A 57671-nucleotide genomic window follows, 5' to 3' on the forward strand; every position below is an offset into this window, starting at 1 on the left:
GAGCAGGTGGGCTGCATCGGCGTCTCCGAAGTCGGCGCCGGTTCCGATGTGGCCGGGCTCAAGACCCACGCCCGCAAGGACGGCGACGACTACGTGATCAACGGCAGCAAGATGTGGATCACCAACTCCCCCAGCGCCGACTTCATCTGTCTGCTGGCCAATACCTCGGACGACAAGCCACACATCAACAAGTCGCTGATCATGGTGCCGATGAACACCCCGGGCATCAGCCTCAGTTCGCATCTGGACAAGCTCGGCATGCGCAGCTCGGAAACCGCCCAGGTGTTCTTCGACGATGTGCGGGTGCCCCAGCGCAATCGAATCGGTCATGAAGGCGCCGGTTTCATGATGCAGATGCTGCAGTTCCAGGAGGAACGGCTGTTCGGCGCAGCGAACATGATCAAGGGCCTGGAGTACTGCGTCGACAGCACCATCGAGTACTGCAAGGAGCGCCGCACCTTCGGCAACCCGCTGATCGACAATCAGGTGATCCACTTCCGCCTGGCCGAACTGTCCACCGAGATCGAGTGCCTGCGGGCCCTGGTCTACCAGGCCACCGAGCAGTATGTGCGCGGCCAGGACGTGACTCGCCTGGCCTCCATGGCCAAGCTCAAGGCCGGGCGCCTGGGTCGCGAAGTCAGCGACAGCTGCCTGCAGTACTGGGGCGGCATGGGCTTCATGTGGGACAACCCGGTGGCCCGCGCCTATCGCGATGTGCGCCTGGTTTCCATTGGCGGCGGCGCCGACGAGATCATGCTGGGGATCATCTGCAAACTCATGGGCATCCTGCCGGGGAAAAAGAAATGAGCCCGCTCCCGACCTGCCAGACCCTGCTGCTGGAACCGCGCAATGGTGTGCTGTTCATCACCCTCAACCGCCCCGAGAGCCGCAACGCCATGAGCCTGCAGATGGTGGCGGAACTGCGCACCGTGCTCGCTGCCGTGAGAGATCGGCGGAGTATCCGCGCCTTGGTCCTGCGGGGCGCCGGTGGCCATTTCTGTGCCGGTGGCGACCTCAAGGACATGGCCGGCGCCCGCACCCGAGGCAGCGCTGCCTACCGTGAACTGAACCGGGCCTTCGGTGCGCTGCTGGAAGAAGCCCAGCAGACGCCCCAGGTGCTGGTCTGCGTGCTGCAAGGAGCGGTGCTGGGCGGCGGCTTCGGCCTGGCGTGTGTCAGCGATATCGCCATCGCCGAACACAGTGCGCAGTTCGGCATGCCGGAAACCGGCCTCGGCCTGCTGCCGGCGCAGATCGCCCCTTTCGTGGTGCGGCGCATCGGCCTGACCCAGGCCCGACGCTTGACCCTGACCGCCGCCCGCTTCGACGGCGCCGAGGCCCTGCACCTGGGCCTGGTGCATTTTGTCGAGGCTGATCCCCGGGCCCTGGAAGAACGCCTTGAACAGCAGTTGTCGCAGGTCCTGCGCTGCGCGCCCGGGGCCAACGCTGCGACTAAGGCCCTGCTCCTGGCCAGCGTCGACCAGCCTCTGGGGCCCCTGCTGGATCAGGCCGCCGAAGACTTCGCCCAGGCTGTCACCGGAGCGGAAGGCCTCGAAGGCACCCTGGCCTTTGTGCAGAAACGCAAACCGGCCTGGGCCAGCTGAGCCCTTGTAGGAGCCGGCTTGCCGGCGAACGCCCCCCACCGATTCCCGGGAGCCTGTATGCCCACCTTCAACAAGATCCTGATCGCCAACCGTGGCGAAATCGCCTGCCGCATCCAGCGCACCGCCCAGGCCCTGGGCTATCGCACCGTGGCCGTATTCAGCGACGCCGACGCCGAGGCCCTGCATGTGCACATGGCCGACGAAGCCATCCACATCGGCCCGTCCCAGGTGCAGCAGTCCTACCTCAACAGCGAGGCGATCCTCGACGCTGCCCGGCGCAGCGGTGCCGACGCCATTCATCCGGGCTACGGCTTCCTCTCGGAAAACCCCGAGTTCGCCGCGGCCTGTGCCGCCGCCGGTATCACCTTCATCGGCCCCAGTGCCGCCGCCATCGAACTGATGGGCAGCAAGCGCCGCTCGAAGATCGCCATGCTCGAAGCCGGCGTGCCTTGCATCCAGGGTTACCAGGGCGAGGAGCAGGACGACGCCACCTTGCAGCGCGAGGCCCAGCGCATCGGCTATCCGCTGATGATCAAGGCCAGCGCCGGCGGTGGCGGACGCGGCATGCGCCTGGTGCAGCAGCACGAAGATCTGCTGGAGCAGATCCGTACCGCGCGCTCGGAAGCCCTGCATGCCTTCGGCAGCGACGAGCTGATTCTGGAACAGGCGCTGATCGAGCCGCGGCACGTGGAAATGCAGGTCTTCGGCGACCAGCACGGTCACTTGATCTATCTGGGTGAACGGGACTGCTCGATTCAGCGCCGCCATCAGAAGGTCATCGAGGAGGCGCCCTGCCCGGTAATGACCGAGGAACTGCGTCGGGCCATGGGCGAAGCGGCGCTCAAGGCCGGGCGCGCGGTGAACTATGTCGGTGCCGGCACTGTGGAGTTCCTGCTGGACGCCCGCGGTCAGTTCTACTTCCTGGAAATGAACACCCGTCTGCAGGTGGAGCATCCCGTCACGGAATTGGTCACCGGCCTGGATCTGGTGGCCCTGCAGTTGCAAGTCGCTGCCGGCGAGCCCCTGCCCCTGACCCAGGAGCAGGTGCAGCTCAACGGCCATGCCATCGAAGTTCGCCTGTACGCCGAGGACCCGGCGCAGAACTTTCTGCCCCAGACCGGCCAGGTCCTGCGTTGGCAGCCGGCGCCGGGGATACGCACCGACCACGGCTTGCAGGAAGGCCAATGGGTCAGCCCCTTCTACGACCCGATGCTGGGCAAGCTGATCGCCCACGGTGCCACCCGCGAGGAAGCCCGGCGCAAGCTGTTGCGCGGGGTCGAGGACTGTGTGCTGCTGGGGCTTGAAAGCAATCGCCGGCTGCTGGCCGGTCTGCTCAGGCACCCGGTATTTGCCAGCGGTCGGTTCAGCACCGCGTTCATCGCCGAACATTTTGCCGAGGACCTAAGCCTGCAACCGCAGTGCCCCAGCCTTGAGGAACTGGCCATCGCCGCTGCGCTCTTCTATCACCACAGCGCCAGCGCACACCGCTCAAACCTGAGTGCCTGGCGCAATAACGCCAGTGTGCCCCTGGGCTACCGCATCGGTCTGGATGACCGTCAATGGTCGCTGGAGCTGAGCCCTTCGACATCGGGCCTGTTGCACGTACAGCAGGGGGATGACGTGTGGGCAATCAAGGTGATGGCCGCCGATGGCCGTCGGGCCACGCTGGAGGTCGCGGGCATTCGCCGGCACTACGCCTATCGGTTGCAAGACGGCGAACTCTGGCTGAACAGCCGCCAGGGCAGCCTGCATCTGCAGGACCGCACCCATGCGCCGGTACAGAGTCAACTGAGCACCGATTCCGGCACCCTCAAGGCGCCCATGGACGGGGCCATAGTCGACGTACTGGTCAGCGAGGGCATGAGTGTCAGCAAGGGCCAACTGCTGCTGGTGCTGGAGGCAATGAAGATGGAGCACCCGCTCAAGGCCGGGATCGACGGAGTGATCACCCGGGTCCAGGTCAACCTCGGGGACCAGGTGAAGAACCGGCAGATTCTGCTGGAGGTGGAACAAGCCGGCCCCGCCGCGGAAATGGAGCACTAGGCGGATGCCTCAGCTTTGGCTACGCTCAAGCCTCATCAGGAGCTTGAAGGCTGGAATTAGCGATGCCCCACTGGCTGGTAATAGATCTGGAAGCCACGACGGATGAAGGGGGCTGGCCGGTAAGCGAGATGGAAATCATCGAAATCGGAGCCACCCTGGTCAACCGCCAGGGTCGGGAACAGGACCATTTCCAGCGTTTCGTCCGCCCCCTGCGACGCCCTCGGCTGACGCCGTTCTGTCGCGAGCTGACCCATATCACTCAGGCCAATATCGACAGCGCCGCACCGTTGGGCGAAGTCTGGACCCTGTTCGAACGCTGGCTGGGCCAGCATCAGTCGCGCCTGGAGGGCTGGGCCAGTTGGGGCGACTATGACCGCAAGCAACTGCAACTGGAGTGGCACAACCAGCAACTGCACAGCCTGTTGAATGACGTCCCCCACATGAACCTCAAGCAGCGCTTTGCCAAGGCCCGGCGTCTGGAGCGCCCCCTGGGCCTGAATGCAGCCTTGCAGCTGGCCGGCATGCAGTTCAACGGCCAGCAGCATCGAGCCCTGGAAGATGCACGCAATACAGCGCGCTTATTGCCGCTGATTCTTCCATGATGGCGGCAGGTGACGGCCTTTGAGGCCTTGTGCATACTGGCCGACCTTTTTGACCCTTTCTTGAGGAATCGCCCATGTTTAAAGTCAACGAGTACTTCGACGGCACCGTCAAGTCGATTGCCTTCGGCACGGCCGAAGGTCCAGCCACCATTGGCGTCATGGCCCCGGGCGAATACGAGTTCGGTACGGCGCAACGGGAAATCATGCACGTGGTGTCCGGCGCCCTGACCGTGCGCCTGCCCGACAGCGCCGACTGGGAAACCTTTCCTGCCGGCAGCCAGTTCAACGTACCGGCCAACAGCAAGTTCCAACTGAAAGTCGCCGTGGAAACCGCCTACCTGTGCGAATACCGCGGTTGATTCACCTGTCACGGCTGTCGCGCTGACAAAAAAATGCCCGTCTCCTAAAGAGACGGGCATTTTTCATGGAGCCAAGAAACGCTATTCGAGGACAGTCACTGGCATCCCCACCTGCAAGCGACCATTGCCGTCGTTGACCAGATTCTGCCCGAACATCGCCCCGTCAGCCTGGGCGCGATATTTCTGCAAAGTGGCCAGGGGTTCGCGGTCGGCGCTGCGTTCGCCAGTCTGTGGGTCAATGGTGGTCAGGATGCAGCGCGAGCACGGCTTGACCACACGAAACTCGACATCGCCAATCCGTATGCGCCGCCACTGGTCCTCGGCAAAGGGCTCGCTGCCTTCGATCACCAGATTGGGTCGAAAACGCAGCATCTCCAGAGGCCGCCCGACGCGACCGGCCAGGTCCTCCAGGGACGCCTGGCCAATCAACAAGAGTGGAAAACCATCGGCGAACGCCACTTGATCATCGTCCCTGCCGTAACCGGCTGCGGTGCTCCGCGCCCGTTCCGCGGGTACCTGCACCAGGCGGGTGGGCTTGCCGATGAACTCACTGACCCAGGCGCCCGCTTCGTCACCGGCATCAGGCACCCGCAGGCTGTCATGCCAGATGGTCACGCCGCGCAGTGCGGCATCGGCCGCTGGCAGGGGCACATCAAGGGTGGAAAACCCGGGAGCGCTGAGGGTCAGGCCACCCTGGTCATTGCACAGCGCCGAGAGCTGGCTCATGCGGCCCACGGCACGCTGGGTGAGGAAGCGCCCGCTGGCCTCGTCCACCAGCATCCAGCGGCGATCCCCCTCCAGGCCGAGCTTGTCCAGGCCGATCTGTTGCAGGGTTTCGCCCTTTGCGGATTTCAACGGGTATCGATAAAGCGCGCTAAGACGCATGTCCAGCTCCCTGTGTGGGCAAAAAGCCTCACCCTATACCAGCGCTTCGACGAAACAAAGGTGCAAGGGAAAAGCAGCCGGACATCCTCATGAATCAGACGCTGACTTCATCCAGCATCAAACGCTGACGGACCACGTCCACCAGTTTGTCCGGCTGAAACTTGGAGAGGAAGTTGTCGCAACCGACCTTCTTCACCATCGATTCGTTGAAACTGCCGGACAAGGATGTGTGCAGGACCACATAGAGCCCACGCAGGCGCGGGTCGTTGCGGATCTCGGTAGTCAGGCGATAGCCGTCCATCTCCGGCATTTCCGCATCGGTGAATACCATCAACAACTTGTCGGTCATGTCGACCCCGGTGTCGGCCCAGGCCTTGAGCATGTTCAGAGCCTTGAGGCCATCGCTGGCGATGTGCATCTTCACCCCCAACTGGCCGAGGGTGTCGCGCAGTTGTGAAAGCGCCACGTTGGAGTCATCCACCAGCAACACTTCACGGCCGCGAGCACGTTCGAGCACAGGATCTTCCAGCTTGTCCCGGGAAACCTTGGCGTTGTAGGGCACGATTTCCGCCAGGACCTTCTCGACGTCGATGATTTCCACCAGTTGCTCGTCAACCTTGCTGATGGCCGTCAGGTAATGCTGGCGCCCGGCGCTGGTGGGCGGCGGCATGATGGCTTCCCAGTTCATGTTGACGATGCGGTCCACGCCGCCCACCAGGAACGCCTGCACCGAACGGTTGTACTCGGTGACGATGATGGTGCTGTTGGGCCCCGGAACCAGCGGGCGCATGCCGATGGCCTGGGACAGGTCGATGACCGGCAAGGTCTGGCCACGCAGGTTGACCACACCGCAAACGAACGGGTGGCGCTGCGGCATCAGGGTCAGCTTGGGCAGTTGCAGGACTTCCTGGACCTTGAAGACGTTGATCGCGAACAGCTGCCGACCGGCCAGGCGGAACATGAGGATTTCCAGGCGATTCTCACCCACCAGCTGCGTGCGTTGATCTACCGTGTCGAGAATGCCGGCCATTAATGACTCCTGGGCTTGTTCTGATGAATTCACTAAAGACAGATATCGGCGGGATCCGCCGGATCTTGACCCGCATGCAAATTGCCACATGAAAGCCATTGATGTCACATTAACATCATGCTTTACTGAGCCGGTCAATTCATCAGCACGACTCTCCGACGGCGCGACCTTCTTCGCGGCGTGAAGTTCCCGCGCCTAAGGGTTTCCCCTAGCAACAATCAGGACCATCCTGATATTCGCAATATCCAATAGCCATTAATGTGACGCCATTCTCATTGCATGAACGGAGTCAGGCTTTTGTTTGTGATCGCAGAAAGGTGGCCCAGCACCCTTTCAAGCCTCAGTACCCACGCCCATCAAGCCCCAGCGCAAGTGCGCCGCATTGCTGTGGCCGGCATTCGGGTTGCTTGCAAAAGCGATGAACAACCACTCTCACAGCCGCTCGCGCCACCTGAAAAAAAATCAGATTTATCTGATATACAAACGCAAAAAACGCGTCATACCTTAAAACCGTTCAGCCAAGGCCCTATCCCGCCATCGGACTCGAAGTCATGGAGATAAGCATGCTAAAGGACGGCCATGAGTGCGCTCCCCCCCTGCCTGAGTTCCTGCTTGAAGCTCAGGCTCTACTGGCTAAATCGGAAGATTGCCTGAGCCATCTGCACTTGATCAGGAATGACGAAGAAGCGATCAACTGCCTGCTCGCCAGCCTGTTGTGCCTGGCCCAGACGGCAGCACGCCATTCCATCAGCCCGCTGGCCGAATTCGCCTTGCACATTCATGGCGTGTTGAAACGTACAGCACATCCAGTGGACCTCAACGATCCGATCCTCGACGCCTTGAAAAGCTGCCTGACCCTGATGGCCTGGCAACTGGAATTGATCGACCCGCACAACGGCCAACTCAATCTGGATGACAGCGAACAGGCCCTGCTGATCAACGAACTGACCGATCAAGTGGCGCAAAACTGTACCTGCGCTTATCCATCCTGCACCCATTGAAGTTGCACTTGTGCCGCTGGCTGGCAGATAAAACCCGCAGTTACAATAGCCAACCCGAAATATCAGTAGAACTTCAGGCTCAGGGTCAACTATCTGGTCGTTATTGAGTATTTCATACCCAAGAGCGACATTACCGATTCTACAACTCCAACTAGCGCCAGCCCCGGGACTTACTGTTCATAGCCCTGCATGGGCCCGCAACATCGCCCACATCCCGAGCTTTCATTAGCCCTCCCGAAGTCCATGGAGGAAATGGAACAAACGTGCAGCAGATCCATATTCCTGACTTTCAGGACATATATAACTGTGCGTATAAACGCGACCAACGGTATCTTCGGTGGTATTATGTCGCCCATAAACGGACACAGTAATGGCACTTTGATTCCAATGTCGGCAGTCACTACTCGGCTTGTACAAGACAAACAGACAACGTTGATTGAAACCCAGTATTCAAATAACACCGTTTCTCAAACAAGCCTCGTCATCCACTTCTGACAAGGCTCTCGCAGCGAACATTCATTGGCTCCATCCGCTATGTACGCCAGCCTCAAGTCACTCTTCTCTTGGCCCCTCTCTCTAGATCATCTGCGCTGGCTCAGCCTGTTGCTGTGTTCCTGCTCAACCTTGGGCAACGCACTGATCTATTGCCTGGACCGGCCCTTGCCGCTGATCTTGCTGCTGCTCAATATCGCGGCCCTGACCTGTATCTGGGTGCAATACGGCTATTCGCGAAAGTCCATCCGTTTCCAGCCCCAGGAGCTCGCCGAACGCCTGCTAGAGGTCAAGGAAAATGAGCGACACCGCCTCAGCCGTGAACTGCACGATGACATCGGCCAGTTGCTGACAGCGGCAAAACTGCAGACCGATTGGCTCAAGCGTCGCCTGCCGGACGACCTGCAGGATTCCTGCGCGGTGCTCGGCACCACTCTGGAAGAGACCCTGGCCAAAGTGCGTGACGTGTCCGCAATCCTCAATCCTCGGCAGTTGGCCAGCCTGGGACTGGAGGCCAGCCTGCGCGCCCACCTGCTCAAGACCCTGGAAAACACCTCGGTGCACTGGAGCCTGGAATGCCGCCAGCGCCTGTCGGGAATCCCGGAAGAGATGGCCGTCGCAGCCTTTCGCATCACCCAGGAAGCGGTCACCAACATGCTGCGCCACGCCCAGGCGAAAAACCTGTTGGTACGAATACAGCGACTGCCGGAAGGCCTTTCGCTGTTCATCAGCGATGATGGCCAGGGGTTCGCCCCGGCCAGCGATCCCGGCGCCCTGGGCCAGCGCGGCATGGCCGGGATGCAGGAACGAATCAGCCAGTTGGGTGGCCTGTTGCAGGTCACCAGCGAGTTCGACCAAGGCACCCAGATCGAAGCACTCTTTCCCTGGGCCCCTCGCACCCTTGAGCGGGCCAGCACGAATAAGGTTTCACATTGACCTGTAATTTACTCTTGGTGGATGACCACTCGCTTATCAGGGCTGGCGTGCGTGCCCTGGTCATGGACATTCCCGGATACGCGGTGATCGGTGAAGCCGATGACGGCGCGCAACTGCTGGAAATGGTCGAGAAACTGCATCCGGACATCGTCCTGCTGGACCTGTCGATGAAACGCATCGGCGGCCTGGACGCCCTGCGCCGGCTCAAGGCAATGCGGCCCCAGAGCAAAGTCCTGATTCTGTCGATGCATACCGATCCCTCCCTGATCATGCAGGCCCTGGAATCCGGCGCCCACGGCTATTTGCTCAAGGACACCACCGCCACCGAACTCGAACACGCCCTGGAAGCCTTGCGCAACAACGAACGCTACCTGAGTCCGGCCATTGCTCACACCGTGATCAACCAGGCGCTGACCCGAGCCCAGAAGCACCAGCCCCAGCCTGCGGAAAACCACAACCTGACGGCTCGCCAGCTGGAAATACTGCGGCTGATCGTGCGGGGCAAGTCCACCCGGGAGATAGCTCTGGGCCTGGGTTTGAGCATCAAGACCGTGGAAACCCATCGCTCGCAGATCATGAAACGCCTGCAGATCTTCGACGTCGCCGGGCTGGTGCTGTTCGCCGTGCGCGAGCGCATCATCAGCCTCGACGACTGACTCAGCGAGCGGCGCCGAGCAACGGCGAATCCGCCGGCAAATGCACCTGCAAGGCCGCAGGACGGGCGGTAAACCGCAAAGTGTCGCCCTGCAGCGGTTCGCCATCAAGATTGATGTCCAGGCCTCTTGAGGCCTTGATCTCGACCCAGGGCAGACGCGCGCGGACAAACATATTGTCGATCCCCAGGCCACCGGCCAGCAGACTCTTCAGAGTGCCCACCAGCTCCTGAGGCGCCGGCAGAATGCTGATATCCAGCAAGCCGTCGTCGGCCATGGCTCCCGGGCAAAGCTCGTGCCCGCCTCCCGCCTGCCGGCCATTGCCGATGCCCAGGGCCAGCAACTCACCACGCCAATGGAAATCCGGCCCCTGCAATTCGCCATAAGCCGCACTCAACTCGGCAAAGCGCGACAGCCCGGTGAACAGATAAGCGGCACCGCCAAGGACTTTCTTCAAGTCTTCAGAGGTGTTGGCAGTGACCTGGCTACCAAAGCCGCCGGTGGCCATATTGAGGAAAATCTGCCCGCCAACCTCCCCCAGGTCGATCGTCCGAGCCGGGACGTCCAGCAGTTCCAGGGCCGCCGCCGGGTCAAGGGGAACACCGGCAGCCCGGGCAAAGTCATTGGCCGTGCCCAATGGCAGCAGCGCCAGACTGGCTTGGGTCGACGCGTTGGCCAGGGCCTCGGCGATATCGCGCAGCGTACCGTCGCCGCCTCCGGCAATCAGCCGGGTATGCCCGGCGTCCAGCGCCTCGCTCACCAGACGCTGGGCATCTCCCGCCTCCCAGGTCAGACGCACCGAAACCTCCCAGCCGGCAGCACGCTTGGCCTCAACCGCAGCGCGCACCTCATCGTTGAGGGCCTGCTTGCCGTGCAGTATCAACAGTGCCTTGCGCTCATTCATCAACCATGACTCCGGTTATGGGTTCCTTGAGGGATGTTGACCTCGGGCACAGCGAAATAAGTCTGTCCCTTCGATTATTTTTTTGCCCAAGCCAGCCTGGCTCGTACCTCCCACTGATGACCCAGATTAGCCTGCCAACGAGGAAAATCTTCCATAGCTAGTACGCCGAGTCGCTCTTCGACAACCGGCTGCGCTTGCAACTGATCCTGTGCAATCTGCCGCTGCCGGGCTGGCGCCGATCAATAACTACCGTGACGAGCCTCATACCCTGGAAAAAATCGAAAAACGTGTCGAATTCGACCTGGAATACATCGAAAATTGGTCAGCCTGTCTTGAACTGCACATCCTGTTCCGCACCATTGCGTCCGTCATCATGATCCACGAGGCCTTCTAAATGAGCCCGCTCATTCCCTGCATCATTGCTGGCGGCGCCGGCACCCGCCTGTGGCCGGTGTCCCGTGAGGCGCTGCCTGGAACAGAGCCACCACAGGCAAGGCCAACGCGAAGTGCAAGTGCAAGTGGAGCTGGACCGCGACAGCTTCGCCCTGGCGCCGGACATCTCGATGGAGCGCTCGAAGGAGGTCGCCGTGGAGCGATATCGGCTCCTGGCAGGCAGTGCGCGAGCTGAGCCCGGCGGACATACACGGCAACCAGTGCAACGGCGAGACCGTGCTGCATGATGTCCGCAACTGCTACATCGATTCACGCCAGCGCCTGGTGGGCGGTATCGGCCTGGACAACCTGATCATCATCGACACCCCGGACGCCCTGCTGATCGCCGACGGCAAGCGCAGCCAGGAGGTCAAACTGATCGCCCAGGAGCTCAAGCGCCTGGGCCACGACGCCTACCGCCTGCACCGCACCGTGAACCGCCCCTGGGGCACCTATACCGTGCTTGAGGAAGGACCGCGCTTCAAGATCAAGCGTATCGAGGTCAAACCAGGCGCCTCGCTGTCGCTGCAAAGGCACCACCACCGCAGTGAGCACTGGATCGTGGTCAGCGGCATGGCCCGGGTGACCAACGGAGAAGACGAGTTTCTGCTCGACACCAATGAGTCGACCTTTATCAAGCCCGGTCGCCCTCATCGACTGAGCAATCCCGGGGTGATCGACCTGGTAATAATCGAAGTGCAAAGCGGGGAGTACCTGGGCGAAGACGACATCGTGCGCTTCAACGACATTTATGGCCGAGCTCCCGCCGCCCCCGGTAACACCTGAAACAGCGTTGGCCCCGTGAATCTGCCACAACGGCAAGTGACGACGCTGCTCGTCAGGCAACTCGCCCGATAAATAAACCCAGGCCCACGGGTCGGGCAGCCTCAGTGCAGGCGCCTGAAAAGAGACGTAGGACTCAAAGTGAATTTTCTGACCGAAGAATGAGATTTGCCTGAATTGACCCTGCGGAGCCAATCAGTGACTGTGCATGCCAGGCGCTGACGCCTCATACAAGGAAGTGCACCGTCATGAACGACAAGGGGTTTTATCCACAAGGGCATTCAACGCTCAATCGCATCAACGACAGCTCCTGGCTGGCGGCTCCTCCACTTCGGGAGTTCGATCTGCCACTCTCGTCAGAAGCACATCCGCCTCATTCCAGGCCGCTATCGATAATCAAGCGCCTGGCCTGGTTGACATTTGCGGCCTCGGTAATGGCAGGGCTGGTGACCTGGGGTTTCCACAGCCGTTTCGGACTGCTGCTGTTATTGCTGCTGCGCTGAAGCAAGGCACGGACCCGGCGCCTAACCGGGCCCGTGGCCGATCAATCCAGCACTTCACTCAAAGGAATGAAATTGACCACGTCACCTTCCTCCAGGGTCCGACCTTCCAGCACCTCTACCAGACCTTCCGCCCAGGCAGCGCTGCGCAGTACGCCAGAGCTCTGATTGCGATAGATGATCGCTCGCCCATTCTCCAGGCGGCCGCGCAAGTATTCGCGACGATTGCCGGGCCGGGGCCAGACAAAGCCTGCCGGCACCTGGAAGCTCAATGGTTGCACCTGCTGCACGCCCTGGCGCCGCAGTAGATAAGGCCGCGCCAGCAGGGCGAAAGTCACCAGGGTCGATGCCGGATTGCCCGGCAGGCCAATCACCGGTACCCCACGAAAATGTCCGAAGGTCAGGGGTTTGCCAGGTTTGATCGCCAGTTTCCACAGGGCCAGCTCACCGGCTTCCCGCAGGGCGATACCGAGAAAGTCCGCCTCCCCCACCGAGACACCACCGGTGGAAAGAATCAGGTCCACATCCCCCAGCTCCGCCAGGCGCTGACGGGTCGCGGGAAGATCGTCGGGAAGGATTCCCGCATCCAGCACCTCACAACCCAGGCGCTTCAACCAACTGCACAGCAGCACTCGATTGCTGTTGTAGATCTGCCCCGGACCAAGAGGCCGACCAGGCTCCACCAGTTCGTCGCCGGTGGACAACACCGCCACACGGACTCGACGCAGCACCTCAAGCTCGGCACATCCCAAGGACGCTGCCAGACCCTGCTCGATGGGCCCCAAGCGCGTACCGGCAGCCAAGACCTGCTCGCCTATGGTGGTTTCCTGGCCCTGGGGACGGATGTTCTGGCCGGCCTTCAAGGGCTCGGTAAAACGTACGCGCTGATCATCCTGAACCTGGGTGTTTTCCTGCATCTCGACGCAATCCGCCCCCGCCGGCACCGGAGCGCCAGTGAAGATCCGCGCACAGGTTCCCGGCTGCAAGGGCTCGGGGGACTGCCCGGCGAAAATCCGCTGGCTGACCGGCAAGGGCTCGCCCTTCCAGTCCTCCACGCGCAAGGCGTATCCATCCATGGCGCTGTTGGGCCAAGGCGGCAGATCCAGGCTGGATACCAGCGCCTCAGCCAGGACCCGGCCCTCAGTGGCTGCCAATGGCAGCCGTTCACGCTCGACAATGGGCGCTGCCTCGGCCATGGCCAACAGGCGCGCCAATGCCTGCTCCACCGGCATCAAGCCCCCCTGCTTGCCCGGCTTACCCACGGGATTCACAAGGCGCCGCCTGTTTCAGGTGAGGGACAAAGTTGCACGGCCGATGCCGCGAATCCAACTGCTCGGCCAGTATTGCGTCCCAGCCGGTACGTACCGCATTGGTGGAGCCCGGCAGGCAGCACACCAGGGTGCCATTGGCCAGCCCGGCCAAGGCACGGGACTGCACAGTGGAAGTACCTATATCCGCCACCGATATCTGCCGGAACAGCTCGCCAAAACCATCGACCTGCTTGTCCAGCAGGCAGGCCACAGCTTCCGGAGTACTGTCACGACCAGTAAAACCGGTGCCGCCGGTGATCAACACCACCTGCACCACGTCATCAGCGATCCAGGTAGCGACCTGGGCGCGGATCTTGTACAGATCGTCCTTGAGCAACACCCGCGCTGCCAGACGATGGCCCGCGGCGCCCAGGCGCTCGACGAAGACCTGGCCGGAGGTATCGGTTTCCAGGGTGCGGGTGTCACTGACGGTCAGCACCGCAATATTCAGGGGAGCAAAAGGTACATCAGCCTTGGCTTTCATAGGCTCGATCCAGAGGTAGGAGACACAGCCCGGTGTTATATCACAGCGCTTTGATCCGGCGCCGCTGCGGGGCCGGCCTTCACCTTGCCCCGGACTGCCAGCACACGCAGTCCAGCCGTCGAGAAAGCCAGACCGCGGACAAACAGGCGCTGTGAGCTAAGCTGCAGCCGCCAACGCCTGCGATCCGCCCGGCAACGTGACAGAATGTCCCTGGCCAAGGAACTTGCAGACGTTGTATACGTCTGAAGACCAGCACTCAAAAGTACTCATTTCGGAGACACACAATGACTCAACGGACCCTCGCCACTCTCATGCTCGCACTGGGCCTGGCCACTCTCGCCGGTTGCGCCTCGCCGACAGTGATCACCCTGAATGACGGTCGCGAAATCCAGGCCGTCGATACCCCTGAATACGACAAGGATTCCGGCTTCTACGAGTTTGAACAGCTGGACGGCAAACAGACTCGCATCAACAAGGATCAGGTTCGTACCGTCAAGGAGCTGTAAGTCCGACGGTGGTTGCTCTGATGTAATAAAACCCGCCTGTTGCGGGTTTTATTGTTTCTGCGAGACGGTTTTTCACCACTGCAGGCTGATACGGCTTTCGAACTCGCGCTCCTGCCCAGTCAGCGGATCGATGAAGCGCAGGCCCTGAGCCAGCAGCTTCAGTGGATTGTCATAGTCATCCTCGGCGTCCTTGAGCACCTCGGGGTAGAACGGGTCATTGCAGATCGCGGCTCCAAGGGCACTCATGTGTACCCGCAACTGATGCTTCTTGCCTGTCACCGGGTACAAGGCATAGCGCCACAGATCGCAGTGCCTTTCCCTGACGTCGATGGCGGTTTCGGTATTGCTCGCCCCCTCGCCTTCCTGCATGCGGAAGAAGGGCTCCCCGTCCACCAATCGGCTTTTGTGCACCAGGGGAAAATTCAGGTGTGGCAAGGCACCGGCAATGGCTTCATAGCGTTTCTCGATCTGCCGGGTAGGGAACAACGCTTGATAGGCCGAGCGGCTGCCGGGATTGGCAGAAAACAGCACCAGCCCTGCCGTATGCCGGTCAATGCGATGCAGGGGCACCAGATTCGGGTTGTCCAGGCGGCGGATAAGGCGACGCAGCAAAGTCTGCTCGACGTACTCGCCCGCAGGGGTGACCGGCAGAAAATGCGGTTTGTCCGCCACCACCAGATGCTCGTCGGCATAGAGGATGGTCTCCTGCACCGGGATCACCTTCTCATCCGGCACCTCACGAAAATAATGAATCCGCAAGCCTTCGCGATAGGCCAGGTCCAGACTGATGGGCTGGCCCTGCCCGTCCAGCACTCGGCCGCGAGCGATACGATCCAGCCATTGTTCACGACTGATGGCCTTGAAGTGATCACACAGGCAATCCAGCACCGTCGGCCAGGAGCCAGGAGGCAGATACAAGGTACTGGCCTGATGCTGTGCAGCGGAAAAGCTCGCGGTGGGCATACAAAAGCTCGAAAGATCAATGCAGGGCGGCATTATCCAACAGCGCCCCTCAGGAACCTAGAAGCAGTTTGCCCGACCTCAGGCACACGAGTGCTTGGCCTGGGCCTCTGCCTCGGTGAACTCCTTGAGCCAGCGCAGCACATCCACAGCCTCCCAGCGACCCGGATCATAGAGGGCATAGAGCAGCCCCTGATAACCCACCACATCCAGCTGCCGGTGGTAACCCGCTCGCTGGAACAGGGCTTCGATCTCGGCAAAGCAGGTATTGAAGTGCAGCTTGTTGAAGGGTGTCTTGCCCTCGGTGACCAAACCATCCAGGCGTAACTCAAGCACCGCCTCACGGAGCACATCGGTGGACATGCTGTTCACGCTGTTTTTCAGTTGTTCGACATTGACCATCATTTATTCCTTTAACCGTTTGAAGCGTCCGCCATATCCATCAGGGCTGCTTGCGTCCCACATAACTGACCACCCACAACACCACGCCCCAGATCTCGATCGAGCCCAGGTCATCCAGCACCAGGGAAGGGATTGAAGGGCGCGCCGCCTTGAGCAAAAGACCGCCACGAGGATCGGGAGCCAGCAGGCGCAGCGAGTATTCATGGGCGCCTTGGGGACGTACCACCAGGTACTGATCCACCACCGGATTGGCTGAGCGATCGACGATCAGCCGGTCCCCGGGGTAGATGCCGAACCCCAGCAGGTTGTCGTCGTCCACCAACAGGCCGTGGATCTGGGGAGACCCCAGACCCAGGGTCCGATCCAGGGAAAAGCCGCTACCGGTGGGCTCATTGGCAACGGCAGCGCAGCCGCTGTCACCCAGTTCCAGAAAACAGGTTGGCAACGGCTGTGAGCGTTCGGTACCGGTCAGGAAAGTGAGAGACATGGCGAGATTCCTCGATAGCTGTATATGCATACAGTAAACCAATCGACAGATCTCGCCAATGAATTCCGACCATGGGCGACAGGCGGAAGCTCCGATGTTGCAAGCCAAGTGTCAGCGCAGGAACGCCACCACCTGCTCGGCGTCGAAAGGCCAGCCGAGCTCGGCGCCATTGTCCACCCGGCGCAACACCGGGATACGCAGGCCATAGCTTTCGAACAGTTCCTGACTCTCGGCGATGTCCACCAGCTCGACCATCAAGCCGTGCTCCACTAGCGGCATCAACTCGGCCTCGGCCAGTTCGCACAGGTGGCAACCAAGGGTGCCGAACAATTGGCATTCAGGGGGCATGACAGGGCAACCGTGTGAAGAACGGGTGCTTATTTTAGGCCCGAGCGCGAAAGCCGTCGACCCGCCTCTGTCCAGATATGCCGAGGCCCCATGCCCCTCTGCGGCCCTGCGCAGAGAATGCTCCGACAGGCGTACAGCACCTCGATAGACACCTTCTGAGCCTGGCCAAGGCTCGCGAATATGCGAAATTCTCAACAAAAAATGACATGAGTCAGAATTATTTACCGCCAACCGGGCGATCCTCGCGGCCTTTTTGCCTCTAGGCTTTGCCCTGCCCGCCCCTTTGTCCGGAGATGCCCGTTGTTTGCCAATCTGCTGATCATTCTCGCTTCATCACTGGTGGTCATTGCGCTGTTCCGGCGCCTGAGCCTGCCACCGGTCCTGGGCTATCTGTCGGTGGGGCTGATGGTCGGGCCCACCGCCCTGGACTGGGTCAATGACAGCGAGGACCTGCCGGACCTGGCGGAACTGGGGGTGGTCTTCCTGCTGTTTTCCCTGGGCCTGGAATTCTCCCTGTCGAAGATGCTCGCCCTGCGCCGCGTGGTGTTTGGCCTGGGCAGCCTGCAAGTGCTGTGCAGTGGCCTGATCCTCGGCGTGCTCCTGGCCTTGTTCGGCATGCCGCTGACCTCGGCGCTGATGCTCGGCACCGGCCTGGCCCTGTCGTCCACCGCCATCGTCAGCAAGGAGCTGACCAGCCTCGGCGAGATCTTCAGCAGCCACGGACAGAATGCCATCGGCGTGCTGCTGTTCCAGGACGTGGTGGCGGTGCTGTTGCTGACCCTAGTGCCGGTCTTCGCCGGCCACAGCGACCAGGCCTGGTACTGGGCCCTGCCTGTCACCCTGGGCAAGACCCTGGTGCTGTTCTTCGGCCTGCTGTTGGCCAGCCGCTGGCTGCTGCCCCGGCTGTTCCACGAAGTCGCCGCCTCCCACTCTGCCGAGCTGTTCGTATTGCTGGCCCTGGTGATTGTGCTGCTGACCGCCTGGCTCACCCACTTGCTGGGCCTGTCGCCGGCCCTGGGGGCCTTCCTTGCCGGCATGCTGCTGGGAGAAAGCCACTACCGGCACCAGATCGAAGCCGATATCCGTCCGTTCCGCGACATTCTCCTGGGGCTGTTCTTCGTCAGCATCGGCATGCTCATCGACCTGCAGCTGTTCATCGACCACAGCCTGTTGATCCTCGGCCTGACCCTGGCCCTGCTACTGATCAAGGGCAGCGTGGTGGCGATCCTGCTCAAGCTGCGCGGCAGCGACGGCGAGACGGCCTGGCGCAGCGGCCTGGCCCTGGCCCAGGGCGGCGAGTTCTGCTTCGCCCTGATGGCGCAGATGCAACTGACCCAGATGATCCCGTCGCACTTGAGTGGCCTGCTGCTGGCCGCCACCTTCAGCTCCATGCTGCTGACCCCACTGTTGCTGCGCGCCGCGCCGGTGATCACCGCGCGTCTGCACCGCAAGCCCAACCAAACCGCGCAATTGGAGGAAATCAGCGCGCAGAACGCCGAACTGCAGGGCCATGTGGTGATCTGCGGCTATGGCCGGGTCGGCCAGTCCATCGGCCGCTTCCTGCGTCACGAGCAACTGCGATTCATCGCCCTGGACGATGATCCGGTGCGGGTCCAGGAGGCCTCGGCGGCAGAGAGCTGCGTGCATTACGGCGATTGCCGCCGTGGCGACCTGCTGGCCGCCGTGGGCCTGGAGCGGGCACGCCTGCTGGTGATTGCCGTGGACAAGACCGACATTGCCCTGACGGTGCTCAAGGCCGCGCGGCGCCTGGATCGCAACGTGCCGATCCTGGTGCGGACCCGGGATGACAGCCAGTTGGCGGAACTCAAGGCCGCCGGCGCCAATGAAGTGGTGCCAGAGCTTTTAGAGTCGAGCCTGATGCTGGCTTCCCACGCCCTGATCATGCTTGGCCTGCCGGAGCAACGGGTACAACGCACCGTGGACGAGGTGCGTCACAGCCGCTATCGCCTGCTGCACGGCTTCTACCATGGGGCGCAAAGCAGCACCCAGGACAATCACGAGCCACCCGCGGTGCAAATGCACGCGGTCAACCTCGACGCCGACGCCCACGCCTGCGACCGACTGCTGCAAGAGCTGGGACTGGAAGCACTGGGCGTGGATGTGCAAGGCGTGCAACGCAATGGCAGCGAACTGCCGCTCAATCCGGCCCCGCGCCTGCGAGCCGGAGACCGGATACTGGTGTCCGGCTCCCAGGCCGCGATCGAGGCCTGCGAAGCACGCCTGCAGGGCGGTTGAGGCCGTCCCGCCCCGGCCCTGAGCAGTTCGCTGCCTGGGCCGGTGGCCCCTCAGTCCTGACTCACCGCACCGATCTTGTGCAGCGACAGGTCGGCGCCGTAATACTCCTGCTCCTGGGTCAGGCGCAGCCCGCAGACGACCTTGATCACGCCATACACGGCGAATCCGCCCAGCAGCGCCACCAGTACCCCAAGGCCGGTGCCAATCAACTGGCTGGCCAGGCTGACACCGCCCAACCCACCCAATGCACTCTGGCCGAAGATCCCGCAGGCAATCCCGCCCCACACACCGCACAGGCCATGCAGCGGCCAGACTCCGAGCACATCGTCGATCTTCCAGCGGCTCTGGGCGGCCATGAAGCACCAGACGAACAAGGCCCCGGCCATCGCCCCGGTGACCAAGGCGCCCACCGGATGCATCAGGTCGGAGCCGGCGCAGATCGCCACCAACCCGGCCAGCGGCCCGTTGTGCAGGAAGCCCGGGTCGTTGCGCCCGACGATCAACGCCGCCACGGTGCCGCCGACCATGGCCATCAGCGAGTTCACCGCCACCAGCCCGCTCACCCCTTGCAGGGTCTGGGCGCTCATCACGTTGAAGCCGAACCAGCCGACAATCAGGATCCACGAGCCCAACGCCAGGAAGGGAATGCTCGACGGCGCGAACGCCACCAACTTGCCGTCGCGGTAACGGCCGTTGCGCGGCCCCAGCAACAGCACCGCCGCCAGCGCCAGCCAGCCGCCCATGGCATGCACCACCACCGACCCGGCAAAATCATGGAAGCCGGCGCCAAAACGCTGCTGCAACCAGGCTTGCACCCCGAAGTTGCCGTTCCACACCAGCCCCTCGAAGAATGGATAGACGAACGCCACAATCAGCACCGTGGCGCACAATTGCGGTACAAAACGCGCACGCTCGGCAATGCCGCCGGAGATAATCGCCGGAATCGCTGCGGCGAAGGTCAGCAGGAAAAAGAACTTCACCAGACCGTAGCCGTGGTCGGCACTGATCACCGCCGCCGGTTGCAGGAAGCTCACGCCGTAGGAGATCCAATAGCCTATAAAGAAATAGGCCAGGGTCGAGACGGCGAAGTCGCTGAGGATTTTCGACAGGGCATTGACCTGGTTCTTCTGCCGGACCGTGCCCACTTCGAGGAAGGCAAAACCGGCGTGCATGGCCAGGACCATGACCGCCCCGATCAGAATGAACAGGGTGTTGGAACCGTGGACCAGGGTGTCCACAGCGCTTTGCAGATTTTCCATGGAGTAGGCAGATCCGAAATCGGCCATCATCTCCCCGGCTTCACGGCCGGCCTTGCACCAAATTGGCTCCGGGACACGCCATCACGCGTAATCGGTGAACCGTTTTGGCGCGCCAGGGGCCGCACGCGAAACCACGGGAAGGAGATTGACCTGAGGTTGTGATTTTTTGGCCAGGGTTTACGCGGGCTGCAGCGCCACCCTTGCTCGTTTTCGGCGCAAGCCTCACGCCTTGCGCACCAGGACAAAGCAAAAGCTGTACCAGACAATTACAGTGAACCTTCACTCGGGGCTCACACTCATAGCTCACACACGCAATCAACGGAGAAACAACCATGGCCAGCAAAACGGCGAAGACGGCTCAAGAAGTACTGATGGCGGATTTTCAGGCACTGGTCAGTGACACGGAGCGTCTGCTGGAACACACCGCGACCCTGGCCGGCGACCAGGCCGATGAACTGCGCGAGCAGATCCACGACAGCCTGCTCAAGGCCCGGGAAACCCTGCAACTGACCGAGGACTCCCTGCGCCAGCGTGGCCAGGCTGCAGTCACGGCTGCTGAAGACTATGTACAGAGCAACCCTTGGCAGTCCGTCGGGATTGCTGCCGGCGTCGGCTTTCTCATCGGCCTGCTGGCGACGCGGCGCTGATATGGCTATCGGCGAATCCACTTCGTCCGGCAGCGGTCCAAGCGCGTCCTCGCGGCGCCTGGGGGCCGCTGTCCTGGGCCTGTTGCACAGCCACGTCGAATTGTTCGGCATCGAGTTACAGGAACAGAAAGCCCGCACCGTCAGCCTGCTGCTGTTCGCCGGCCTGGCCCTGGTGTTTGCCCTGCTGTTGCTGGTGGGGTTATCGGCGCTAGTGCTGATCCTGCTGTGGGACAGCTATCGCCTGGCCGGGATCATCGGCCTGTGCGTGTTCTATACCCTGGCGGCAGTGTTCTGCGGCCTGCGCCTGAAGTCGGCGATCTTTGATGAATCTTCGCCCTTCCACGCCACGCTCGAAGAGCTGGCCAATGATCGGGAGCGCCTGCTGCCATGAAGTTGCCGGACATTCCGCAGAACACCTCACGCCGGGAAATGCGCAAGGTACTGATCCGCCTGCGCATGGAAATGCACCGCCAGGAAATCCGTCACGAGTCCCAGCAATTGCTGCAACCCCTGCAACGGGTTCGCGGCCTTGGGCAAAGCTGGCAGGAAGGCTTTGGCATCAAGCACGCCCCACTCTGGGGCGTGGCGGCGGTGACCCTGCTGGGGTTCATCACCGGCAAGGGTGCCAAGAGCGGCGGCACCAGCAGCCTCACCCGCCTGATACGCCTGGGCACCAGCCTGTTGCCACTGATCAGACTGGCGCTGCAAGGCGCCTCGCGCAAACCCTGAGCGAGCATCGGCAAGCGCCTGCAACAGGCAACGGCTGATCTGGCTGCATTCTTGCTAAGCAACCCGGATCGGCCCCTTTACCAAGGGGTCGACCCAGGGTGGGTGAAAACGCCGTATTGCTGAACACGGCAATGTTCACCCAGCCTGGACGCCTGTCTGTCTACCCGACAGCCACAGCCCCCTACCAACAAGACTCTATAAGGAGGCCCTGTGATCGACGGGCAACCGCTCGCCTGCTTCCAGCCATTCATCGATACCGCTACCGGGCGCATTGCCGGAGTCGAAGCTCTGGGCCGCCTGCGCCAGGGCAATGGGCAACTGGCGTCGGTGGGGCCGCTGTTCGCCGATCCCCGCACCCCTTCCAGCGCCTTGCGCCGTCTTGATCGCCTGGTCCGCGACGATGCTTTGCGCCGCCTGCACGAAGCCCCGGCGGACTGGTTCCTGAGCCTGAACATTTCCCCACGCTGGATCAGTCGATTGCGGCCAGGACAGCCGTTGCCCAGCCTCAAGCAGTTGCAGCAAAACGAGGTCGATCCGCGGCGCATCGTCTTCGAGATCACCGAGCTGGGGGGCAACAGCCAGCGCCTGACCGAGGTGGTGGCGCGCTATCGCCAGGCGGGAGCGCGAATCGCCATCGACGATTTCGGCGCCGGCTACTCGCAACTGGACCGGGTGCTGGCGCTGCAACCGGACATCCTCAAGCTCGACATGCGCCTGTTCCAGGCCGCAGCCCGGGGCGGGCCCAGCAGCGATGTGGTCAAGGCCCTGGCACAGATGGCGGAAAAAACCGGCTGCTGGATCATCGCCGAAGGGGTGGAAACCGAGGCCGAACTGGATTTCGCCCTGGAGTGCGGCTCGCGTTACGTACAGGGCTTCCTGTTTGCCCGGGCCGAGGAACAGCTGTTCGCCAGCGATGCCTTCGTCCAGCCCTTCGCCCGCCTGCGCGAGCGCTATGTGCGGCACAAGCTGGCCGAACGCAACCGCCTGATGCGCATGCGCCTGCAACTGGCAGAGCTGATGAACCTGTTGCAGGCCTGGGCCCAGGCTCAGGCTCCCATCAGCCAACTGCCCGCCGTGGAGGCCTTTCCCTGGCTGCTGCGTTTCTACCAGTGCGACCGCCACGGCACCCAACTGACGCCCAATCTGGAATGGCGCCATAACCGCTGGCAGGCCGACAGCAGCTATGTGGGCCACAACTGGTCCTGGCGCCCGTACTTCTATCACCTGCTGGCCGAAGGCTGGGAGGAGCGCCGCCTGACCCTGTCCAACACCTACCGCGACGCCACCAGCAACCAGTACTGCCTGACTGCCGGCCAGTTCTTCGACAACGGCCAGCGCCTGCTGCTGATCGATATCGACGCCGCCGGCCTGTAGCCCCGTCCCGTTTGCCGGCGAGCGCAGCGAGCGCGGCGACACGATGGGTGCACGGGCTGCGGGCCCTTTCGCCGGCAAGCCGGCTCCTAAAGGTGGGGCGCAGGCCACGCCATTTCCGCGTAGGAGCTGGCTTGCCAGCGAAGGCGTCGGCCCTATAGATGCACCAGCGCAGACCATGCGCCTCTTGCGGCCGCGCTCGGGAACCCGGAAGCTCTGCCCTTCAGTTTTTTTTCGGAGAGACCCCGCCTTGGATTGGCAGACCCTGCTCAACCGCGAACGCCTCGGAAAGCCAGTGCACAGCCCGGAAGAACTCGGCCGTAGCCCTTTCCATAAAGACCATGACCGCATCATCTTCTCCGGCGCCTTCCGCCGCCTGGGGCGCAAGACCCAGGTGCACCCGGTGTCCAGCAACGACCATATCCACACTCGCCTGACCCACTCCCTGGAGGTCAGTTGCGTCGGTCGCTCCCTGGGCATGCGCGTCGGCGAGACCCTGCGCGGCGCCCTGCCCGACTGGTGCGACCCCAGCGACCTGGGGATGATCGTGCAGTCGGCCTGCCTGGCTCACGACATCGGCAACCCGCCCTTCGGCCATTCTGGCGAAGACGCCATCCGCCACTGGTTCCAGCAGGCCGCCGGGCGTGGCTGGCTGGACGCGATGAGCGAGGCTGAACGCCAGGACTTCCTCAATTTCGAAGGCAATGCCCAGGGTTTCCGGGTCCTGACCCAGCTTGAATATCACCAGTTCGATGGCGGCACCCGGCTGACCTACGCCACCCTCGGCACCTACCTCAAGTACCCCTGGACCGCGCGCCACGCCGATTCCCTGGGCTACAAGAAGCACAAGTTCGGCTGCTACCAGAGCGAATTGCCGCTGCTGGAACAGATCGCCCACAAGCTGGGCCTGCCGCAGTTGGAGGAACAGCGCTGGGCCCGGCATCCGCTGGTGTATCTGATGGAAGCGGCGGACGACATCTGCTACGCCCTGATCGACCTGGAAGACGGCCTGGAGATGGACCTTTTGGAGTACGCCGAAGTCGAGTCCCTGCTGTTGGGGCTGGTGGGCGACGACCTGCCGGAAACCTATCGCCAGCTGGGCCCGGGGGATTCGCGCCGGCGCCGCCTGGCGATCCTGCGGGGCAAGGCCATTGAGCACCTGACCAACGCCGCCGCCCGGGCCTTTGTCGAACAGCAGGACGCACTGCTGGCCGGCACCCTGCACGGCGATCTGGTGGAGCACATGCATGGCCCGGCCAAGCGTTGCGTGCTCAATGCCAAGGACGTGGCGCGGCGCAAGATCTTCCAGGACAAGCGCAAGACCCTGCACGAGATCGGCGCCTACACCACCCTGGAAATTCTCCTGAACTCGTTTTGCGGCGCGGCACTGGAGCAGCACGGCGGCAAGACCCCCTCGTTCAAGAACCGGCGGATTCTCGATCTGCTGGGCAATAACGCGCCGGACCCGAACTGGCCGCTGCATACCTCGTTCCTGCGCATGATCGATTTCATCGCCGGCATGACCGACAGCTACGCCAGTGAAATGGCCCGGGAAATGACCGGACGCTCAAGTCCGCAATGACCCTCGCTCATCAAGTGCCTGGCCGCTGCGCCAGGCACTTGATATGACCTGCAACATCCAATCGACAACTAAGGGATTCCCCTAGCCAGGCCGCCGCAACAGCAGCCGACAAACTCCGGATATACGCCAGTACAAGGGGAAAAACACTCGGCGCTACGGGCATTTCATTCAAGAGCCCGACTCTAAGGCATTCCCCGACCAACATGACTTCAATTAACGAACAACACGACTAGAGCAACTACTCAGGTAGAAAGAGCAACTAGCCGTAAACACTTGGTGTGCGGGGCGCAGATATTGCGCTGCTTTCACAAATTCGAACACCTGTTCTTGATTCAACCAAACATCCTACCTTTGCAGATTCTCACGAATTCCCTGAACCCCTTGCCAATCAAGGCCGCCAGGAATTTTTGTTAGCCTTCTATGCATTTACAATTTACGTACAAATCGAGTTTTTAGTTTCGGATAGTCTCGATTTCAACAAGATATTTCCCCGCTGACCGCCCTCGGAAAAATTAATTTCACACTGCGCTGTAACGTTTGCACTGCAACTCACTCAACCCTTTTGTCATACCTGATTTTAGATTGAAGCACCCGGCTCTCACTCAGGAATTGTCACTCGCGAGCACTTGAACATAGGCCACCGATATAGCAATCGACGGCACCTCATATTCATCGTGCAGAACTTAAAGCGACGTCACTAGTTGAGCCTCAACGATCGGCTTTTCTGTTGTTCGTCACTTGGTCTTTTTACAGTAAGGATGCCAAGTGCCCTATTCATCACGCACCGACCGCTCCCTTCTTGCCCACTCCGGCAGCTGGTGCCTGGGACTGGTACTGGGTCTGAGTTGCCTGGCCCCGGCCTTGGCCGACGATCTGCAACCGGGTCAGGAAGCCCTGCGCCTGCAGCAGCAACAGCAACGGGACCTGCAACAGTTGCAACTGGAGCAGCGCCAGCGGCAGATGCAGCGCGGCAGCTTCAGCAGCACCCCGGCCACGCCCAACCTGCCGGAGCAGACCGCCAGCGACAGCCGCTGCTGGCCCTTAAGCGGCACCCGCATCGGCGGCGTCAGCCTGTTCAGCAAAACCCGGCTCAATGACGCCATCAAGCCGTACGTGGCGCCGTGCATGGGGGTCAACCAGATCAACCAACTGCTGGCCGCCATCACCCGTCTCTACGTCGAGGCCGGCTACATCGCCAGCCGCCCCTACCTGGCCAGCACTCCGGCCGCCGGCCACAGCCTGGATATCCTGGTGGAAGAAGGCTACGTCGAAGCCATCGAACTGGCCGACCAGAGCCTGCCGGTGTCCCTGGGTGGGGCCTTCCCCGGCATGCTCGGCAAGCCCCTGAACCTGCGAGACCTGGAGCAGGGCCTGGATCAACTGAACCGCCTGCGCTCCCTGGACCTGACCGCCGATATCGCCCCGGGCAGCCAGCCCGGCGCCTCGCGGATCATCCTGCGTTCGCGCAGCAGCGCCGCACGCTGGGGCCTCGGCCTGGGTGTGGATAACCTCGGCAGCGCCGGCACCGGCCGCGACCGGCAGTCGATCAACCTCAATCTCGACAGCCCGTTGCAGATCAACGACGCGCTGAACCTGAACTACAGCGACACCCTCAACCACGGCCCGCGCTACAGCCGCAGCAGCAGCCTGTTCTACTCTGTGCCCTACGGTTACTGGACCTACAGCCTGTTCGCCAGCCACGCCGAATACCGCGCCCCGCTGAAGCTGGCCCGCACCACCCTGTACAACAGCGGCCGCACCGACATGGTCAGCGGCCGCGCCGACCGGGTGCTGTGGCGCGACCAGAGCCACCAGCTCAGCGCCAACCTGCAACTGGCCTACAAGGACGTGGACAGCTACCTGCAAAAAGCCCACCTGCAGATCCAGAGCCCGACCCTGACCGTGGCCGAGGCCGGGCTCAACCTGTTCTGGCTCAACAGCGCGGTATGGAACCTGGATGTCAATTACGCTCAGGGCCTGACCTGGTTCGGCGCCGACCGTGACTCGCAGCAGGTGCAACGCAACCTGCCCCAGGCGCAGTTCCGCAAGTACCGCGCCGGCCTCAGCCAGTGGCGCAACGGCCAGTGGGGCAACCAGCGCTGGCAGTGGCAGAGTCAACTCTCGGCCCAATACAGCCCGGACCCGCTGCCGGCCATCGAACAACTGCTGGGCACCGATGACTCGGCCGTGCGCGGCTACCGCATCAACAGTGCCTCCGGCGCCATCGGCGCGGTGTGGCGCAACACGCTGCGTCTGCCGCTCAACAGCGACCTGCCGGTCAAGATCACCCCACGCCTGGGCCTGGACAACGGCTGGATCAAGGCCGAGCACGGCGCCCAGAGCCGCCATCTCGGCGGTGCCAGCCTGGGCCTCAACCTGGCCTGGAAAAACCTCCAGATCGACCTGGATTACCAACGCAGCCTCAGCAACCCAGAGGGCTTTCGCACGGAACCGGAAGTCTGGCTGGCCAGGTTCAGCCTGCAGATTTGATCAACCGCCGATTAGCCTGAAACACCCGATGAACCTGAGCACAACGCGCCGTTGCACCCAAGAAAGCAACGCCCGGCTCACCCACTCAGCACGAGGTTCTCATGCCTGACAACACTCATAGATTCAACCTTTCACCCCAGGGCACATTGCGCTGGACCATCGCCGGCCTGCTGCTGGTGTCCCATCTGCCCCTGGCCCTGGCCGGCGGAATCACCGTGGTCGAAGGCCCCGGCGGCACCCCGCAACTGCAAAACCAGGGCGGCGTGCCCATCGTCAACATCGTCGCGCCCAATGCCGGTGGCCTGTCCCATAACCAGTTCCTGGACTACAACGTCGGGCAACAAGGCGTGGTCTTGAACAACGCCCTGCAGGCCGGACAGTCGCAACTGGCCGGACAACTGGCGGCCAACGCGCAACTCCAAGGCCAGGCGGCCAGCGTGATCCTCAACGAGGTGATCAGCCGCAACGCCTCACAACTCAATGGCGCCCAGGAAATCTTCGGCCGCGCCGCCGACTTCGTGCTGGCCAACCCCAACGGCATCTCGGTCAATGGCGGCAGCTTCATCAACACCCCCAATGCCAGCCTGGTGGTGGGTCGCCCGGAACTCCAGGACGGCAAGCTGCAGGGGCTCAACACCCAGGACGCTCGGGGCCAGTTGGATATCCACGGCGGCGGTCTGCGCAATGCCGAAGGCTCGATCAACCTGATCGCCCCACGCATCGACAGCAAGGGCAGCCTCGCCGCCCGGGACCAGTTGAACGTGACCGTGGGCCGCAATCAGCTCGACTACCCCAGCGGCAAGGTGCTGAAGGTCGACCCGAGCAGCCACACCCAGGACCAGCGCATCGATGCCAGCCTGTTCGGCGCCATGCAGGCCGGGCGGATCAACATCGTCAGCACCGCTGAAGGTGCCGGAGTCCGGGTGGGCGCCGTCCAGGTGGATGGCCGCGACGGAGTCAAGCTGAGCTCCGCCGGTGATCTGGACATCCGCGGCGAGGCCGTGGCCAACAGCCTCGACGCCACGCGCGCCGGTGTTCGCAGCCAGGGTGATATCGAACTCCACGGTGCCAAGGACCTGACCCTGGCCGCCACCGACGTCAGCGGCCGCAACGTCAAGCTCGATGCCGGGCGCAACCTGACCCTGAGCAGTATCGAAAGCCGCAAGCTCCAGGAAAAACGCCAGCAGTGGGACAAGAGCACCATCGGCATCACCTGGGAGACCTACGACGCTACCCAGACCGATAGCGAAACACGCCAGCACGGTAACAAGGTGCTGGCCCAGCATGACGCCGAGCTGAAATCCGGCGCCAATACCCAGATCCAGGGCAGCAGCGTCGAAGCCGGTCATAACCTCAGCGCCCGCAGCGGCGGCGACCTGCAACTGACTGCCGCCACCGAAACCCAGACCCAGCGCGACCAGGGCAAGCACCGCAAGCACCTGTGGAAGGAAAACTGGGACAACGCCAGCAGCCAGCAGCGCAGCGTCACCAGCCAGCTCAAGAGCGGCAAGCAACTGCAACTCGACAGCCAGCAGAATCTGCGCCTTGAGGGCGCCGAACTGCACAGCCAGGGCGACATCCAACTGGCCGCCAAGGACGTCGACATCAACAGCGCCAGCCGCCGGCAGAGCCAGAGCAACCAGCATTACTCCGGTGACCTGGTGGGCGGTGGTTTCTTCGGCAAGAACGCCGACGGGGACCAGGGCAAGACCGAGAACCAGGGCAGCAAGGTCATCGCCGACGGCAAGCTGATCGTGCGCGCCGACAGCGTACGCATCAGCGGCAGCCAGGCCCGGGGCGGCACCCAGGCCAGCGTTATCAGCGACAAGGGTTCATTGACCATCGACGGCGTGCAGGACACCTCCCACCGCAACAGCCACAGCAAGGACAGCAAGTTCTTCGGCATCACCAAGGATGAGAGCCGTCAGCAGCACAAGGACAGCACCACCGTCAGCAGCCAGGTGCGCTCGGACAGCAACCTCAAGTTGCAAAGTGCCGAGGACCTGACCATCAGCGGTTCCCAGGTGGCCGCTGCGGGAGCACTGGACGCCAGCGCCAAGGGCACCGTTAAGGTCGCGGCCGCTGCAGACACCCAGCACGACAGCAGCAGCACCCAGAAGCGCGGCTTCGACGCCTACGCCAAGGAAAACGCCCCGGGCACCGGCCAGTACCGGGCCGGGGTGCGTTATCAGGATGAGCAGCGCAACGACAGCAGCGACAGCACCCGGCAACAGGCCTCCAGCCTCACTGGCGGCACCCTGGCGGTCACTGCCGGCGGGGACCTCAAGGTGCAAGGCAGCGACCTTGCGGCCACGGCCGGCGATGCCAGCCTGAGCGGCAAGAATGTGCAGTTGCTGGCTGCGGACAACAAAACCCAGAAGCACAGCGACAGCACCACCACCGGTGGCGGCTTCTACTACACCGGCGGCCTGGACCGCGCCGGCAATGGCCTGGAAGTGGCCCACACCAGCAGCCAGGACAGCAGCAGCAAGAGCACTGCCCAGACCAGCAACATCGCTGCCAGCGGCAACCTGACCATCAATGCCGGCAACCGCCTCACCACCGAAGGCGCCCAGGTCAAGGCCGGCGGTGCATTGCAGGTCAATGCAGCCGAGATCGACAACCAGGCCGCGCACAACCACGAAAGCAGCAGCCACAAGGAGAACAACTGGGCGGTGGATGTCGGCGCCAACGTCGAATACAAGGGCGTCACCCGCCCCATCGAAAAAGCCATCCAGGGCGTGGCCCAGCGCAAGTTCCACCAGCCTGGGGTACTCGATGCCCTGGAACAGCCCAATGTCGGGCTCGATGTGGATGTCAGCCACCAGAACCGCCAACGCAGCGAAAACGCCAGCACCGCCGTGGTCAGCCAGCTGAGCGGCGCCCAGGTCGCGGTCAAGGCCGATGGGCAACTCAAGGACCAGGGCACCCAGTACCGCGCCACCGACGGCGCCGTGCAGATCAGCGCCGGCAGCCTGGTGGCCAGTGCCGCCAGCGATACCCACAGCAGCAGCGAACAGGCCGTGGACGCCAAGGCCGGCGTACGGGTCTACACCAACACCGGTGAAGACCTGAACATCCGTGGCAGCGGTGCCGGTGGCAGCAGCAACGTCACCAGCAGCTCCGAGAAGGCCCAGGTCGGCAGCTACGCCGGCAGCCAGGGCGTGGACATCAAGGTCGGTGGCGATGCCAGCTTCGAAGGCAGCCAGTTCAATGGCGGTCTGGGCGGCGTCAACATCAAGACCGACGGCAAGCTGGCACTCAATCAGGCCAATGACCGCCAGAGCAGCAGCAACTCCAGCCTGCGCGGCGATGCCTCCCTGACCCTGGGCACCACTCCGGGTAGCAGCGGCACCAACCTCAACGTCGGCGCCGGATTGCAACTGGATCACAAGAGCCTCGAGCAGCAGGACAGCCAGGCGCGGGTTGCCAGCATCCAGGGCCAGGGGCCGGTCAACCTCAAGAGTGCAAGCGACCTGACGCTGCAAGGCACACAGATCGGCAACGCCGCGCGGCCGGCCGGCGACATCACCCTGGACGCCGGCGGCAAGCTCGACCTGCAAGCCGCGGTGGACACCCACCACAGCCAGGGCAGCAACCTCGGTGGCGGCCTCACGGCCGGTGGCAGCAAGACCAGCAGCGAGCAAAGCAGCGGCAAGAGCGTCAACCTCAGCGCCAACTTCAACATCGGCCGGGTCAATGAAAACGACCAGAGCCAGCGCGGCGCCCAGCTCTACAGCCAGGGCCAGGTGCGACTGGGCAGCGCAGCCGAGGGCGACAGCGCCATTCACCTGCAGGGCACGCGCATCGACGCCGCCAAGGTGGTGCTGGATGCGGCCCAGGGCGGCATCTACCAGGAGTCGGCGCAATCCACCCAGGCCCACAACAACTGGGGCCTGACCCTGGGCGCCGGTGGCAGCATGGGCAAGACCACCCTGGCCGACGCCAGTGAGCACGACACGCCGAAAGTCGATCGCGGGATCAATGCCCGGGTCAAGATCGACGTCGATCAGCGCCAGAACACGACTCAGCACAACAGCCTGATCAAGGCCGATCAGGTGACCCTCAACAGTGCCGGCAACGTGCATCTGGCCGGCGCCAACATCGACGCGCAAAGGCTCGACGGGGCCATAGGTGGCGACCTCAACATCGAAAGCCGTCAGGACCGGCTGCGTAACACCCAGGTCAATATCGACGCCAAGCTGGAAGTGGCGAAGAACCAGCCGGGGCTGGTGGACAAGCTGGCCAAGCCGGCCGGTCCGCTCAAGGACGACCTGAAGGCCAAGGCCGAGAAAGGTTTCGACAAACACCGCGAGAAGCTGGAAAACGCCGTCGACAAAGGGGTGGAAAAGGTCAGCTCGGCCAAGGACAGCGTGGTCGCCAAGGCCAGCGAAGCCAAGGAACGCCTGGGGGAGAAACTCAGCCGCAGCGGCAGCTACGACGTCAACCCTGAACCACGCGGCGCCATTGGCAACGGCGTGGACAAGGCCAAGCACTACCTGGCCGACAAGGCCGACGCCGTGGGCAATCGTCTCTCCAGCCTGAAAGAGCGCTTCTGGCCAAAAACCAGCGACAGCTATTCGGTCAGCGAGAAGAACACCGCCGGCAGCAAAGTGGCCAATACTGCTGAAGGCGTGCTGTTTGGCGACAAGAGCGGTAAGACCTCCTATACCCCGACCTTGAACCTGAACGTCAGCCACGAGAGCAAGAACCGCGTGGAACAGGCCTCGGGGATCAGTACCCAGCAGGGCGTCAACCTGCGGGTCGGCGGTGAAACCAATCTTACCGGTGCACGCATCGGGGCCAGCGAGGGCCGCGTCGAGCTGGGTGGATCCAAGGTCAACAGAACCGACCTGGCCGGCTCGGAACTGCGCGTGGACGTCGGCGCCAACCTGTCCAAGTCACCGGTCAACATTGCCACCGGCAGCGTGGCCGAATTGACCCGCAAACAGGATGACGCCACCCAGAAGGACCAGTTGTTCAACCTCGGCCCGCTGCGTGTCGGCGCCCACAGTGACAGCCAGCTGCTGCAAGCCGGTATCGATAAGAAAACACCATGAGGCTCAGGCCGCCCTCCTCCCGGGGGGCGGCCTGCGATGGCATTCGCCAGCCGACTTTTTACCGCTGTACCCGGCAGCCCGATGCAGGTCAATCCCGCTTTAACTTCCCTTCTATGCCAACTGGCTGTAATACCTCCCCTTATTCGCTGTAGGACCCGTCTTAGATTGGGTTTTTCCACACTTTCACAGCTACTTCCATTCCATCAGCTGGGCTACTGTTCGAACTTCCATTTATCGGTAGGAGACCAGTATGGGCACAGTACTTATCGTTGATGATCACCCTGTCATACGCATGGCCATTCGTATTCTGCTGGAACACGAGGGTTATAGAGTCTTCGGGGAAACCGATAATGGAGTCGATGCCTTGCAAATGGTTCGTGAAGGCGAACCGGACCTGGTCATACTCGATATCTGCATCCCAAAACTCGACGGACTGGAGCTGCTGGAGCGCTTGAGCAACATGCCCAGGCCCTTGCGAATCCTGGTCCTCACCGCCCAGTCGGCGGCCTTGTTCGCCAATCGCTGCATGCGCGCCGGGGCCAGCGGCTATGTCTGCAAACAGGAAGACCTGAGTGAATTACTCAGCGCCATCAAGGCCATCTGCAGTGGCTACAACTACTTTCCCAGCCAGGCGCTGCAAGTTGATCGAAGTGCTCTTGGTGAAACTTTGGAGTTGGCGCAATTCAACTCGCTGAATGATCGGGAGTTAATGGTTCTGAAGCTTTTTGCAATGGGCCAAACCAATAAGGAAATTGCCACGGGCATGTTTCTCAGCAACAAGACTGTCAGTACTTACAAGAAGCGCATCATGCAAAAACTCGCCACCACCTCCATGAATGAACTGGTGGACATGGCCAAGCGCAATGAACTGATATGAAGCGCCAGCTCCTCATGCCCTGGCCCCGTCGAGCGCCGCGGCGATGATCGAGGCCCTGCTCTCGCCATCCGGCGTTATCACGCTGCTGGTCCTGCTGCTGGCGTCATGGCTGAACCAGGCCCGACTCTACCGACAACGGCACAGTCTTCGGCAGCAATCCGGGAGGCTGGAACAGTCAGTGGCAGCACTGGAAACCGGCAAGCGCCAAGCCGAAGAAGCCAACCGGTGCAAAATCCAGTTCCTGGGCTGCATGAGCCATGAAATCCGTACTCCGCTGAACGCCTTCATCGGCCTGCTGGAACTGATCCTGCAACGAAACAGGGACCATCCACAAAACCACGCCTCCCTGGAACTGGCCCTAGGCGCCGCCAGGGATTTGCGCGAGTTGCTCGGAGACCTGCTGGACATCAGCCGGCTTGAATCCGGCCACCTGCAACTGAACCCGACTTGGAGCAGCCTGCGGGGCAGCGTCGATGGGGTGATGGGGGTGTTCCAGGCGTTGGCCCGGCAGAAGAACCTGGACCTCAGCCTTGAGTTCAAGGCCCCTGAGCCAGAGCCCCTGGTGCTGATCGACACCCTGCGTTTCAAGCAGGTGCTGGCAAATCTGCTGAGCAATGCAATCAAGTTCACCCACCAGGGTACGGTCCTGGTCAGATTGCAACTGCAACCCACGATGCATGAGGGGCACTACAAGCTGCTACTGCAGGTGCTGGACACCGGCATAGGCATTCCCCGGGAGGAGCGGCAACGGCTGCTGCAACCCTTTGCCCAGGTTGACCCGCACAGCCAGTCGCCACGGGACAGTACCGGGCTCGGGCTGCCCATCAGCCATCAGTTGTGCCAGCAGATGGGGGGCAAGCTGAGCCTGCACGGGCGCCGCGGCCCCGGTAGCGAAGTCCGGGTGGAGTTGCCCCTGGCCGCGCGGGAGGGGGCAGCCCGGGCCAGTCCGGCCCCTGTACCCCAGGCCACCCGCCTGCCTCTGGACATCCTGCTGGCGGACGACCACCGCGCCAGCCTGACACTGCTGCAGGAACAACTGGAGTACCTCGGGCACCGGGTCACCTGCGTGGTGGATGGAGTGCAGGCTTACGAGCAATGGCAAGAAGGCGATTTCGACTTGCTGATCGTCGATTGCAACATGCCCTTGATGAACGGCTATCAACTGGCCGAGACCATCCGTCGACATGAAGCGCTGCAGCAACGGCCGCCGGTGACACTCCTCGGTTGCAGCGCCAGCGACGATACCCAGACGATCCAGCGCTGCATGAATGCCGGCATGCACGACTGCCTGCTCAAACCCCTGGATCTGAACCTGCTGAGCCAGACACTGGAGACACTCAAGGCGCTGCCCAGGGCGGACAGTTTCAGCATATCGACCCTGCGCACCCTGACCCGCAACCAGCCACTGCTTGCCCTGCGCATGCTCAAGACGCTCCTGCAGTGCTGTCGCGAGGACCGCCTCGCCCTGGGACTGATTCCGACCGGCGATTCCCAAGCGCTGGCAGCCTTGGCACACAAGATCAAGGGCTCGGCGAAAATGCTCGGCGCTACCTCTTTGCTGGCCTGTTGCGAAGCCCTGGAGCGGGTCTGCCAGGACAATGCCGGGATCGAGGCCTGTAGCGCCGCAAGCAACGCCCTGGACCGGGCCCTGCTGCGCTTTACCCAATCCCTGCTGCAGCATCTGGACCAGCACCGGCAACGGACGCCGGCTGCCACCTGCCCCGCCGTGGCCCCGGAGGCTTCTTGGAACCTTGCTGATCACCGATGATCAAGCCTCTTGCCAGGCATATATCAAAAGGCCAGTATTTCAGCGCAGTAATCCACCTCTATGGGGTCCGTGCCCATGGACTTCCCGACATCCTCAATCCCCAGGCAAAGCCAAGGCAGAGAATACCGGCCTTAACTATGCTTGGTTCCTGAGCTATGCCTGATGTGCCCTTGGAGAGAATTGGAATGCCGAGCACGCCACAACCTACACAACGCCGCTTTCCTCTCCATATCCATATCAGCGTGATGTTCACCCTGCTGCTGCTCCTGACTGGCGTGGTGCTGGGCATCTACAACTACCAACAGACCACCCGCATCATCCTGGGCAGCAGTGAAAAACTCTTCCAGCGCATCGAACAGGATGTGCGCAGCGACCTGAAATCCACCTATGACCCCATACGCCACCTGCTCAGCCTGCTGGCGGACAACCCGGCGGCCCAGGCTTCAAACCTGGAACAGCGTCTGGCGCTGCTCAAGCCGTTCAGCCAGTCGTTGCAGGACAACCCGAACCTGGCCTCGCTGTACCTGGGATATGCCAATGGCGACTTCTTCATGGTGCGTCCGCTGCGCAACGCCGAGATCAAGGACAAGCGCCATGCCCCGCCGGACAGCGCCTACGAAATCTGGAGCATCGAGCGCAATGCCAGCAGCGGCCAGGTTCACTCACAGTCGCTGTTCTATGACGCCGGGTTGTCCCTGATCGACCGTCGGCACCACGCCGACGAGCGCTACGACCCGAGAACCCGTGACTGGTTCTCCAGCGCCCGGGGCGATGCCGACCAGATCACCACCCGGCCCTATGTGTTTTATTCCACCCTCAACGTCGGCACCACCCTGGCCCGGCGCAGCGGCAGAATGGCAGTGATCGGTGCCGATCTGACCCTCGAACAACTGTCATCGACCCTGGCCAAGAACCGGGTCACACCGGCCACCGAGGTGGCGCTGCTGGATGACCAGGGCAACGTCGTGGCCTACCCCGACAGCCACAAGCTGCTCCTGGAACAGCGCAGCGCGCGCCTGATCAAGGGCAATGACCTGAACCCGATGCTCGATGCCCTGTTGCAGGGGCAGACCGTTGACGGTCACTTGCAGGCCCTGGGACGCGACTGGATAGTCGCCAGCAGCCAAATCGCCGAAGGCGGGCCCGGCGGACTGCGACTGGCATTGCTGGTGCCCGAGGACGAACTGCTGGTCGATGCCTACCGCCTGCGCTGGCAAGGGGCCTTGATCACGCTGACCACCCTGCTGCTGTGCCTGCCCCTGGGCTGGCTGATCTCGCGCATTCTGGTGCGGCCACTGCACGCTCTGGTGCAGGAAGCGGACGCCATCCGCAGCTTCAATTTCGACTACCCGGTGTCGCGGCGCTCACCTGTGCTGGAGGTGGACCAACTGAGCCTGTCCATGGCCCGGATGAAAGATACCCTGGCCAGTTTTTTCGAGATCAACGCTAGCCTGTCCGCCGAAACCCGCTTCGATCCCCTGCTGCAACGGGTGCTGTTCGAGACCGTGAAGATCGCCCAGGCCCAGGCCGGGCTGATCTACCTCACGGAAAGCAAGGGTTCGCGCCTGCAACCCTATGGCCTGATCATCGATGGACAACTCCAGGACCTGCAGCGCTTCGATATCGCCACCAAAGACCTGACGGACCCGAGGCTCCCGGACTGGCTGCATCAATTGACCGACAACGACAACGTGGTCACTACCCTGGGCTTCGAACAGGCCGGCAGCCTGCAAAGCGTGCTGCTGGCCCTGGACAGTCCCAGCTCCCATCTGGTGGGCATCCGCTTGCGCAATCGGCACAACGAAACGGTGGGCATGCTCCTACTGTTTCTGGTGGACAGCGGCACCGAGGCAGACCTGGAAAAACTCAGCCCGGACCGTATCGCCTTTATCCAGGCGGTGTCCGCCACCGCCGCGCTGTGCATCGAGAGCCAGCGCCTGCAGAACAAGCAAAAGCATCTGCTGGACGCCTTTATCCAGTTGCTGGCCGGGGCCATCGATGCCAAGAGTCCCTACACCGGCGGCCACTGCCAGCGCGTGCCGGCCCTGACCCTGATGCTGGCCGAAGCCGCTGCCGCCAGCCAGGACCCGAAGTTCGCCGCCTATCAACCCAGCGACGACGAGTGGGAAGCCTTGCATATTGCCGCCTGGCTGCATGACTGCGGTAAGGTCACGACCCCGGAATACGTGGTGGACAAAGCCACCAAGCTGGAAACCCTGAATGACCGGATTCATGAAATCCGCACCCGCTTCGAAGTGCTCAAGCGCGATGCCTGGATCGACTACTGGCGGGCCGTGGCCGAAGGGGCCGAGGCCACCGCCCAGGCCGCCGAGCGCGACGAGCGCCTGCGGGCCCTGGACGAGGATTTCGCTTTTGTCGCGCATTGCAATCTGGGGGCCGAGTTCATGGCCGAGGCCGACCAGCAGCGCCTGCAGATCATCGCCCAGCGCACCTGGAGCCGGACCCTGGACGATCGCCTGGGGGTTTCCTGGGAGGAGCTGCAGCGTCAGAACCGCACCCCGGCGCCCAGCCTGCCGGTGCAGGAGCATCTGCTGGCGGACAAGCCGGAACACCTGCTGGAGCGCAGCGCCGTGGAGATCATGACCGCGGACAATCCCTGGGGCTTCAAGCTCCAGGTGCCAGCCCACAAGTACAACCGTGGCGAGCTGTACAACCTGAGCATCCCCCGAGGCACGCTGACCGCCGAGGAGCGCTATGTGATCAATCACCACATCGTGCAGACCATCATCATGCTCAACCACCTGCCCTTTCCCAGCCACTTGCAGAACGTGGCGGAGATCGCCGGCGGCCATCACGAGAAAATGGACGGCAGCGGCTACCCCAAACAGCTCAAGCGTGAACAGATGAGCCTGCCGGCGCGGATGATGGCGATTGCCGATATCTTCGAGGCACTGACCGCGGCAGACCGCCCCTACAAGAAGGGCAAGACCCTCAGCGAAGCGCTGAACATCATGGCCATGATGTGCCGCGACGCCCACATCGATCCCGAATTGTTCGAGCTGTTTCTTCAGGAGCAGATCTATCAGCGCTACGCCGAGCGCTTCCTGGTGCCACAGCAGATCGATGCCGTGGATCGTGACGCTCTGTTGAAAAAGGCAGGTTTGACCGCCTGATGGCGGTCAGCAGTCACTCAGGCGCAGGAAGATCGCCGCCAGTTGTTCGATCCCGGCCTGGTCCGCCGGGCTGAAGCGGGCCAGTTTCGGGCTGTCCAGGTCGAGCACGCCGATCAACCGGCCGTCCTTGACCAGAGGCACCACCAGCTCGCTGTTGGACGCGCTGTCACAGGCGATGTGTCCGGCAAAGGCATGCACATCCTCTACCCGTTGAGTCTGCAGGGTGGCTGCGGCAGTGCCGCAAACGCCACGACCGAAGGGTATCCGCACGCAGGCGATCTGGCCCTGGAACGGGCCGAGCACCAATTCCTGGTTGCGATTGAGGTAGAAGCCGGCCCAGTTCAGGTCATCGAGCTGGCTGAACAGGAACGCCGAGAACTGCGCGGCATTGGCGATGAAGTCACGCTCATCGGCCAACAGCGACTCCAGCTGGGCACACAGCAGCCCGTAGCCATCCAGGCCTTGGCCGGCACTTTGTAAATCGATCATGCTTTTTGCTCCAACAACTGCAAGCCCACCCAATAGCGGGCAAATTGATAGGCACATCGGCCGTTGCGGTTGCCACGGCCCGTGGCCCAGCGTACCGCCAGAATGTCCAGCTCTTCAGTGCGCTGCCAGCTCAAGCCGGCCTTGCGCGCCAGTTCGCCGATCCAGTGTTCCACCACATTGAGAAAGTGTTCCTGAGTGAAGGGATAGAACGAGAGCCACAGGCCGAAGCGGTCCGACAGGGCGATCTTGTCTTCCACCGCTTCGCTGGGGTGCAGTTCGCCGTCGACGCGCTTCCAGTTCTCGTTGTCACTTTCCTTTTCCGGCACCAGGTGCCGGCGGTTCGAGGTGGCGTACAACAGCACGTTTTCCGGAGCCTGCTCCAGGGAACCGTCGAGTACGCTCTTGAGCACCCGGTAGTCGCCCTCGCCGGCCTCGAACGACAGGTCGTCGCAGAACAGCACGAAACGCTGGGGCAGCTTGACCAGTTGCTCCACCACCCGTGGCAGGTCCGCCAGGTGATCACGCTCGATCTCGATCAACCGCAGGCCGCCCTTGGCGTGCTCGGCCAACAAGGCTCGCACCAGGGAGGATTTACCGGTGCCACGCGAGCCCCAGAGCAAGGCATGGTTGGCCGGCAGGCCGTCAAGAAACTGCTGGGTATTGCGCGCCAACTGCTCGCGCTGCTTGTCGACCCCGATCAGATCGCTCAGGCGCATATCCAGGCTGACTTCCAGGGGCAGCAGGAAGCCACTGCGGCCTTCACGCTGCCAGCGGGCTGCCAGGCACTGATTCCAGTCGATGCTCTGACGCAAGGCAGGTAGCAGCGGTTCGATTCGGGCCAGGACGGCATCGGCACGTTCAAGAAATGCATTCAATCGGGCATCCACGACTTTTCCTCAGGCACGTTCAAGGTAATGATGCGTCACACAGACCAAACGCCGTCCTGATCAAAGGGTCTATTGCCTTATCAGCTGCTGCCAGGCCAGGCCGGCAACCAAAGATGATCAGCTATGCTTGCGCAGCGAAGGGAAACGAAAGTGGTTCAGCCCCCCATGGATATCAAGTTCACCAATCGCCTGTCCTATAAACAGGCCCGGCTCACCGTGCTGGTGGGTTTCATTCTGGGGACCGCGCTCAGTCTGCTGCAAATCGGCATCGATTATGCCAGCGAAGATGCCTCCATCAATCGTGAAATTCAGTCACTGCTGGAAATCAGTCACAACCCGGCCTCACGCATTGCCTACAACATCGACTCCGAACTGGCCCAGGAACTGACCCTGGGTCTGCTGCGTTCCCCGGCGATCATTCGTGCGCAGCTCATCGACAACAACAATACCCTGCTGGCCAACGTCGAACGGCCCGCGCAACAGAGCCCCTACCGGGCCCTCAGCGACTTCCTGTTCGGTGCCGACCGGCAGTTCGAAAATCGCCTGTACCTCAGCCACCTGCCCGAGGAGTCCCTCGGCACCCTGCATCTGGACGTCGACACCTATGCCTTCGGCAGCCGCTTCCTGCGCCGCGCCGAGGTCACCCTGATCAACGGCTTCGCCCGTAGCCTGATCCTCACCGGGATTCTCCTGGCACTGTTCTACGTCATGCTGACCAAGCCTCTGGTGGGGGTGATCCGCGAGCTCAGTAGCCGTGACCCGCGCAGCCCGCAACAGACCAAACTGGAGTTTCCCCACGGCCACGAGAACGATGAAGTCGGGGTATTGGTCAAGGTGGCCAACCAGCAATTCGAGATCATGGCCACCGAGATCCAGCAACGACGCAATGCCGAGAACCGCCTGACCGAGTACCTCGGGCAGCTGGAAAACATGGTCTCGGCACGCACCACCGAGCTCAAGGCCAGCAACGCCCGGCTCAGCCAGTCCAACGAGGAGCTGGAGGTCGCCCGGCGCACTGCCCTGGACATGGCCCAGGCCCGCGCCGCATTCCTGGCCAACATGAGCCACGAGATCCGCACCCCGCTCAACGGCCTGCTGGGGATGATCGCCCTGTCCCTGGACAGCCCGCTGACCCCCGAACAGCGCCAGCAACTGTCTATCGCCCACGACTCCGGCAAAGTCCTGGTGGAGCTGCTCAACGATATTCTCGACATGTCCAAGTTCGACGCCGGGCAGTTGGAGCTGGAGCGCATCCCCTTCGACCTCGGGGTGCTGGTGGAAGACACCGCCAACCTGTTGTCGCAGAACGCGGCAGCCAGCGTGGAACTGGCCTGCCTGATCGCCCCGGACTTTCCGGCCCTGGTGCTGGGGGACCCGATGCGGGTACGACAGATCGTCAGCAACCTGCTGTCCAATGCCCTCAAGTTCACCCGCTTCGGCCGCGTCGATGTGCGCCTGAGCACCCAGGGCGACGGGGTGCGTATCGAAATCTGCGACACCGGGATCGGCATCGCCCAGGAAGCCCAGGTGCGGATCTTCCAGCCCTACACCCAGGCGGGCGCCGGTATCACCCGCCAATACGGCGGCACGGGGCTGGGCCTGGCCCTGACCTACAACCTCTGCGAGGCCATGAACGGGCGCTTGAGCATCAGCTCGGAAGTGGGCTTCGGCAGTCAGTTCTGCGCCGATCTGCCGCTGCCCTGCCATACCCCGGCCATTGCGCCGCCGGCGCTGTCCGGCAAGATCATCGCCATCACCGACGCCGGCAGCGGCCTGGCTGAACTGCTGGGTTCCCTGCTGCCGACCTGGGGGCTCGACTACCAGCGTTACGACATCGAGGACTCGCTGGCCGGGCGTGACCCCGACCTGCTGATCACGGATTGCCCGGAATGCCTGTTCGGCCTGCGCCCGGCCATTACCGCGCCGATCCTGCTGGTGACCGCCTATGGCAGCTTCCTGCCCAGCGAAGAGGCCAGCGCCCTGGCGCCGCTGCAGCAACAGGCTCGCCCCTTGGCGCGCAATGCCTTGTATCAGACCCTGCGCCGCTCGTTGCTGGCGGAAACCATTACCCTCAATGACGCCCAGCTGGAAATGCCGGCGCAGATCCGCCGGGCAGACATTCTGCTGGTGGAAGACAACCCGGTGAATCAACTGGTGGCCAAAGGCATGCTCAGCAAGCTCGGGTGTGCCGTGACCGTGGCCGTCCATGGCGCCGAGGCCCTCAACCAGTTGGAGCACAACCGCTTCGACCTGGTGCTGATGGACTGCAACATGCCGGTCATGGACGGTTATGAAGCCAGCCGACAGATCCGCCGCAGTGGGCGCTGGCCGGACTTGCCGATCATTGCCCTGACCGCCAACGCCATGCCCGAGGAGCGCGAACGCTGCCGAGCGGCGGGCATGAGCGACTACCTGGCCAAGCCATTTCGCCGCGAGGAACTGATCGCCCTGCTGGATCTGTGGGTGCCCACTACGACAAGGCTCTGATCTGCTGCAGCAGGTGATCGAGGCCGTCGCGCAACTGGTCCAGGCTGTTGAGGTCAACGCCGCTCTCGCACAATAGCGCCGCCTTGAGCGGCGGCACCTGATCGCGCAGCGCCAGACCCGTTTCACTCAAGCTCAGGTGCACTTCCCGCTCATCACGTCCTGAGCGTTGGCGCTGCACCAGTTGCAGTTGTTCAAGACGCTTGAGCAATGGGGTCAGGGTGCCGGAATCCAGGGACAGACGCTCCCCCAGCGCCTTCACCGTCGGCTGCGGCACAGGCACCGCCTGCCACTCCCACAGCACCAGCATCACCAGGTACTGCGGATAGGTCAGGCCCAGGCGGTCGAGCATCGGCTTGTAGCCACGAACCACCGCCCGCGAGGCAGCGTACAGCTTGAAACACAGCTGGGAATCGAGTTTCAGTGAATCCGCCGACAGGTCGTTCATTTGAGCAGGGCTTCAATCTCGCGGCCGAGGTCCTGGGGCTTGGTCGTCGGTGCGAAACGCTTGACCAGCTTGCCGTCCTGGCCAATCAGGAACTTGGTGAAATTCCATTTGATGCCCTGGGAACCCAGGACCCCAGGCGCACGCTTCTTCAACTGGACGAACAGCGGGTGAGCGGCGGCGCCATTGACTTCGATCTTCTTGAACAGCGGGAAGCTGACGCCGTAGTTCAGCTCGCAGAACTCGGAAATCGCCCCTTCGTCACCCGGCTCCTGCTGGCCGAACTGGTTGCACGGAAACCCCAGTACCACCAGGCCCTGGTCCTTGTAGGTCTGCCACAACTCCTCCAGTCCCTTGTACTGGGGCGTGAAGCCACATTTGCTGGCGGTGTTGACCACCAGCACGGCCTTGCCGGAGAAGTCCGCCAGGGTCTTCTGTTCACCCTTGATGGTGGTGCAGGGAATAGTCAGCAGCGAATCGGTCATGGCAGCAATTCCATTCAAGATAAGAGGCAGTAAAAATAGCGATCAATTAAATTGCACGCAATTTAATTAACCGAAAGGCGACTCCGAAGAATCGCCCTGCTATTCAACGCGGAACCAGATCCAGGCAAACCGAATTGATGCAATAACGCAAGCCGGTGGGCGGCGGACCGTCCGGGAAAACATGGCCCAAGTGGGCATCGCATTTGGCACAGACCACTTCGGTCCGGATCATGCCGTGGCTCACGTCACGAATCTCGACCATGGCACTGTCGGCGATGGGTTCAAAGAAACTCGGCCAGCCACACCCAGAGTCGAATTTGGCCTTGGAGTCGAACAACGGCTCATTGCAGCAGATGCAATGATAGACCCCATCGGTCTTGGTGCCGTTGTACTTGCCCGAGAAGGGCCGTTCGGTGCCTTTGAGCCGGCAGACGTTGTACTGCTCCGGATCGAGCATCGCCCGCCACTCTTCCAGGGTTTTTTCCAGCTTTTCCATGGTCCTTCCTCTGCAACGGAAAAAGCCCGATCTGTGTCTTTTCCACGGATCGGGCGGCACGTATGATTGCGCCTCGTCAGACGCCAGTCTGGCAGCCGCGTTACACCCATTCAAACGGATTTTGCCGCGCCGGTGCGGGCTACAGGCCGGTGTGACACGGCAGGATTCCCAGTACGGTAGTTCATCCTCCGCCTGGATCGTTCATTTTCGGGAACACATCGCCATGCAGGTCAGCAAATCGAACAAGCTCGCCAACGTCTGTTATGACATTCGCGGCCCAGTGCTCAAGCACGCCAAGCGTCTGGAAGAGGAAGGCCATCGCATCCTCAAGCTGAACATCGGCAACCCGGCGCCCTTTGGTTTCGAGGCGCCGGACGAGATTCTCCAGGACGTGATCCGCAACCTGCCCACCGCCCAGGGCTACAGCGATTCCAAGGGCCTGTTCAGTGCGCGCAAGGCGGTGATGCAGTACTACCAGCAGAAGCAGGTGGAAGGCATCGGCATTGAAGACATCTACCTGGGCAACGGTGTTTCCGAACTGATCGTGATGGCCATGCAGGCCCTGCTCAACAATGGCGACGAAGTGCTGGTACCGGCGCCGGACTACCCGCTGTGGACCGCCGCGGTGAGCCTGGCCGGCGGCAACCCGGTGCACTACCTGTGCGACGAGCAGGCCAACTGGTGGCCGGACCTGGCCGACATCAAGGCCAAGATCACCCCGAACACCAAGGCACTGGTGATCATCAACCCGAACAACCCCACCGGCGCCGTGTACCCCAAGGAGGTGCTGCTGGGCATGCTGGAGCTGGCCCGCCAGCACAACCTGGTGGTGTTCTCGGACGAGATCTACGACAAGATCCTCTACGATGACGCGGTGCACATCTGCACCGCTTCCCTGGCGCCGGACCTGCTGTGCCTGACCTTCAACGGCCTGTCCAAGTCCTATCGGGTGGCGGGCTTCCGTTCCGGCTGGGTAGCCATTTCCGGTCCCAAGCAGCATGCCCTGAGCTATATCGAAGGCATCGACATGCTGGCCAACATGCGCCTGTGCGCCAACGTGCCCAGCCAGCACGCGATCCAGACCGCCCTGGGCGGCTACCAGAGCATCAATGACCTGGTGCTGCCGCCCGGCCGCCTGCTGGAACAGCGCAACCGTACCTGGGAGCTGCTCAACGACATTCCCGGGGTCAGTTGCGTGAAACCCATGGGCGCGCTGTATGCCTTCCCCCGGATCGACCCGAAAGTCTGCCCGATCCATAACGATGAGAAGTTCGTTCTCGACCTGCTGCTTTCGGAAAAACTCCTAGTGGTCCAGGGCACCGCCTTCAACTGGCCTTGGCCGGATCACTTCCGCGTGGTCACCCTGCCGCGGGTCGATGACCTGGAACAGGCCATTGGACGGATCGGAAGTTTCCTCAAGTCCTACCGCCAGTAATCCGAATCACGCAGTGCGATCCTTACCCGGTCGCACTGCGATTAATTCAGCAACACATCTTCGCTGCCCTGCACCACGCCCCTTCTATAAGCTTGCACTTTCCGTCCGGCCCATTGTCACAAATCCTGCACCGCAGCCGGTTGATTGCCCCATCCGACAATCGCCCGCGCCGCGTCAATGCAAGCGTCTAACCCCGGGGCTAGACGACACAGTTTGAAATAGAAGCCGTATTGAATAGGCCGTTGCCGCACCTTATATACCCCGCAGTACGCTACATCTTTAGCTTGAGGAGATTTCTACAACCATGATGCGAATCCTGCTGTTTTTGGCCACTAACCTTGCGGTCGTGCTGATTGCCAGCATCACCCTGAGCCTTTTCGGCTTCAACGGGTTCATGGCGGCCAATGGGGTTGATCTCAACCTCAATCAGCTGCTGATTTTCTGTGCCGTCTTTGGTTTTGCCGGTTCGCTGTTCTCGCTGTTCATCTCCAAGTGGATGGCGAAGATGAGCACCAGCACGCAGATCATCACTCAACCGCGCACCCGCCATGAGCAATGGTTGTTGCAAACCGTTGAGCAACTGTCCCGCGAAGCCGGGATCAAGATGCCCGAAGTGGGTATTTTCCCGGCCTACGAGGCCAACGCCTTCGCCACCGGCTGGAACAAGAACGACGCTCTGGTGGCAGTCAGCCAGGGCCTGCTGGAACGCTTCTCGCCCGATGAAGTGAAAGCCGTACTGGCCCACGAGATCGGTCACGTTGCCAACGGCGACATGGTGACCCTGGCGCTGATCCAGGGCGTGGTGAACACCTTCGTGATGTTCTTCGCGCGGATCATCGGCAACTTCGTCGACAAGGTGATCTTCAAGAACGAAGAAGGCCAGGGCGTTGCCTACTACGTGGCGACCATCTTCGCCGAGCTGGTCCTGGGCTTTCTCGCCAGCGCCATCGTCATGTGGTTCTCGCGCAAGCGTGAATACCGTGCCGACGAAGCCGGTGCCCGCCTGGCCGGCACCAACGCCATGATCGGTGCCCTGCAGCGCCTGCGTTCGGAACAGGGCCTGCCGGTGCATATGCCCGACACCCTGAACGCCTTCGGCATCAATGGCGGCATCAAACAGGGTCTGGCTCGCATGTTCATGAGCCACCCGCCGCTGGAAGAGCGTATCGACGCCCTGCGTCGTCGCGGCTGATCAGCCAACCGGAAACACCCAAAAGGGCGACGCAAGTCGCCCTTTTGCATGCTGCGGGAAAACACCTGTCAGCGTCCGCCCTGCTTTTCCAGACGATAGACTCGCTCCACCAGCCGCGTGACTCCATTCTGGAGAAACTTCCAGCTCTCCCCCAGAATGTCACGCTCAACCTCTACCTCCAGCTGCCAGGCACTCCCCAGTCGCTCACGGACTTCATCGTCGAGCACCGCAAATGGCGGACCGTCCAGCTGAGACTGATCGTAATCCATGGCAATCAACAGCCCCTTGCTGCCCGCGGGCAACAGACTATTGAGGTGCGCGGCGTAGCGCTGACGCATTTCGGGGGGCAAGGCGATCATCGCGGCACGGTCGTACAGTGCAGTACAACCCGCAACGTCCTCGACAGTCAGGGCAAAGAAGTCACCGCACCAGAGCTGGATCGGGCCATGGGCATAGACCTTGAAGCCACCTCGCTGGCTGAGCTGCGGTTCTAGATTGTGCTCGCGAAAGAAGCCTTCAACAGCCTTCTCCGCCAACTCGATGCCCAACACCTGAAAACCCTGGTTGGCAAGCCAGATCAAGTCCAGGCTCTTGCCGCACAGAGGCACTAGCACCCGCGCGTCCGTGGGTAAGCCCAAACCCGGCCAGTACCGTTGCAGGTAGGGGTTGACCTCTGCCAGGTGAAAACCGATCTGATCCTGCTCCCAGCGTTTTTGCCAAAAGTCCGCGTGCATGAGAAGCCCTTAAAATTCGATCAAATAGCCCTAAAACTTATATTAGATTTAGATCAATGATCTGATTGAAGATGGCGCATCTTAACCTTCAGGACCTTCTCATGCTCCCCAGCCTGTTTATCTCCCACGGTTCTCCCATGCTTGCCCTGGAGCCCGGTGCCAGCGGTCCTGCCCTGGCCAACCTGGCGGCACAGCTGCCACGCCCCAAGGCGATCCTGGTGGTTTCAGCCCATTGGGAAAGCCAGGATCTGCGGGTCAGCTCCCACCCTCATCCGGAAACCTGGCATGACTTCGGCGGCTTTCCTGCCGCACTGTTTGCCGTGCAATACCCGGCTCCCGGCGATCCTGAACTAGCAGCGCAAGTGGTGGAGTTGCTCAAGGCCGACGGCCTGCCGGCGCAGTTGGACAACCAGCGGCCTTTCGACCACGGCGCCTGGGTGCCACTGTCGCTGATGTATCCACAAGCAGACATCCCGGTGATCCAGTTGTCACTGCCCAGTCACCAGGGCCCCGCCCTGCAGACCCGCATCGGTCATGCCTTGGCGAACCTGAGGAAACAAGGCGTGCTGCTGATCGGTTCCGGCAGCATTACCCACAACCTGCGGGAACTGGACTGGCACGCCGGGCCGGAAAGCGTCGAGCCCTGGGCCAAGGCCTTTCGTGACTGGATGATCGAAAAACTGGCGGCCGACGACGAAGCAGCCCTGCATGACTATCGGCAGCAAGCACCGAATGCCGTGCGCAGCCATCCCAGCGATGAACACCTGCTACCGCTGTACTTCGCCCGAGGCGCCGGTGGCGAATTCAGCGTGGCCCACCAGGGCTTCACCCTGGGCGCCCTGGGCATGGACATCTACCGCTTTGGCTGACGCCTCAACGGCAAGACTGCTACACAACCCCGCAGGAACCGGCTTGCCGGCGAACAGTCCCGACCCAAACTCCAGGCAAAAAAATCCCCGAACCAGTCGGGGATTTTTTATGCCTGATCAATCAGCCCGAGGGAGGATCAATCTTCGCGGTAGCGACGCAGCTTCAGCTGCTTGCCGGCAACGCGAGTGTCCTTGAGCTTGGTCAGCAGACGGTCGAGACCGTCTTCCGGCAGCTCGACCAGACTGAAGCTGTCACGCACCTGGATGCGACCGATGGCTTCACGGGCCAGGCCGCCTTCGTTGAGGATCGCGCCCAAGAGGTTCTTGGCAGCGATACCGTCACGGGCACCCAGCGCGGTACGGCAGCGAGCACGGCCTTCGCCCAGAGGCATTGGCGCGCGACGCTCACGGTCACCACGATCAGGACGATCGCCGGAACGCTCAGGACGATCGCCACGTGGCGCGCTGTTGGGCACCAGTGGACGCTCTTTCTCGATGGCTGCCAGGTTCAGCGCTTGACCGTTGGTGGCCTTGCGCAGCAGGGCCGCGGCCAGGGCGCGCGGGCTGCAACCTATATCGGCAGTCAGGCGATCCAGCAGCTCACCGTGGGTGGCTTCAGCATCAGCTACCAGCGGCGACAGGCTGTTGGTCAGCTTCTTGATGCGCGCATCAAGAACAGCTTGGGCGTCCGGCAGGCGAACTTCGGCAACCTTCTGCCCGGTCACACGCTCGATCACTTGCAGCATGCGGCGCTCACGCGGAGTCACCAGCAGCAGCGCACGACCTTCGCGACCGGCACGGCCGGTACGGCCGATACGGTGCACGTAGGATTCCGGGTCGTACGGCATATCCACGTTGAATACGTGGGTGATACGCGGTACGTCCAGACCACGAGCGGCGACGTCGGTGGCCACAACGATGTCCAGACGGCCATCCTTGAGGGAGTCGATCACGCGCTCACGCTGGTTCTGGGCGATGTCACCGTTCAGCGCAGCAGCTTTGTAGCCTTTGGCTTCCAGGGCACTGGCCAGGTCCAGGGTCGCTTGCTTGGTGCGCACGAACATGATCAGGGCGTCGAAATCTTCAACTTCCAGCAGGCTCAGAACAGCAGAGGTCTTCTGGTCAGCGTGAACCAGCAGGTGAGCCTGCTCGATCGCGGTGACGGTCTGGGTCTTGCTCTGGATCTTGACGTGCTTCGGGTCCTTCAGGTGACGCTCGGCGATGGCCCGGATCGACTGCGGCAGAGTGGCCGAGAACAGTACGGTCTGGCGGGACTCAGGCATGGCCTTGAAGATGACTTCCAGGTCATCCATGAAGCCCAGCTTGAGCATTTCGTCGGCTTCGTCGAGAACCAGGTGGTTCACGGTGGCCAACACTTTTTCGTCGCGACGCAGGTGGTCGCACAGACGGCCCGGAGTGGCGACAACGATCTGTGCGCCATTACGGATTGCTTTCAGTTGTGGGCCCATCGGCGCACCGCCGTAGACGGCCACAACAGTCACGCCCGGCATTTGCTTGGCGTAGGTTTCGAAAGCGGTTGCAACTTGCAGCGCCAACTCACGGGTTGGGGCCAGGATCAGAGCTTGCGGCTCGCGCTTGGACGGATCAATGCGGTGCAGGATAGGCAGGGCAAAGGCAGCGGTTTTACCGGTACCGGTTTGCGCCTGGCCAATCATATCGTGCCCGGCAAGGATGATCGGGATCGACTGCTGCTGAATAGCCGAAGGCTCTTCATAGCCGGTAGCGACTACTGCAGCGACAATATTGGGATGAAGTTCAAGAGCGGCGAAGCCGCCGATTTCCTGGGTCATGGGTCTGCCTCTAAGTGCATCCGCAAAGACCCATGCTCCAAAGCTGCGCATGCCGTGTAAGACTCAAGAGTCACCCTGGCAGCTTTGTCGGCGGGGATTTGCGAAAACGATTGGATGAATGGATCGTCAAGGATAGTCCGCGCAGCGGACAAGCAGCCGAAGCTGACTTCGGGGAATTGCATTACCTAAACGTGGCCCGGCTAAAGGCCGGCGCGCACTATACCGGAATTACTCAAAAAAGGGAGTTTTTTTATCGGAAAAATCCGCTGAACGCCCGATGGTCACGGGCTTTGCGCAGACTCGAAGGGCGCGCTATTTTGCTTGAGCCCGCCGTTGTTGGTCGCCACCGCTAAAACGATTCACCCTGGTGCTTGAAAGCCGTCTTGCCCATTCCCTCTTCCCCCCCTTGAGGATCGCGCCCATGAATCAGCCCAGTGCCAGCCGTGTCAGCCGCGAACTGCGCGGTCATCTATTCCTGATCGGCCTGGACCGGGTCGCCAAGCGCAATGCCTTCGATCTGGAGCTGCTCAACCAGCTGAGCCTGGCCTATGGCGAGTTCGAAGCCAGCAGCCAAGCGCGGATCGCCGTGGTGTTCGGCCACGGCGAACACTTTACCGCAGGGCTGGACCTGGCCAATGTCGGCGCTACCCTGGCTCAGGGCTGGCAGGCACCGCCCGGCGGCTGCGACCCCTGGGGCGTGTTCGCCGGACCACGGGTAAGCAAGCCCGTGATAGTCGCTGTACAGGGTTATTGCCTGACCATCGGCATCGAGTTGATGCTGGCGGCGGACATCAACCTCTGCGCCAGCAATACGCGCTTTGCCCAGATGGAAGTGCAGCGCGGCATCTTTCCCTTCGGCGGCGCAACCCTGCGCCTGCATCAACTGGCCGGCTGGGGCAATGCCATGCGCTGGTTACTGACCGGTGACGAGTTCGATGCCCATGAAGCCCTGCGCCTGGGGCTGGTCCAGGAAGTGATGGCCAGTGAGGACCTGCTGCCACGGGCCATTGAACTGGCCGAGCGGATTGCCCGACAGGCGCCGCTGGGGGTGCAGGCGACGCTGATGTCGGCGCGCCAGGCCAGGCTAGAAGGCGAGACGCTGGCCGCTCAGGGCTTGCCACCGCTGATACACAAACTGATGAACAGTGAGGACGCCAAGGAAGGCGTGCGGGCGATGATCGAGAAGCGACCGGGGGTGTTCAAGGGCTGCTGATCCAGGAGGCCGGCAGATCGTCCTCGCCGACAAACCGGCTCCTGCGCAAGTATCAGGTGGCGGGACGAATGGCCTTGATCAGCGACTGCAGGGAATAGCCCAGGCGCGGGGCCAGGGCTTCAGCCCGGGCGGTCAGGCTCGGCAGATCCAGGTCCTGCTCCAGGTCGGATGGCACGATCAGAATCACATTGCCCTCCTTCACCGGCAGCTCCCAGTAGTGGCGGTGATAAAGGCCACGCAACAAGGCTGCGCCCAGAGGCTTGCCGTCATCGGTAGCCCACTGGTTGATCACCAGCCAACCTCCGGGATTGAGGCGCTTCTGGCAGTTTTCCAGGAAGCCCCAGGCCAGATGACCGACGCCCGGGCCGACATCGGTGTACAGGTCGACGAAGATCAGGTCAGCGGATTCGGCACTGTCCAGCAACTCCAGGGCGTCACCGACTCTTATATAAAGACGCGGATCATCGTCCAGGCCCAGGTACTCGATGGCCAGGCGTGGAACATCCGGGCGCAGTTCGATGGCTTCGACGTCTTCCAGGGGCAGGAACTTCAGGCAGGCCTGGGTCAGGGTCCCGGCGCCCAGGCCGAGAAACAGTGCGCTCTCCGGCGCCTCATGACACAGGGCACCGATCAACATGGCCCGGGTGTAGTCGTACTCCAGCCAGCTGGGGTCGGCGGTGAACACGCAGCTTTGCTCGATGGCGTCGCCAAATTCGAGGAAGCGGTAGTCCGCCACTTCCAGTACCCGAATCATGCCGAACTGGTCATGAACCTCGGCGAGCACACGCTCGACGCGCTCCTCAGTCATTTCATCTCCTAGTCGCGGGGCTCGCAATCGGGCCGGCGCGATAAACCAACCGCTCGGCAGCGAGCGGGAAAGGCGCGATTGTCGGCCAAGCGAGAGGAGCAGGTCACGCACTAATTTGCTGCTAACATGCCCCTCCCACCGTAACGCACTCGAGTCCGCGATGAGCCAACCCTGGAGCCCCGACAGCTGGCGCGCTTTGCCGATCCAGCAACAACCCCAGTACCCCGACGCTGCGCATCTGCTGCAGGTCGAGCAAACCCTGGCCAGTTATCCACCGCTGGTGTTTGCCGGTGAAGCCCGGGAGTTGCGCCGCCAGTTTGCCGAAGTGACCCAGGGCCGCGCCTTCCTGCTGCAGGGCGGCGACTGTGCCGAAAGCTTCGCTGAGTTCTCCGCCGCGAAGATCCGCGACACCTTCAAGGTGCTGCTGCAGATGGCCATTGTCATGACTTTTGCCGCCGGCTGCCCGGTGGTCAAGGTCGGACGCATGGCCGGCCAGTTCGCCAAGCCGCGCTCGGCCAACGACGAAACCATCAATGGCGTGACCTTGCCGGCCTATCGCGGTGACATCGTCAACGGCATCGGCTTTGATGCAAAAAGCCGGATACCGGACCCGGACCGCCTGCTGCAGTCCTACCACCAGGCCACGGCCACCCTGAACCTGTTGCGGGCCTTCGCCCAGGGCGGCTTTGCCGACCTGCACCAGGTGCACAAGTGGAACCTGGACTTCATCGCCAACTCGGCTCTGGCCGAGAAATACAGCCAGCTCGCGGACCGCATCGATGAAACCCTGGCCTTCATGCGTGCCTGCGGCATGGACAGCTCGCCGCAACTGCGCGAGACCAGCTTCTTCACCGCCCACGAAGCGCTGCTGCTCAATTACGAAGAGGCCTTTGTCCGCCGTGACAGCCTGACCAACGACTACTACGATTGCTCGGCGCACATGCTGTGGATCGGCGACCGTACCCGCCAGCTCGACGGTGCCCACGTCGAGTTCCTGCGTGGCGTGAACAACCCGATCGGGGTCAAGGTCGGCCCGAGCATGAACACCGAGGAACTGATCCGCTTGATCGACATCCTCAACCCGGACAACGATCCCGGGCGCCTCAACCTGATCGTGCGCATGGGCGCCCACAAGGTCGGCGACCATCTGCCGCAACTGATCCGTGCGGTAGAAAGCGAAGGCAAGCAGGTGCTCTGGAGTTCGGACCCGATGCACGGCAACACCATCAAGGCCAGCAGCGGCTACAAGACCCGGGATTTCGCGCAGATCCTTACCGAGGTCAAGGAGTTCTTCCAGGTGCACCAGGCCGAAGGCAGCTATGCCGGCGGCATTCATATCGAGATGACCGGGCAGAACGTCACCGAGTGCATCGGCGGCGCACGGCCCATTACCGAAGACGGCTTATCGGATCGCTATCACACCCATTGCGATCCGCGGATGAACGCCGACCAGTCCCTGGAACTGGCCTTCCTGATTGCCGAGACTTTGAAGCAGGTCAAACGCTAAGAGCGCTTTCGCGGGCAAGCCCGCTCCTACAAGGGCAGTGTAGGAGCGGGCTTGCCCGCGACGCTCTTCACGCCAGCACCTCACGCAGGCGTCGCGCGCCATCACGCTGGCAATTGAGCTGAATCTGCTCCAATCCCAGCCAATCGGCCATCTTGCGCAATTGCACGGCCAATGCCCGGATGCCCTCTTCGTCCAGACCGGGCTGCTCTTCATGCACCCCATGCACCGCCAAACGCCCCTGAGCTCGCTCCGCCCGCAAATCGACCCGAGCGACGATCCGCTCGTTGTGCAAGAACGGCAGCACGTAATAGCCATAGACCCGCTTGTGCCGGGGCGTATAGATCTCCAGCCGATAGCGGAAATCGAACAGTCGCTCAGTGCGGCTGCGCTCCCAGATCAGTGAATCGAACGGAGACAACAGCGCACTGGCCTCGACCTTGCGCGGCACCTTGACCTGCGGCAGGCAATAGGCCGGCTGACGCCAACCCTGAACCTCGCAGGCCAGCAACTCACCGGACTCCACCAGCTCGGCGAGTCGTGCACGGCTGTCGCCTGGATCGAGACGAAAATAATCCCGAAGGTCCTTTTCCGTGGCCACACCCAGAGCGGTTGCGCCATGCAGCATCAGGCGACGCTGGGCCTGAGCCTCATCCAGCAGCGGTTGCCGAAGGATCTGCGGCGCGATCACCCGCTCCGGCAAATCGTACAGGCGCTCGAAGCCGCGGCGCCCCGCCACCGTTACCTCACCGGCCGCGAACAGCCATTCCAACGCATGCTTTTCTTCGCTCCAATCCCACCAGGGCCCGGCACGCTCCTCACGGGTGGACAGGCTGCCGGCGCCTAGCGCGCCCTGCTCTTCAACTGCGGCCATTACCCGACGGACAGTGGCCTGGCGCTCCTGACCAAAGCGCGTCAACTGGGAGTAGATACCCTGCCCTTGTTTTGCCCGCTGCATCCGCCAGCGCATCAGCGGGTACATGGACATGGGTAGCAACGACGCCTCATGCCCCCAGTATTCAAACAACGTGCGTTGCCGGCCCTGACTCCAGGCGGCCTGATCGAGCAACGCCTGTGGATAACTGCCCAGGCGGGAAAACAGCGGCAGGTAATGGGCCCGCACCAAGGCGTTGACCGAATCGATCTGCAACAGACCCAGGCGTTCTATCTGCTGATTGAGGCGTGCGGCCTTGATCGTTGCCGACGGCTGGCGCCCGCCGAAACCCTGGGCGGCCAGCGCCAGACGTCGAGCCTGCTTGAGAGAGAAAGAGCATTGTGCGGGCATGGGAGTTCTCCTTGTCTGCCCGCACGCTAGCGCACCGGGAAGCGGCTTGTGTAGCACTCTTGCCGCTATTTATGCATCGGGTCGTCCCAGAACGGGCGGACCCGCTCATGCTCGACATCGGCCCGCGTCAGGCCCAGGTCCTTCAACGCCTCATCGCTCAGCCCGGCGAGCATCCGGCGCTCACGGCCAAGCTCATACCAGCGCATGACCCTGCGCCATAAGCCGCTCAATGACAGCGCCTGAAACGACAGCTTGTGGACCAGCACATAACCCTTTTGACCTTTCATCATCTTGCCCTCCAGTGGGGATGACGCCAGTCTCTGCTTAGGATTAAGATCAATCCAACGAATGTTTCTTATGTCATTCATCTCAGGATTTGATGGAATGTCCCAGTTCCCCAGCATCGACACCGAAGTCCTGCGCACCTTTGTCGCCATCGCCGATGAAGGCGGTTTTACCCGGGCCGGCGAACGGGTCAATCGCACCCAGTCGGCGGTGAGCATGCAGATGAAACGCCTGGAAGAAGATGTGCTGCAACGCCAGTTGTTCCAGCGCGACGGGCGCCAGGTCAAGCTCACCGCCGAAGGCCAGGTGCTGCTGGGCTACGCCCGACGCATCCTGAAACTGCACAGTGAAGTGTTCAATACCTTGCGCGAACCGCACATGGTGGGCCTGGTTCGCATCGGCACTCCGGATGATTATGTAATGCGCTTTCTACCGGGAATCCTGTCGCGCTTTGCCCAAAGCTACCCGCTGATCCAGATCGAGGTGCATTGCGAATCCAGCAAACAGTTGCTGCAACGCCAGGATCTGGATCTGTCCATCGTCACCCGCGAGCCGGGCAGCGAGATCGGCCAACTGCTGCGCAAGGAGCGCTTCGTCTGGGCCGTGGCCCAGGGCTTCAATCCCCACGAGCAATCGCCATTGCCCCTGGCGATGTTCAACAGCGACTGCTTTTGCAGACTCTGGGCCTGCAACGCCCTGGACGCCGCCGGACTCGACTACCGGATTGCCTACAACAGCTCGAGCCTGGCGGCGTTGATGGCCGTGGTCAGTGCCGGACTGGCAATCACCGCGCAACTGGAAAGCCTGATCACACCGGACATGCGCATTCTCGGCGAGGCTGAGGGGCTGCCCCAATTGCCGGAGGCGAGCATCATGCTGCTGCGCAACCTCAATACGCCCTCCCCCATCACCGAGTGCCTGGCGGAGCACATTGTCGAAGGCTTCAAACTTTGAAGGCCAGCATCACCGCGCACACCACCAGGAAACCGCAGAACAGCGCCCGCAGCAGGCGCTCGGGCAAAGCATGAGCCACCTTCACTCCCCAGCTGATGCTCAACAGGCCGCCGACCGCCAACGGCAGACCGATCATCCAGTCCACTTGATGATGGACACCGTAGGTCACCAGGGTCACGCCGGTGCTCGGCAACGCCAGGGCCAGGGACAGCCCTTGTGCCACCACCTGGGTGGTACCAAAGACGCTGGTCAATACTGGCGTGGCCACTACCGCTCCGCCTACGCCGAACAACCCGCCCATGGCCCCGGAAGCGGCGCCCAGAACCCCCAGCCAAGGCCAGGAATAACGCATCCGCGTGCTGGCCGGCGCGCTGCTCATGAACATGCGCAGCAGGTTATAGGCCGACAGCACCAGGAGAAAGACGACAAAGCCGATACGCATCTTCTGCGCGTCGATGCCCACCGCCCAGATTGAGCCGAGCCAGGCGAAACAAAAGCCCATCACTGCCAGGGGCAAGGCATGGCGCAATTCAATCCGGTTGCGCTGGTGATAGCGCCACAGCGCCAGCATCACATTGGGCACCACCATCACCAGTGCAGTGCCCTGGGCAATCTGCTGATCCAGGCCGAACAACACCCCCAGCACGGGAATCGCGATCAAGCCGCCGCCGATTCCGAACAAACCACCCACAGTGCCCAGGGCCGCGCCCAACAGCAGATACATCACTAACTCGATCACAGCCGCTCTCCTCACCTGAGAGCTGCATGCTACGCAGTCGGCCCTGGCACGGAAACGCACAGCAACGCACAATGGCTGTGCCGTTTTCGCATAAGCGCTCTGACCATGAATCCCAACACTCTCACCGAACAACTGGGGCTGTTTCTCGATGTACTGGAAGCCGGCAGTTTTTCCGCTGCGGCTCGCCGCCATCCACTGACGCCCTCCGCCGTGGCCCGGCGTATCGACAGCCTGGAAAGTGCCGTGGGCACCACGTTGTTCATGCGCACCACCCATGCCGTGGTCGCCACAGCCGCTGGCCTGGCCTTCGCCGAACGGGCCCGGCGCATTGTCGCTGAACTGCAACTGGCCCGGGCCGAGGCGGTGTCCCTGAGCCATGCGCCGGAAGGCCTGATCCGCATCGATGCCCCGGCCGCCTTCGGCCGCCGTCATCTGGCACCGGCGATCGCCGACTTCCTGGTGCTCTATCCCGGCCTGGATGTACAACTGCATCTGATCGACAGCTTCGTCGACATGCAGGGCTCGCACCTGGGCAAAGTGGACCTGGTACTGCGGGCCGGGCAACAGGTGGATACCCGGATGGTGGCCACCTCCCTGGCCAGCATCGTACGCATTGCCTGCGCCAGTCCGTCCTACCTGAAGAGTCGTGGCACCCCGACTCAACCCGCTGAGCTCAGCCAGCACGACGGCCTCGACTGGGATGGCCTGGCACCCTTGTTCGCCTGGCGCTTTGAACGGGACGGACAGCTGCACAGTCATCGCCCACAACGCATCCGCCTCAGCGCCAACAATGCCGAAGCCCTGCTTTCGGGAGCCTTGGCTGGGCTGGGAATTGCTCACTTGCCCACCTGGCTGGTGAGTGAGTACCTGTTGCGCGGAGAACTGGTGCCGTTGTTCTGTGATAACGGTCTGCCCAAGCCGGAAACCGCCGGTATCTATGCCTTGCGCATGGAGCAGCATCCCAATGCCCGTAGCCGCCTGCTGCTGGAGTACCTGAAAAGTCGCTTCAGTCCGGTTCCGCCATGGGACCTGGCACTGCAGAGTGCAATGAACTGACGTCGAAGAAATTTATCTGGTGCATTAAAGACTCGCCCGCTAGATTCAGGACCATTAACGACCAAGGCCCCCGAGATGACCACCGACCGCTCTACCCCGGATACCTGCGAACAGCTGCTGCTGGACAACCAAGTGTGTTTCGCCCTGCACTCCACATCGCTGCTACTGACCAAGGTCTATAAACCGTTGCTGCAGCAACTGGGGCTGACCTATCCGCAGTACCTGGCAATGCTGGTGCTCTGGGAGCGGGATGGCCTGACCGTCGGCGAAATCAGCCAGCGCCTGCTGACCGACCCCGGCTCGCTGACTCCCTTGCTCAAGCGCCTGGAAGCCGAGGGTCTGCTGAACCGCACTCGCAGCCGGGAAGATGAGCGAGTGGTCATTGTCGAGCTGACGGAACAGGGCCGAGCGATGCGCGAACAAGCCCGGAACATCCCACAGTGCATCCTCGGCGCCAGCGGTCGGACAGTGGAGCAGTTGCGGCAGCTGCAGGAAGATTTGCAGGTGCTGCGGGGGCATTTGCAGGACAGTCTCTAAGGCTTCGCCGACAAGCCAGCGCCTATGGCTGGGGCTGGGGCTGGTTTTGAGAAAAAAATATATGTTTAAAAA

Annotated in this window: 51 protein-coding genes and 2 pseudogenes (1 of these 53 cut by a window edge); 32 read left to right on the forward strand and 21 right to left on the reverse strand. The window is 62.2% G+C overall.

Features of this window, described 5'->3' with window-relative positions; all coding sequences use genetic code 11:
• The 5 genes from atuD to LOY69_RS20740 form a co-directional block, all read left to right on the forward strand.
• Positions 1 to 807: the 3' portion of a citronellyl-CoA dehydrogenase gene (gene atuD, locus LOY69_RS20720; RefSeq protein ID WP_102880409.1), read on the forward strand. 351 nt of this gene lie to the left of the window's left edge; only the last 807 of its 1158 coding nucleotides appear in the window; its start codon lies off the left edge, out of view; its stop codon occupies positions 805 to 807.
• Entirely contained in the window at positions 804 to 1601 is a 798-nt protein-coding gene (locus LOY69_RS20725) for an enoyl-CoA hydratase/isomerase family protein (protein ID WP_265073541.1), read from the forward strand. Before atuD ends, LOY69_RS20725 begins: the two co-directional genes overlap by 4 nt.
• Positions 1602 to 1658: 57 nt before the next feature.
• Positions 1659 to 3644, forward strand: coding sequence for an acetyl/propionyl/methylcrotonyl-CoA carboxylase subunit alpha (locus LOY69_RS20730; protein ID WP_265073542.1), 1986 nt, complete (start codon positions 1659 to 1661; stop codon positions 3642 to 3644).
• A gap of 62 nt (positions 3645 to 3706) precedes the next feature.
• Positions 3707 to 4246, forward strand: coding sequence for an exonuclease domain-containing protein (locus LOY69_RS20735; RefSeq protein ID WP_102860940.1), 540 nt, complete (start codon positions 3707 to 3709; stop codon positions 4244 to 4246).
• 74 nt (positions 4247 to 4320) lie between these two features.
• Positions 4321 to 4605, forward strand: coding sequence for a pyrimidine/purine nucleoside phosphorylase (locus LOY69_RS20740; protein WP_102860939.1), 285 nt, complete (start codon positions 4321 to 4323; stop codon positions 4603 to 4605).
• 81 nt (positions 4606 to 4686) lie between these two features.
• Here the strand turns inward: LOY69_RS20740 and LOY69_RS20745 are convergent, their stop codons facing one another.
• On the reverse strand, positions 4687 to 5490 hold the full coding sequence (locus tag LOY69_RS20745) for an MOSC domain-containing protein (RefSeq protein WP_102880413.1): 804 nt from the start codon (positions 5488 to 5490) through the stop codon (positions 4687 to 4689).
• Positions 5491 to 5584: 94 nt separating this feature from the next.
• The gene (locus LOY69_RS20750) at positions 5585 to 6520 is read right to left on the reverse strand and encodes a chemotaxis protein CheV (RefSeq protein ID WP_102860937.1); all 936 of its coding nucleotides are present in this window, start codon (positions 6518 to 6520) and stop codon (positions 5585 to 5587) included.
• Positions 6521 to 7083: 563 nt separating this feature from the next.
• Between LOY69_RS20750 and LOY69_RS20755 the strand changes: the two genes are divergently transcribed.
• From LOY69_RS20755 to LOY69_RS20765, 3 genes are all read left to right on the forward strand, one after another.
• Positions 7084 to 7521, forward strand: coding sequence for a hypothetical protein (locus LOY69_RS20755; RefSeq protein WP_102860936.1), 438 nt, complete (start codon positions 7084 to 7086; stop codon positions 7519 to 7521).
• Positions 7522 to 8055: 534 nt separating this feature from the next.
• The gene (locus LOY69_RS20760; RefSeq protein WP_265074915.1) at positions 8056 to 8949 is read left to right on the forward strand and encodes a sensor histidine kinase; all 894 of its coding nucleotides are present in this window, start codon (positions 8056 to 8058) and stop codon (positions 8947 to 8949) included.
• Positions 8946 to 9605, forward strand: coding sequence for a response regulator transcription factor (locus LOY69_RS20765; RefSeq protein WP_102880415.1), 660 nt, complete (start codon positions 8946 to 8948; stop codon positions 9603 to 9605). The genes LOY69_RS20760 and LOY69_RS20765 overlap by 4 nt, the downstream gene beginning before the upstream one ends.
• A 1-nt stretch (position 9606) precedes the next feature.
• On the opposite strand, the gene yegS is transcribed toward LOY69_RS20765, so the two are convergent.
• Complete coding sequence (gene yegS / locus LOY69_RS20770) at positions 9607 to 10506, reverse strand: lipid kinase YegS (RefSeq protein ID WP_102860933.1); 900 nt, start codon at positions 10504 to 10506, stop codon at positions 9607 to 9609.
• A gap of 208 nt (positions 10507 to 10714) precedes the next feature.
• On the opposite strand from yegS, the gene LOY69_RS20775 reads away from it, so the two are divergent.
• The 3 genes and pseudogenes from LOY69_RS20775 (at position 10715) to LOY69_RS20790 (ending at position 12224) form a co-directional block, all read left to right on the forward strand.
• A complete protein-coding gene (locus LOY69_RS20775) occupies positions 10715 to 10900 on the forward strand; it encodes a sugar transferase (protein WP_413787131.1) in 186 nt (61 codons plus the stop codon).
• A gap of 121 nt (positions 10901 to 11021) precedes the next feature.
• Positions 11022 to 11724, forward strand: a pseudogene (locus tag LOY69_RS20785) (cupin domain-containing protein); the annotation flags it as partial.
• Between the two features lie 245 nt (positions 11725 to 11969).
• Positions 11970 to 12224, forward strand: a complete 255-nt coding sequence (locus tag LOY69_RS20790) for a hypothetical protein (RefSeq protein ID WP_110653142.1) — start codon at positions 11970 to 11972, stop codon at positions 12222 to 12224.
• Between the two features lie 41 nt (positions 12225 to 12265).
• On the opposite strand, the gene glp is transcribed toward LOY69_RS20790, so the two are convergent.
• Together glp and moaB are read right to left on the reverse strand one after the other, a co-directional pair.
• A complete protein-coding gene (gene glp / locus LOY69_RS20795; protein WP_265073543.1) occupies positions 12266 to 13492 on the reverse strand; it encodes a gephyrin-like molybdotransferase Glp in 1227 nt (408 codons plus the stop codon).
• Entirely contained in the window at positions 13476 to 14015 is a 540-nt protein-coding gene (moaB, locus tag LOY69_RS20800) for a molybdenum cofactor biosynthesis protein B (RefSeq protein WP_102860929.1), read from the reverse strand. Before moaB ends, glp begins: the two co-directional genes overlap by 17 nt.
• Positions 14016 to 14299: 284 nt before the next feature.
• Here moaB and LOY69_RS20805 point away from each other — a divergent pair, with 284 nt between their 5' ends.
• Positions 14300 to 14521, forward strand: coding sequence for a YgdI/YgdR family lipoprotein (locus tag LOY69_RS20805; protein ID WP_102880419.1), 222 nt, complete (start codon positions 14300 to 14302; stop codon positions 14519 to 14521).
• A gap of 72 nt (positions 14522 to 14593) precedes the next feature.
• Here the strand turns inward: LOY69_RS20805 and LOY69_RS20810 are convergent, their stop codons facing one another.
• The 4 genes from LOY69_RS20810 to LOY69_RS20825 form a co-directional block, all read right to left on the reverse strand.
• A complete protein-coding gene (locus tag LOY69_RS20810; protein ID WP_265073544.1) occupies positions 14594 to 15484 on the reverse strand; it encodes a pseudouridine synthase in 891 nt (296 codons plus the stop codon).
• Positions 15485 to 15562: 78 nt separating this feature from the next.
• Positions 15563 to 15883 carry a transcriptional regulator gene (locus LOY69_RS20815; RefSeq protein ID WP_102880421.1) on the reverse strand — a complete coding sequence of 107 codons (321 nt, stop codon included), beginning with the start codon at positions 15881 to 15883 and terminating at the stop codon, positions 15563 to 15565.
• A gap of 40 nt (positions 15884 to 15923) precedes the next feature.
• Positions 15924 to 16370, reverse strand: coding sequence for a S24 family peptidase (locus LOY69_RS20820; protein WP_102860925.1), 447 nt, complete (start codon positions 16368 to 16370; stop codon positions 15924 to 15926).
• Between the two features lie 111 nt (positions 16371 to 16481).
• Positions 16482 to 16718 (reverse strand): glutaredoxin family protein, encoded by a 237-nt coding sequence (locus LOY69_RS20825; protein ID WP_102860924.1) that lies wholly within the window; start codon positions 16716 to 16718, stop codon positions 16482 to 16484.
• 300 nt (positions 16719 to 17018) lie between these two features.
• Between LOY69_RS20825 and LOY69_RS20830 the strand changes: the two genes are divergently transcribed.
• The gene (locus tag LOY69_RS20830; RefSeq protein WP_265073545.1) at positions 17019 to 18974 is read left to right on the forward strand and encodes a monovalent cation:proton antiporter family protein; all 1956 of its coding nucleotides are present in this window, start codon (positions 17019 to 17021) and stop codon (positions 18972 to 18974) included.
• A gap of 50 nt (positions 18975 to 19024) precedes the next feature.
• Here the strand turns inward: LOY69_RS20830 and LOY69_RS20835 are convergent, their stop codons facing one another.
• On the reverse strand, positions 19025 to 20233 hold the full coding sequence (locus LOY69_RS20835) for an ammonium transporter (RefSeq protein WP_265073546.1): 1209 nt from the start codon (positions 20231 to 20233) through the stop codon (positions 19025 to 19027).
• A gap of 332 nt (positions 20234 to 20565) precedes the next feature.
• Here LOY69_RS20835 and LOY69_RS20840 point away from each other — a divergent pair, with 332 nt between their 5' ends.
• The 10 genes from LOY69_RS20840 (at position 20566) to LOY69_RS20885 (ending at position 37891) form a co-directional block, all read left to right on the forward strand.
• Positions 20566 to 20880, forward strand: a complete 315-nt coding sequence (locus LOY69_RS20840; protein ID WP_011062506.1) for a DUF883 family protein — start codon at positions 20566 to 20568, stop codon at positions 20878 to 20880.
• A 1-nt stretch (position 20881) separates the two neighbouring features.
• On the forward strand, positions 20882 to 21271 hold the full coding sequence (locus LOY69_RS20845; RefSeq protein WP_102860922.1) for a phage holin family protein: 390 nt from the start codon (positions 20882 to 20884) through the stop codon (positions 21269 to 21271).
• Positions 21268 to 21609, forward strand: coding sequence for a hypothetical protein (locus LOY69_RS20850; protein ID WP_102860921.1), 342 nt, complete (start codon positions 21268 to 21270; stop codon positions 21607 to 21609). The genes LOY69_RS20845 and LOY69_RS20850 overlap by 4 nt, the downstream gene beginning before the upstream one ends.
• Before the next feature lie 210 nt (positions 21610 to 21819).
• Positions 21820 to 22983 (forward strand): EAL domain-containing protein, encoded by a 1164-nt coding sequence (locus LOY69_RS20855; protein WP_102880423.1) that lies wholly within the window; start codon positions 21820 to 21822, stop codon positions 22981 to 22983.
• Positions 22984 to 23230: 247 nt separating this feature from the next.
• Entirely contained in the window at positions 23231 to 24562 is a 1332-nt protein-coding gene (locus LOY69_RS20860) for a deoxyguanosinetriphosphate triphosphohydrolase (protein WP_102860919.1), read from the forward strand.
• 765 nt (positions 24563 to 25327) lie between these two features.
• Entirely contained in the window at positions 25328 to 27052 is a 1725-nt protein-coding gene (locus LOY69_RS20865) for a ShlB/FhaC/HecB family hemolysin secretion/activation protein (protein ID WP_413787132.1), read from the forward strand.
• Positions 27053 to 27153: 101 nt separating this feature from the next.
• Entirely contained in the window at positions 27154 to 32112 is a 4959-nt protein-coding gene (locus LOY69_RS20870; RefSeq protein ID WP_265073547.1) for a hemagglutinin repeat-containing protein, read from the forward strand.
• Positions 32113 to 32362: 250 nt separating this feature from the next.
• Entirely contained in the window at positions 32363 to 32989 is a 627-nt protein-coding gene (locus tag LOY69_RS20875; RefSeq protein ID WP_102860916.1) for a response regulator transcription factor, read from the forward strand.
• Positions 32990 to 33032: 43 nt separating this feature from the next.
• Positions 33033 to 34757, forward strand: coding sequence for a response regulator (locus LOY69_RS20880; protein WP_265073548.1), 1725 nt, complete (start codon positions 33033 to 33035; stop codon positions 34755 to 34757).
• A gap of 185 nt (positions 34758 to 34942) precedes the next feature.
• Positions 34943 to 37891, forward strand: coding sequence for an HD domain-containing phosphohydrolase (locus LOY69_RS20885; RefSeq protein ID WP_265073549.1), 2949 nt, complete (start codon positions 34943 to 34945; stop codon positions 37889 to 37891).
• A 6-nt stretch (positions 37892 to 37897) separates the two neighbouring features.
• On the opposite strand, the gene LOY69_RS20890 is transcribed toward LOY69_RS20885, so the two are convergent.
• Together LOY69_RS20890 and LOY69_RS20895 are read right to left on the reverse strand one after the other, a co-directional pair.
• Complete coding sequence (locus LOY69_RS20890; protein ID WP_016965076.1) at positions 37898 to 38380, reverse strand: GAF domain-containing protein; 483 nt, start codon at positions 38378 to 38380, stop codon at positions 37898 to 37900.
• A complete protein-coding gene (locus tag LOY69_RS20895; protein WP_110653134.1) occupies positions 38377 to 39267 on the reverse strand; it encodes an ATP-binding protein in 891 nt (296 codons plus the stop codon). The genes LOY69_RS20890 and LOY69_RS20895 overlap by 4 nt, the downstream gene beginning before the upstream one ends.
• A 165-nt stretch (positions 39268 to 39432) precedes the next feature.
• On the opposite strand from LOY69_RS20895, the gene LOY69_RS20900 reads away from it, so the two are divergent.
• Positions 39433 to 41754 (forward strand): response regulator, encoded by a 2322-nt coding sequence (locus LOY69_RS20900; protein ID WP_170002746.1) that lies wholly within the window; start codon positions 39433 to 39435, stop codon positions 41752 to 41754.
• Here the strand turns inward: LOY69_RS20900 and LOY69_RS20905 are convergent.
• From LOY69_RS20905 to msrB, 3 genes are all read right to left on the reverse strand, one after another.
• Positions 41738 to 42199: a MarR family winged helix-turn-helix transcriptional regulator gene (locus tag LOY69_RS20905; RefSeq protein ID WP_102860911.1), complete on the reverse strand. Its 462-nt coding sequence runs from the start codon at positions 42197 to 42199 to the stop codon at positions 41738 to 41740. The genes LOY69_RS20900 and LOY69_RS20905 overlap by 17 nt on opposite strands.
• Positions 42196 to 42681, reverse strand: a complete 486-nt coding sequence (locus LOY69_RS20910; RefSeq protein WP_110594560.1) for a glutathione peroxidase — start codon at positions 42679 to 42681, stop codon at positions 42196 to 42198. Before LOY69_RS20910 ends, LOY69_RS20905 begins: the two co-directional genes overlap by 4 nt.
• Before the next feature lie 103 nt (positions 42682 to 42784).
• On the reverse strand, positions 42785 to 43177 hold the full coding sequence (msrB, locus tag LOY69_RS20915) for a peptide-methionine (R)-S-oxide reductase MsrB (protein ID WP_102880431.1): 393 nt from the start codon (positions 43175 to 43177) through the stop codon (positions 42785 to 42787).
• 223 nt (positions 43178 to 43400) lie between these two features.
• On the opposite strand from msrB, the gene LOY69_RS20920 reads away from it, so the two are divergent.
• Entirely contained in the window at positions 43401 to 44612 is a 1212-nt protein-coding gene (locus tag LOY69_RS20920; protein ID WP_016965070.1) for a pyridoxal phosphate-dependent aminotransferase, read from the forward strand.
• Positions 44613 to 44916: 304 nt separating this feature from the next.
• Complete coding sequence (gene htpX, locus LOY69_RS20925) at positions 44917 to 45804, forward strand: protease HtpX (protein ID WP_102880432.1); 888 nt, start codon at positions 44917 to 44919, stop codon at positions 45802 to 45804.
• A gap of 68 nt (positions 45805 to 45872) precedes the next feature.
• Here the strand turns inward: htpX and LOY69_RS20930 are convergent, their stop codons facing one another.
• Positions 45873 to 46538: a thiopurine S-methyltransferase gene (locus LOY69_RS20930; RefSeq protein WP_265073550.1), complete on the reverse strand. Its 666-nt coding sequence runs from the start codon at positions 46536 to 46538 to the stop codon at positions 45873 to 45875.
• 101 nt (positions 46539 to 46639) lie between these two features.
• On the opposite strand from LOY69_RS20930, the gene LOY69_RS20935 reads away from it, so the two are divergent.
• Positions 46640 to 47407, forward strand: coding sequence for a DODA-type extradiol aromatic ring-opening family dioxygenase (locus LOY69_RS20935; protein WP_102880434.1), 768 nt, complete (start codon positions 46640 to 46642; stop codon positions 47405 to 47407).
• Between the two features lie 137 nt (positions 47408 to 47544).
• On the opposite strand, the pseudogene LOY69_RS20940 reads toward LOY69_RS20935, so the two are convergent.
• Positions 47545 to 49252 (reverse strand): annotated as a pseudogene (locus tag LOY69_RS20940) (DEAD/DEAH box helicase).
• A gap of 387 nt (positions 49253 to 49639) precedes the next feature.
• Here LOY69_RS20940 and LOY69_RS20945 point away from each other — a divergent pair.
• Positions 49640 to 50431 (forward strand): crotonase/enoyl-CoA hydratase family protein, encoded by a 792-nt coding sequence (locus LOY69_RS20945; RefSeq protein WP_265073551.1) that lies wholly within the window; start codon positions 49640 to 49642, stop codon positions 50429 to 50431.
• A 52-nt stretch (positions 50432 to 50483) separates the two neighbouring features.
• Here LOY69_RS20945 and LOY69_RS20950 read toward each other — a convergent pair whose 3' ends face one another.
• Positions 50484 to 51239, reverse strand: coding sequence for a spermidine synthase (locus LOY69_RS20950; RefSeq protein WP_102860905.1), 756 nt, complete (start codon positions 51237 to 51239; stop codon positions 50484 to 50486).
• A gap of 160 nt (positions 51240 to 51399) precedes the next feature.
• On the opposite strand from LOY69_RS20950, the gene LOY69_RS20955 reads away from it, so the two are divergent.
• Positions 51400 to 52746, forward strand: coding sequence for a class II 3-deoxy-7-phosphoheptulonate synthase (locus tag LOY69_RS20955; protein WP_102860904.1), 1347 nt, complete (start codon positions 51400 to 51402; stop codon positions 52744 to 52746).
• A gap of 67 nt (positions 52747 to 52813) precedes the next feature.
• On the opposite strand, the gene LOY69_RS20960 is transcribed toward LOY69_RS20955, so the two are convergent.
• Entirely contained in the window at positions 52814 to 54028 is a 1215-nt protein-coding gene (locus LOY69_RS20960) for a winged helix-turn-helix domain-containing protein (protein WP_102880436.1), read from the reverse strand.
• A gap of 65 nt (positions 54029 to 54093) precedes the next feature.
• A complete protein-coding gene (locus LOY69_RS20965; protein ID WP_102861006.1) occupies positions 54094 to 54315 on the reverse strand; it encodes a DUF1127 domain-containing protein in 222 nt (73 codons plus the stop codon).
• 97 nt (positions 54316 to 54412) lie between these two features.
• Between LOY69_RS20965 and LOY69_RS20970 the strand changes: the two genes are divergently transcribed.
• Positions 54413 to 55267, forward strand: coding sequence for a LysR substrate-binding domain-containing protein (locus tag LOY69_RS20970; protein ID WP_102880437.1), 855 nt, complete (start codon positions 54413 to 54415; stop codon positions 55265 to 55267).
• Here LOY69_RS20970 and LOY69_RS20975 read toward each other — a convergent pair.
• On the reverse strand, positions 55257 to 56006 hold the full coding sequence (locus tag LOY69_RS20975) for a sulfite exporter TauE/SafE family protein (protein WP_102880438.1): 750 nt from the start codon (positions 56004 to 56006) through the stop codon (positions 55257 to 55259). The genes LOY69_RS20970 and LOY69_RS20975 overlap by 11 nt on opposite strands.
• A 105-nt stretch (positions 56007 to 56111) precedes the next feature.
• On the opposite strand from LOY69_RS20975, the gene LOY69_RS20980 reads away from it, so the two are divergent.
• Together LOY69_RS20980 and LOY69_RS20985 are read left to right on the forward strand one after the other, a co-directional pair.
• Positions 56112 to 57062 (forward strand): LysR family transcriptional regulator, encoded by a 951-nt coding sequence (locus LOY69_RS20980; RefSeq protein ID WP_102860900.1) that lies wholly within the window; start codon positions 56112 to 56114, stop codon positions 57060 to 57062.
• A gap of 75 nt (positions 57063 to 57137) precedes the next feature.
• The gene (locus LOY69_RS20985) at positions 57138 to 57599 is read left to right on the forward strand and encodes a MarR family winged helix-turn-helix transcriptional regulator (protein ID WP_265073552.1); all 462 of its coding nucleotides are present in this window, start codon (positions 57138 to 57140) and stop codon (positions 57597 to 57599) included.
• Positions 57600 to 57671: the final 72 nt, after the last annotated feature.

This window comes from Pseudomonas sp. B21-059, from assembly GCF_026016285.1.
In the GTDB taxonomy this organism is placed as follows: Bacteria; Pseudomonadota; Gammaproteobacteria; order Pseudomonadales; family Pseudomonadaceae; genus Aquipseudomonas; species Aquipseudomonas danubii.

What these genes read in the sequence shown, in the direction of transcription:
- LOY69_RS20910 (WP_110594560.1), bottom strand. Translation starts at nt 42,681, where the DNA reads ATGACCGATTCGCTGCTGACTATTCCCTGCACCACCATCAAGGGTGAA.
- yegS (WP_102860933.1), bottom strand. Translation starts at nt 10,506, where the DNA reads ATGAATGAGCGCAAGGCACTGTTGATACTGCACGGCAAGCAGGCCCTC.
- LOY69_RS20945 (WP_265073551.1), top strand. Translation starts at nt 49,640, where the DNA reads ATGAATCAGCCCAGTGCCAGCCGTGTCAGCCGCGAACTGCGCGGTCAT.
- LOY69_RS20840 (WP_011062506.1), top strand. Translation starts at nt 20,566, where the DNA reads ATGGCCAGCAAAACGGCGAAGACGGCTCAAGAAGTACTGATGGCGGAT.
- LOY69_RS20745 (WP_102880413.1), bottom strand. Translation starts at nt 5,490, where the DNA reads ATGCGTCTTAGCGCGCTTTATCGATACCCGTTGAAATCCGCAAAGGGC.
- LOY69_RS20965 (WP_102861006.1), bottom strand. Translation starts at nt 54,315, where the DNA reads ATGAAAGGTCAAAAGGGTTATGTGCTGGTCCACAAGCTGTCGTTTCAG.
- LOY69_RS20725 (WP_265073541.1), top strand. Translation starts at nt 804, where the DNA reads ATGAGCCCGCTCCCGACCTGCCAGACCCTGCTGCTGGAACCGCGCAAT.
- LOY69_RS20870 (WP_265073547.1), top strand. Translation starts at nt 27,154, where the DNA reads ATGCCTGACAACACTCATAGATTCAACCTTTCACCCCAGGGCACATTG.
- LOY69_RS20960 (WP_102880436.1), bottom strand. Translation starts at nt 54,028, where the DNA reads ATGCCCGCACAATGCTCTTTCTCTCTCAAGCAGGCTCGACGTCTGGCG.
- LOY69_RS20955 (WP_102860904.1), top strand. Translation starts at nt 51,400, where the DNA reads ATGAGCCAACCCTGGAGCCCCGACAGCTGGCGCGCTTTGCCGATCCAG.
- LOY69_RS20815 (WP_102880421.1), bottom strand. Translation starts at nt 15,883, where the DNA reads ATGGTCAATGTCGAACAACTGAAAAACAGCGTGAACAGCATGTCCACC.
- LOY69_RS20735 (WP_102860940.1), top strand. Translation starts at nt 3,707, where the DNA reads ATGCCCCACTGGCTGGTAATAGATCTGGAAGCCACGACGGATGAAGGG.
- LOY69_RS20875 (WP_102860916.1), top strand. Translation starts at nt 32,363, where the DNA reads ATGGGCACAGTACTTATCGTTGATGATCACCCTGTCATACGCATGGCC.
- LOY69_RS20880 (WP_265073548.1), top strand. Translation starts at nt 33,033, where the DNA reads ATGATCGAGGCCCTGCTCTCGCCATCCGGCGTTATCACGCTGCTGGTC.
- LOY69_RS20740 (WP_102860939.1), top strand. Translation starts at nt 4,321, where the DNA reads ATGTTTAAAGTCAACGAGTACTTCGACGGCACCGTCAAGTCGATTGCC.
- LOY69_RS20890 (WP_016965076.1), bottom strand. Translation starts at nt 38,380, where the DNA reads ATGATCGATTTACAAAGTGCCGGCCAAGGCCTGGATGGCTACGGGCTG.
- LOY69_RS20805 (WP_102880419.1), top strand. Translation starts at nt 14,300, where the DNA reads ATGACTCAACGGACCCTCGCCACTCTCATGCTCGCACTGGGCCTGGCC.
- LOY69_RS20845 (WP_102860922.1), top strand. Translation starts at nt 20,882, where the DNA reads ATGGCTATCGGCGAATCCACTTCGTCCGGCAGCGGTCCAAGCGCGTCC.
- htpX (WP_102880432.1), top strand. Translation starts at nt 44,917, where the DNA reads ATGATGCGAATCCTGCTGTTTTTGGCCACTAACCTTGCGGTCGTGCTG.
- msrB (WP_102880431.1), bottom strand. Translation starts at nt 43,177, where the DNA reads ATGGAAAAGCTGGAAAAAACCCTGGAAGAGTGGCGGGCGATGCTCGAT.
- LOY69_RS20920 (WP_016965070.1), top strand. Translation starts at nt 43,401, where the DNA reads ATGCAGGTCAGCAAATCGAACAAGCTCGCCAACGTCTGTTATGACATT.
- LOY69_RS20900 (WP_170002746.1), top strand. Translation starts at nt 39,433, where the DNA reads ATGGATATCAAGTTCACCAATCGCCTGTCCTATAAACAGGCCCGGCTC.
- LOY69_RS20750 (WP_102860937.1), bottom strand. Translation starts at nt 6,520, where the DNA reads ATGGCCGGCATTCTCGACACGGTAGATCAACGCACGCAGCTGGTGGGT.
- LOY69_RS20820 (WP_102860925.1), bottom strand. Translation starts at nt 16,370, where the DNA reads ATGTCTCTCACTTTCCTGACCGGTACCGAACGCTCACAGCCGTTGCCA.
- LOY69_RS20850 (WP_102860921.1), top strand. Translation starts at nt 21,268, where the DNA reads ATGAAGTTGCCGGACATTCCGCAGAACACCTCACGCCGGGAAATGCGC.
- LOY69_RS20935 (WP_102880434.1), top strand. Translation starts at nt 46,640, where the DNA reads ATGCTCCCCAGCCTGTTTATCTCCCACGGTTCTCCCATGCTTGCCCTG.
- LOY69_RS20755 (WP_102860936.1), top strand. Translation starts at nt 7,084, where the DNA reads ATGCTAAAGGACGGCCATGAGTGCGCTCCCCCCCTGCCTGAGTTCCTG.
- LOY69_RS20760 (WP_265074915.1), top strand. Translation starts at nt 8,056, where the DNA reads ATGTACGCCAGCCTCAAGTCACTCTTCTCTTGGCCCCTCTCTCTAGAT.
- LOY69_RS20950 (WP_102860905.1), bottom strand. Translation starts at nt 51,239, where the DNA reads ATGACTGAGGAGCGCGTCGAGCGTGTGCTCGCCGAGGTTCATGACCAG.
- LOY69_RS20835 (WP_265073546.1), bottom strand. Translation starts at nt 20,233, where the DNA reads ATGGAAAATCTGCAAAGCGCTGTGGACACCCTGGTCCACGGTTCCAAC.
- moaB (WP_102860929.1), bottom strand. Translation starts at nt 14,015, where the DNA reads ATGAAAGCCAAGGCTGATGTACCTTTTGCTCCCCTGAATATTGCGGTG.
- LOY69_RS20885 (WP_265073549.1), top strand. Translation starts at nt 34,943, where the DNA reads ATGCCGAGCACGCCACAACCTACACAACGCCGCTTTCCTCTCCATATC.
- LOY69_RS20810 (WP_265073544.1), bottom strand. Translation starts at nt 15,484, where the DNA reads ATGCCCACCGCGAGCTTTTCCGCTGCACAGCATCAGGCCAGTACCTTG.
- LOY69_RS20790 (WP_110653142.1), top strand. Translation starts at nt 11,970, where the DNA reads ATGAACGACAAGGGGTTTTATCCACAAGGGCATTCAACGCTCAATCGC.
- LOY69_RS20730 (WP_265073542.1), top strand. Translation starts at nt 1,659, where the DNA reads ATGCCCACCTTCAACAAGATCCTGATCGCCAACCGTGGCGAAATCGCC.
- LOY69_RS20970 (WP_102880437.1), top strand. Translation starts at nt 54,413, where the DNA reads ATGTCCCAGTTCCCCAGCATCGACACCGAAGTCCTGCGCACCTTTGTC.
- LOY69_RS20825 (WP_102860924.1), bottom strand. Translation starts at nt 16,718, where the DNA reads ATGCCCCCTGAATGCCAATTGTTCGGCACCCTTGGTTGCCACCTGTGC.
- LOY69_RS20905 (WP_102860911.1), bottom strand. Translation starts at nt 42,199, where the DNA reads ATGAACGACCTGTCGGCGGATTCACTGAAACTCGATTCCCAGCTGTGT.
- LOY69_RS20985 (WP_265073552.1), top strand. Translation starts at nt 57,138, where the DNA reads ATGACCACCGACCGCTCTACCCCGGATACCTGCGAACAGCTGCTGCTG.
- LOY69_RS20930 (WP_265073550.1), bottom strand. Translation starts at nt 46,538, where the DNA reads ATGCACGCGGACTTTTGGCAAAAACGCTGGGAGCAGGATCAGATCGGT.
- LOY69_RS20980 (WP_102860900.1), top strand. Translation starts at nt 56,112, where the DNA reads ATGAATCCCAACACTCTCACCGAACAACTGGGGCTGTTTCTCGATGTA.